The 57671-nt window shown below is 67.4% G+C and carries 35 protein-coding genes and 1 pseudogene (1 of these 36 running past the window's edge); 22 read left to right on the forward strand and 14 right to left on the reverse strand.

Annotated features, from left to right (window positions below; genetic code table 11):
* The first annotated feature begins 137 nt into the window (after window positions 1-137).
* The 19 genes from ACFYMM_RS14460 (at window position 138) to ACFYMM_RS14550 (ending at window position 17174) form a co-directional block, all read left to right on the forward strand.
* Window positions 138-1313: a hypothetical protein gene (locus ACFYMM_RS14460; RefSeq protein WP_319647526.1), complete on the forward strand. Its 1176-nt coding sequence runs from the start codon at window positions 138-140 to the stop codon at window positions 1311-1313.
* Between the two features lie 631 nt (window positions 1314-1944).
* Complete coding sequence (locus ACFYMM_RS14465) at window positions 1945-2271, forward strand: hypothetical protein (RefSeq protein WP_266703984.1); 327 nt, start codon at window positions 1945-1947, stop codon at window positions 2269-2271.
* 152 nt (window positions 2272-2423) lie between these two features.
* A complete protein-coding gene (locus ACFYMM_RS14470) occupies window positions 2424-3179 on the forward strand; it encodes a hypothetical protein (protein WP_319647527.1) in 756 nt (251 codons plus the stop codon).
* Between the two features lie 270 nt (window positions 3180-3449).
* Complete coding sequence (locus tag ACFYMM_RS14475; protein WP_388386236.1) at window positions 3450-4853, forward strand: hypothetical protein; 1404 nt, start codon at window positions 3450-3452, stop codon at window positions 4851-4853.
* A gap of 559 nt (window positions 4854-5412) precedes the next feature.
* Window positions 5413-6252 carry a hypothetical protein gene (locus ACFYMM_RS14480; RefSeq protein WP_319647529.1) on the forward strand — a complete coding sequence of 280 codons (840 nt, stop codon included), beginning with the start codon at window positions 5413-5415 and terminating at the stop codon, window positions 6250-6252.
* 80 nt (window positions 6253-6332) lie between these two features.
* Entirely contained in the window at window positions 6333-6674 is a 342-nt protein-coding gene (locus ACFYMM_RS14485) for a hypothetical protein (RefSeq protein WP_334645871.1), read from the forward strand.
* Between the two features lie 84 nt (window positions 6675-6758).
* The gene (locus ACFYMM_RS14490) at window positions 6759-8183 is read left to right on the forward strand and encodes a DNA cytosine methyltransferase (RefSeq protein ID WP_319647531.1); all 1425 of its coding nucleotides are present in this window, start codon (window positions 6759-6761) and stop codon (window positions 8181-8183) included.
* Between the two features lie 98 nt (window positions 8184-8281).
* Window positions 8282-8890, forward strand: coding sequence for a hypothetical protein (locus tag ACFYMM_RS14495; RefSeq protein WP_319647532.1), 609 nt, complete (start codon window positions 8282-8284; stop codon window positions 8888-8890).
* Between the two features lie 140 nt (window positions 8891-9030).
* Window positions 9031-9894 carry a phosphoadenosine phosphosulfate reductase family protein gene (locus ACFYMM_RS14500; RefSeq protein WP_319647533.1) on the forward strand — a complete coding sequence of 288 codons (864 nt, stop codon included), beginning with the start codon at window positions 9031-9033 and terminating at the stop codon, window positions 9892-9894.
* A gap of 281 nt (window positions 9895-10175) precedes the next feature.
* Window positions 10176-10580, forward strand: a complete 405-nt coding sequence (locus ACFYMM_RS14505) for a hypothetical protein (protein ID WP_388386237.1) — start codon at window positions 10176-10178, stop codon at window positions 10578-10580.
* Between the two features lie 162 nt (window positions 10581-10742).
* Window positions 10743-11498, forward strand: coding sequence for a hypothetical protein (locus ACFYMM_RS14510; protein ID WP_388386238.1), 756 nt, complete (start codon window positions 10743-10745; stop codon window positions 11496-11498).
* A gap of 124 nt (window positions 11499-11622) precedes the next feature.
* Window positions 11623-11835: a hypothetical protein gene (locus ACFYMM_RS14515; protein WP_388386239.1), complete on the forward strand. Its 213-nt coding sequence runs from the start codon at window positions 11623-11625 to the stop codon at window positions 11833-11835.
* A gap of 87 nt (window positions 11836-11922) precedes the next feature.
* Window positions 11923-12354 (forward strand): hypothetical protein, encoded by a 432-nt coding sequence (locus ACFYMM_RS14520; RefSeq protein WP_388386240.1) that lies wholly within the window; start codon window positions 11923-11925, stop codon window positions 12352-12354.
* A gap of 105 nt (window positions 12355-12459) precedes the next feature.
* Window positions 12460-13350, forward strand: coding sequence for a hypothetical protein (locus ACFYMM_RS14525; RefSeq protein WP_388386241.1), 891 nt, complete (start codon window positions 12460-12462; stop codon window positions 13348-13350).
* Between the two features lie 402 nt (window positions 13351-13752).
* Complete coding sequence (locus tag ACFYMM_RS14530) at window positions 13753-14019, forward strand: hypothetical protein (protein WP_388386242.1); 267 nt, start codon at window positions 13753-13755, stop codon at window positions 14017-14019.
* A gap of 215 nt (window positions 14020-14234) precedes the next feature.
* Window positions 14235-14852: a hypothetical protein gene (locus ACFYMM_RS14535; protein ID WP_388386243.1), complete on the forward strand. Its 618-nt coding sequence runs from the start codon at window positions 14235-14237 to the stop codon at window positions 14850-14852.
* 119 nt (window positions 14853-14971) lie between these two features.
* The gene (locus ACFYMM_RS14540; RefSeq protein ID WP_388386244.1) at window positions 14972-15721 is read left to right on the forward strand and encodes a hypothetical protein; all 750 of its coding nucleotides are present in this window, start codon (window positions 14972-14974) and stop codon (window positions 15719-15721) included.
* Window positions 15722-15833: 112 nt separating this feature from the next.
* Window positions 15834-16484 (forward strand): hypothetical protein, encoded by a 651-nt coding sequence (locus tag ACFYMM_RS14545; protein WP_388386245.1) that lies wholly within the window; start codon window positions 15834-15836, stop codon window positions 16482-16484.
* Between the two features lie 153 nt (window positions 16485-16637).
* Window positions 16638-17174, forward strand: coding sequence for a hypothetical protein (locus tag ACFYMM_RS14550; RefSeq protein ID WP_388386246.1), 537 nt, complete (start codon window positions 16638-16640; stop codon window positions 17172-17174).
* 141 nt (window positions 17175-17315) lie between these two features.
* Here the strand turns inward: ACFYMM_RS14550 and ACFYMM_RS14555 are convergent, their stop codons facing one another.
* Window positions 17316-17696 carry a hypothetical protein gene (locus tag ACFYMM_RS14555; RefSeq protein WP_388386247.1) on the reverse strand — a complete coding sequence of 127 codons (381 nt, stop codon included), beginning with the start codon at window positions 17694-17696 and terminating at the stop codon, window positions 17316-17318.
* Window positions 17693-18220: a hypothetical protein gene (locus ACFYMM_RS14560; RefSeq protein ID WP_388386248.1), complete on the reverse strand. Its 528-nt coding sequence runs from the start codon at window positions 18218-18220 to the stop codon at window positions 17693-17695. Before ACFYMM_RS14560 ends, ACFYMM_RS14555 begins: the two co-directional genes overlap by 4 nt.
* A 351-nt stretch (window positions 18221-18571) precedes the next feature.
* Here ACFYMM_RS14560 and mobF point away from each other — a divergent pair, with 351 nt between their 5' ends.
* Window positions 18572-23401 carry a MobF family relaxase gene (mobF, locus tag ACFYMM_RS14565; protein WP_388386249.1) on the forward strand — a complete coding sequence of 1610 codons (4830 nt, stop codon included), beginning with the start codon at window positions 18572-18574 and terminating at the stop codon, window positions 23399-23401.
* Window positions 23402-23416: 15 nt separating this feature from the next.
* Window positions 23417-23716 (forward strand): hypothetical protein, encoded by a 300-nt coding sequence (locus ACFYMM_RS14570; RefSeq protein WP_388386250.1) that lies wholly within the window; start codon window positions 23417-23419, stop codon window positions 23714-23716.
* An 85-nt stretch (window positions 23717-23801) separates the two neighbouring features.
* Here the strand turns inward: ACFYMM_RS14570 and ACFYMM_RS14575 are convergent.
* From ACFYMM_RS14575 to ACFYMM_RS14625, 11 genes and pseudogenes are all read right to left on the reverse strand, one after another.
* Window positions 23802-23957 (reverse strand): annotated as a pseudogene (locus ACFYMM_RS14575) (IS630 family transposase); the annotation flags it as partial.
* A gap of 27 nt (window positions 23958-23984) precedes the next feature.
* Window positions 23985-24818, reverse strand: a complete 834-nt coding sequence (locus tag ACFYMM_RS14580; protein ID WP_388386251.1) for an HNH endonuclease — start codon at window positions 24816-24818, stop codon at window positions 23985-23987.
* On the reverse strand, window positions 24818-26389 hold the full coding sequence (locus ACFYMM_RS14585) for an AAA family ATPase (protein WP_388386252.1): 1572 nt from the start codon (window positions 26387-26389) through the stop codon (window positions 24818-24820). The genes ACFYMM_RS14580 and ACFYMM_RS14585 overlap by 1 nt, the downstream gene beginning before the upstream one ends.
* Window positions 26390-26662: 273 nt before the next feature.
* On the reverse strand, window positions 26663-27502 hold the full coding sequence (locus tag ACFYMM_RS14590; protein WP_388386253.1) for an abortive infection family protein: 840 nt from the start codon (window positions 27500-27502) through the stop codon (window positions 26663-26665).
* A 322-nt stretch (window positions 27503-27824) separates the two neighbouring features.
* Entirely contained in the window at window positions 27825-30557 is a 2733-nt protein-coding gene (locus tag ACFYMM_RS14595) for an ATP-binding protein (RefSeq protein ID WP_388386254.1), read from the reverse strand.
* Window positions 30558-30680: 123 nt separating this feature from the next.
* Complete coding sequence (locus tag ACFYMM_RS14600; protein WP_319648160.1) at window positions 30681-33392, reverse strand: DUF1156 domain-containing protein; 2712 nt, start codon at window positions 33390-33392, stop codon at window positions 30681-30683.
* A 1-nt stretch (window position 33393) separates the two neighbouring features.
* Window positions 33394-36879, reverse strand: coding sequence for a helicase-related protein (locus tag ACFYMM_RS14605; protein ID WP_388386255.1), 3486 nt, complete (start codon window positions 36877-36879; stop codon window positions 33394-33396).
* Window positions 36880-37235: 356 nt separating this feature from the next.
* Window positions 37236-37721 carry a hypothetical protein gene (locus ACFYMM_RS14610; protein ID WP_388386256.1) on the reverse strand — a complete coding sequence of 162 codons (486 nt, stop codon included), beginning with the start codon at window positions 37719-37721 and terminating at the stop codon, window positions 37236-37238.
* A gap of 198 nt (window positions 37722-37919) precedes the next feature.
* Complete coding sequence (locus ACFYMM_RS14615; protein ID WP_319648162.1) at window positions 37920-39146, reverse strand: DUF1173 family protein; 1227 nt, start codon at window positions 39144-39146, stop codon at window positions 37920-37922.
* The gene (locus tag ACFYMM_RS14620) at window positions 39143-40351 is read right to left on the reverse strand and encodes a hypothetical protein (RefSeq protein ID WP_388386257.1); all 1209 of its coding nucleotides are present in this window, start codon (window positions 40349-40351) and stop codon (window positions 39143-39145) included. Before ACFYMM_RS14620 ends, ACFYMM_RS14615 begins: the two co-directional genes overlap by 4 nt.
* Entirely contained in the window at window positions 40348-40788 is a 441-nt protein-coding gene (locus tag ACFYMM_RS14625; RefSeq protein WP_319647557.1) for a hypothetical protein, read from the reverse strand. Before ACFYMM_RS14625 ends, ACFYMM_RS14620 begins: the two co-directional genes overlap by 4 nt.
* Window positions 40789-41119: 331 nt before the next feature.
* On the opposite strand from ACFYMM_RS14625, the gene ACFYMM_RS14630 reads away from it, so the two are divergent.
* Window positions 41120-42532, forward strand: coding sequence for a hypothetical protein (locus tag ACFYMM_RS14630; RefSeq protein WP_388386258.1), 1413 nt, complete (start codon window positions 41120-41122; stop codon window positions 42530-42532).
* Window positions 42533-42568: 36 nt separating this feature from the next.
* Here the strand turns inward: ACFYMM_RS14630 and ACFYMM_RS14635 are convergent, their stop codons facing one another.
* Window positions 42569-57671, reverse strand: the 3' portion of a protein-coding gene (locus tag ACFYMM_RS14635; protein WP_388386259.1) for an AAA family ATPase. Its footprint extends 5060 nt past the window's final position; only the last 15103 of its 20163 coding nucleotides appear in the window; its start codon lies off the right edge, out of view — the gene reads right to left on this strand; it ends in the stop codon at window positions 42569-42571.

The raw sequence follows: 57671 nt of genomic DNA on the forward strand, positions 1-57671 counted from the left end.
CAACGACACGACACGCCACCACTCCCACGGAATCACCGGCCCTATGCCTGACCAGCTAAAACGCCGCTTTCAGGTTCGGAAAGACAACGACGCCTAAAGGCGTCCGCTCTCCCGGTGTGTTCCGGTAGCGTCCTTTTGTGGCTTTCAGCAAAGTGCCCAGTGCTGCCGACCAGCGCCTCATCGATCACGCGGCGCGTCACGACTTGTCCGTCACCGTCAAGCAGCTGGCCGGTTGGCGGCGGGCCGGGCTCCTGCCGGGGAATATCCCTGGCGGAGGCCTCGGCCGGGGCCGGGGCAGCACATCTGCACCACCGCCCGAGAGCTTCGATCTGGTCGTCGCCCTCGCACGCCTCGCCGGACGGGGCAAGCGGCCTGCGGACCTGGCGCTTCTTCTGTTCGCCGAGGGTCTCCCGGTTCCAGAGGCAACGGTCCGCGCAGCCTTCCGTGCCGCCGTGGACACGGACCCCCTTCCCGGCGAGGACGACACCTCAGCCGACGGCCGTGACCCGGATGAGCGGCTGGACCAGATTTCCCAACGGCTCGCCGACCGTGGCCAGGTCCTCACGCTCGTCCCGGCCCGCGTCCGCCGTATTGACGAGCGCATCAACCGCGCCCTCGGCCAACTCCCGCCCGAACTGCTGGAACTGGACCAGAACCCCGAGCCGCATCCGCTCACCCCTACGGACGCCACGCTGACCGCCGTGACCGCGGCCATCGGCGGCTCCGTCCCCCTCCAGGACATCGGCGCCATGCTGCGCGCCATGAGCCCCGCCATGGCAGCACATCCGATGGCCTCCCACGTTGAGACCACCCAGGCCGACGTTCCGGAGGCCGCTGCCAGCATCCTCGCGGAGGACGGCTCCTTGGCCTTCCTCCCCGACGGCGACCCCCGTGATGTTCTGCGCGTGCTGGCCGACACGGCTCCGCTGGAGGACCTCGCCGCCGGCTGGCGCACGGCCGTCCAGGTGCGGGAGTGGGCACTGGATCTGTGTCGGCGCGTCGAGGGTGAGTTGAAGGCTGGGCAGCTCGGCGCAGCTGTCGAGGAGTGGCTGCACGGGCGGCAGTTGATGTCAGGGCTTGCCGTCATCGCGACCCTGCGCGAACCCCGCTGGACACCGTCGCGGGGTGCGTCCTCGGCACTGATGTGGCTGTTCCAGTGCCAGGCACTTGCGACGCTCGACAGCCTGCTCCCCGGCTGCCAGTGGCATCTCCTCAAGATCCCCGGGTTCGCGCCGCCCCCTGCCCGGGACCTGATTCTCAGCAAGGTCGTCGGCCCCGGCGCAGCATCGACCGCGGAGACCGCCACCGGCTGAAACTGGAGCCGCGGCGGTCAACGGTTGGGCGCCGAAGAAGCGGCAGCCGGTCAGGCCTGCTGGTCCCGCCACGCCCCCTACTCATCTCCGCCTCGGGGGCGCCGTTTCGCCGCACATGAGCTGCCAGCCCGTTCAATGCCTGGGCGGACTCCGCCATCCCCGGGCAGCAGTCGGAAAGCAATGTCGGTCGCCGCGCCGTTTCGCACAGGCCGGGTGGGGTTCCGGGGTTGATGTACTCGGCCGGGTGCGGGTGGTGTCCCTCCCGGCTATCGAGTATGGGAGGCCGCGGCGAACTCCGCGCAAGGTCGGCCGCCCGGTTTTTCTCCGCTCCTGCGTCACGGAGAAAAACCGTCCGCCTCCCCTGCACTCCGTTCGACGGCCTCCCAAATCTCTCTTCGCCGGGAGGGGCCGGGGGCCGATCTCCACGGCAACGCATCCCCCGGGGCAAAGCCCGCCACCCGGCCACAGCACTCGGGGCACACCAGCCTCAGACAACCCCGCCAAAACCTGCATTTGGCCAGCCCAGAGGCCCCTTTTTGCATTGACCACCCCACCTAACAAAGATAGATTTACCTATGTCAACACGGGGCAGGGCAAAGCCCCCGGAACCCACTCAGGATCAGGAGATCCGATGGACCTGAACGACTTCACGAAGCCGCTCCAGCTCAACGACACCACACGGCTCCAGGCGATCTTCGACCCGGCCTTGCGCCGCTTCCGCGCGCAGCTGTGGAAGGCCGACGAGCCGGCCGGACTGCTCGGGCTGGTCGAAGTGTTCACCCACCCCGACGACGTGCTGGACGCGGTCGACGAGTTCCTCACCGCGCACGGTGAGAGCCCGCTGACGAAGGAGCAGACGGGCCGCTTCGCCGGAATGCTGATCATGGCGAAGGGGGGACCGGACGCCGAGATGCTCCGGCTCGCCATCGAGGAGCCCGACAAGTTCCTCTTCTTCTGATCCACCGCTTCTGTCGGGGGCCAGGGTTGTCGACCTCACCCTGCCCCCGGCTGTGGAGCCTGGCCGTCGGCTTCTACCGCCTGCGAGACGCGTGTGCCGACGGCACCTTCTCACCCCGCGTTCCCGCCTGAGATGAAGGAACCAGACAGACCTTGCATACTCCCGCAGCCATCGCGCAGCTCGCCGCCGGGATTCTCGGCAGCGACTGGAAGGCCGAACGCTCCCCCTGGGAGGTTCGCGGCAGCCTGACCGCACCCGAGACCGACGAGTTCACCCTCCACGTCGACGATCTCCATCACCTCGTCCTGGAAGCTGCCTTGGCGGGCGAGATCGCCCGGTTCACCGGACATCCCGCCCAGAGCAACGGCGAGGACCTCGCCCGGAAAGTCGCCGAGGTCATCCGCCACTACCTGTCCACGCTCGAAGACAACGAGACACAAGGCACCGCGCTCTACCAGGAGCTGAACCGGGGAGCACACTTCTCCGGCGCGGACTACAGCGACCCGGAGACTCCCTGCCACCCCTCCGTCACCATCGCAGGGGGAACTTGCTCCTTCTACATCGACGAAGCCCGCGTCGCGCAAGTAGTCGTCGAGCTGGACTGGCTCACCGCGAGCGGCGCCCGGATCTGGCCCGGGGCCGTACCCGTTCGGATCACACTCGACGGAGGAGTCGTGTTCTCCTCCACCGGCACGTGGGTGGTCGAGCTCCAGCACCCCGAAGACGGCGGGGACGACAGCGTGTGGGAATACCAGATAGCCGCCGAGGATGCTCCGACCGAGGCGGACGCCCGTACGGTCGCTGCGAAGCGGTTGCTGGCTGACCTCAAGTCCCGCGACAACGCCGACGCCTGGAACGGCATCACGATCCGCAGCGTACGACTCGCGGATCACCCGCCGACGGCCTGAGCTTCGCATTCCTGACGGCCATCGGTAGGCCGGGAAGATCTCAGCGGCCCCGTTCCGACGTCGCCGGGTCTCCACGACGCCGCCCGCCTCCCGCGCGGGCGGCGCCTCCCGTACGCAACAGCGCTTCCTCGGGCGGCAGTTCGGCCCCATCCCGCGGAGATGCACGCCGACCTCGCTGGGGCCGCGCTCGGCAGAGCACAGATTCACCTACGTCGCAGCAGGGGGCAGGGCAAGGCCCCCTGGAACCCACCATCGGCAAGAGGTCCACACATGGGTGCCAACAGCCCGCAAATACAACTCGATCTTTGGCAGGAGCAGCTCCCCGCCGCGGTCAGCGTGAAGCCGATGACCGTGCTTTCGTACGGCCTGGGGGCGGATTCGACGCTCGTCTTGATAGAAATGCTGCGCGACCCGGCCGGCTACGGCCTGGAGCCGGACCTCTCCGACCTGATTGTGATCACGGCGACGGTCGGTTCGGAGTGGAGGGACACTGTCAGGCTCGTCGAGGACCATATCTTCCCCCTTCTCCGTCGCCACCGGGTCAGGTACATTCAGGTCGCTCGGTGCGGCCCGTACGAAGCGGACGGCTGGGAAATCCTTGCCGACTCCCGTAGTCCACAGCGCTTCATTCCACGAGGCCGCTGGACCCTCATGGACGAACTCTCTCTGAACGGCACGGTCGTCCAGGCCGCGGGCGGGAATTCGTGCTCGCTGAAATACAAGGGCTGGCCGCTGGACCAGTGGGGGCTGGCCGAGTTCCCCGACAGGCCGTTCCGAAAAGTCGTCGGCTACCACGCCCGTGAACAAAAGCGTGCCCGTACGTACGACGGATGCCAGCAGGAGGAAAACCTCAAGGCGCGTCGGACCATCTGTGCCGTGGAATATCCGCTCATTGAGAAGAGCTGGGACCGCGACATCGTGGAGGCCCGGTTGTTCGCCGAATTCGGCTTCCTGTGGCCCAAGTCCTACTGCACGTTCTGTGTTTACTCAGGTTCCTGTTCTGCCCGGCCCGCGCATATGGCGCGCTTGCGAGACCACCTTGAGCAGGCTGTCGAGGTGCTGGCCCTGGAGTACACGTCGATGGCGCTGAACGAGAACGGCTCATTCTACCCGAAGGAGACGCTGTACACGCGTGTCGCCGAGGACGGCAACACCGCGGCGCTGCGGGCGCTGGAGGACCGCCTTGCCTCCTCGGAGTGGGCGCTGTACCGAATACGCCGCGTGTTCCCTCCGGCCCGCACCAGCAGCTGCAAGCAACGGCACGGCGACTCTTGCCGCTCCCCGTGGCCCGGCTGCATCGACCCGGACACGGGCGAGCGGACACCCCCATGCGCACAGTGGCACGGACCCGTCTGCCGCGGACCTCAGCCCGCATGCCGGGACTCTTCCCGCAAGGGGCAGGCGAGCCGGTCTGTCAAGGTCGTGATCACCGGAACCCGAGCGCAGGTCACCCGCCTGATGCGCCGTCGCGCTGAGGAGGCCGGCGAGCACGTCGAGGAAGACTTTCAGCACCCGCTCGGCCACGTGCGCAGCCAGACGCTTTCGCGCGGCGCACGCTTTCCCGCTGTGGAGGAGTTCCATGTCGTCGCACCCAGCGGTGTGATCGCGAAGCAGAGGAAGAACTTCGAGGAGGTGTGGCGGGAGACCTGCCGACAGCTTCTACTCCCCGTCTGATCGCGCAGACACCCTTCCCCCCGATCCACCGCTTGGCGTCAGGGAGAGCCAGAACTTCTCCTCTTCCCGGCTTTCCGAGTGTGGGGCCCTCGGCGGGAGGGGTGCAAGAACGAGCTTCGCCGCGTTCTTGCACCCCTCCCGTTCGGGCCCCTTTTTCTTTTTGCCGGGAAGGGGGAGGGGGCCACTCCACGGCACCGCGCCGCGTTCGGCACCGCCCGGCAGCCGACCGCAGGCTTCGCACGCTTAAAATCTGTCGCGGCGATGTGACTGGCACTCCGAAATACTTCCAATCTCCCATCCGAAACCGGATTGCGAGGTTGACCCAGCCCCCAAATGAACGTAGATTTACCTATGTCGAAGGGGGGCGGAAATGAAAAGCGAAAAGCCGCCCACCAGGAACATCGACAGTGAATAGACCGACACGGTCCTCGATCCTTTAAAACTCCACAGAGCGCTTCATTAGAATCCGCAGAACATTGACGTGACATCAAGAATCGGAATTCCAGAGGGGGCAGGGCAAAGCCCCCAGGAACCCACACAGCTGAATGGAGTCACTCAGGTGACCAACCCCGAGATTCCCATTTCCATGACCGACCTCGCCATTGCCATCCGTGAAGGCGCGCAGGTCGAGTCGAACCACATCTACGGCAAGTCCGTCGCGTTCACCCTGCCCAGCTCCGGAGACCAGGTGACGGTGTGGCCCGGGCACCAGCCCCAGCCCACCTCTCCTCTCGTTCTGCTCTGGCAGCGCCGGTCACCGCAAGGCGCGAGCATCGCGCACGGTGAACTCCCCTGGCCCAGCGACCCGAAGCCGCTCGTGCACTGGGCGATCACGATGGCCTACTCGACCGACGAGATCGGCCCGCAGTACGCGCCCGTCCTCGCCACCCTGCGCGAACACAACGTCACCGCTGACATCGTTCCCGTCCAGGGAGTCGGCCACCTCATCCACGTCCGGCTCCCGGACTCCACCTACCTGACCATCGGGGGTGACGAGGGCCTGCCCAGCCGGGCCGACCAGGTCAAGAACTGGCACGTGCAACACGAGGGTCCCGACGAGCACATCGGGGTCATCTACCACGGCTCCGAGCTCCTCCGGATGGTCGGCGCGATCCAGCGTTACCTCCAGGCGACAGCCACCCGCTACGGCAGCCACCACCCGCTCGGCGCCCCGGTCGACAGCGAGGAGCCGGACGGCCCGGACAAGCTCTACGGCCTGATCTCCGACCTGTCCGAACTGCGCCGCACCCGCTACTCGGTTCCGGGTGGGGCCCTCCTGACCGTCATGGACGCCGACGGCCACAACGGCGCCACCATCGAGGTCCCGGCCGAGGTCGTGACCCGCCTCTGCCGCCTTCTCACCGTCGAGAAGCGGGTCATCGAGACCTACGGCGGCTAGCAGCCGACGCGCCCCCAACCTGCCGGGCCCGGAGGGCAACCGGGCCCGGCGCCCATGAACCCACAACCACGGATGGACACATGGCCGACCGCATTCCCCCGGCACACAACCACTGGCCTCTGGCGCTCGCCCGCTACTCCAGCGACCCCGAGCCGCTCGAACTCCCCGACCACCACCGGCCGATGCCGTTGCTGTGGGCGTCCCCGCCCTGCCCGCCGACCAGGAGCACATCGGGCCTGCGCAACTCCGCGCGGGCCGAGGACCCCCGTTCCCGCATCGCCCGTCGTCTGGCAGTCGAACTCGGCACCTCCTCCACCTGGGACCTGATCCGCGAAGCGCAGACCAGCCGCCTCCAGGTGGTCACGGTCGAGAACGTCATCGAAACCGCAGTCTGGCTCACGTCCCACATCTACGGCGAGTAGCCGCCCCGCAGTCTTTTCCCCGCTTCGGGTCCGGAGGGCAAACCGGGCCCGAAGCGCTCAGGAACCCGTAAACAGGAAGAGCACTTGAGTATCACCTTCACGGATATGTACGCGGGCGCGGGCGGTTCTAGTACTGGCCTGGTCAATGCAGGACTCGAACTCAAACTCGCCGCCAATCATTGGCAAGTCGCGGTGGATACACACTGCGCCAATCATCCCGACGCCGAGCATCTCTGTGCCGAGATGGAGTATTACGACATGAGGCGTCTCCCGAGGACAGACATCCTTTGGGCGAGCCCCATCTGTACGGAGATAAGTCCCGCCGGGGGACGGCCCCGGACCAAGGGCCAAGTGGATGACGAAGAGTGGAAGGCGCTTCCGGACAAGGCATTCCAGCGGACCCGGGCCACGGCTTTCGAAGTCATCCGCGCCGTGACCATCCATCGCTACAAGGCTGTATTGGTCGAGAACGTCATCGAGTTCGCGACCGACTGGGAATTGTTTGACTGGTGGCTGGCCGGAATGGTCCAGCTCGGCTACAACTACCAGATCGTCTGTGTCTCGTCGGCGCACATCGGGGACGAGTTCAATATTCCCGCTCCGCAGTGGCGCGATCGGCTGTACATCGTTTTCACCAAGGTCGGAATCCGTCTCCCGGATGTAAAGCCCACGCCGCTGGCGTTCTGCGAGGTCTGCGACGAGGACGTGCAGGCGGTGCAGACCTGGCGCAAGCCCCGTAAGCCCCGCAAGGGCCAGAAGCCCCGGCGGAGCGGAGTCGGCAAGTACGGCGTGCAGTACGACTACACGTGCCCCTGCGGTCACGGGATCGTCGAGCCGTACGTTCAGCCCGCGTCCTCCGTCATCAACTGGGAGGACCAGGGCGTTCGGATCGCCGACCGTCACGAGCACGGGCTTGATCCGCTGGCAGAGAGCACCATTGCTCGCATTGAGGCGGGGCTGGAGATGTTCCCCGCGAGCCCCTCGCTGGTGACCGTGAACCACAGCGGTCACGATGGCCGCGCGTTCCGGCCGGACTTGGCCCCACTGCCGTCCCGGTGCGCGAAGATCGGGGAAGGCCTGCTCCTTCCGCCCGGGGTCTCCCCGTACGCCACGGCGTCACCGGATCTCGCGGCTCCGCCGTTCGTCATCGAGCTCCGCAACCACGGCAAGGCGCGGAAGATCGACCGGCCGCTGGCCTCGGTCGTGGCAGGTGGCAACCACCATGGGCTGGTCATCCCGTACCGCAAGGGTGCGAAGGCCAAGCCGACGTCCGAGCCGCTGCACACCCTCTCCACGCACGACTCGGCCGGTTTGCTGCGGCAGGCCGCAACGGTCGAGGACTGCTACTTCCGGATGCTGAAGTGGCGCGAGCAGATGAACGCCCAAAGGTTCCCGCGTGACTACATCGTCACGGGCCCCAGCGAAGCCGCCCGGACGGTCCAGGCGGGAAACGCGGTGAGCTGCAACGTCGCTCAGTTCTTCGGCGTGCGCGTGGCCGCCGTTCTGTAAATACCCGTGGGGCCGCCCCAGCGGCGGCCCCACCTCCCCTTTCAGCCGGGCCCGGAGGGCAAACCGGGCCCGGCGCCCACAAGCCGAAGGAGCACCGCATGGTCTTCCCGGACCCCCAGCACGACGCCCGCGAACGCATCGCTCGTACTGCCCGCACCGTCCAGCACACCCGCACCGCCCACATGGCGATCCGGCTCCTGCTCACCCGGGGCATCCACCCCCAGGTGACCCGTTGCCGCCCCACTGAGTCGCCGTGGTTGGACGTCACGTTCACCCACGCCGCCACCTCCGTCAGGTGGTCGAACACCTACTACCGCAACGGGCACAACCTCCGATTCACGCTCCTGCCGCTCTCCATGGTGCCTATCGTCCTCGCCGCCGTCAGCAGCGCCCGGGACAGCGAGTTGGCCGCCTTCCACGACCCGAGCGACTTCAAGGGCGACGCCGCCCAGTGGCTGGATGCACAGACCGCAGGTCTGCTCGGCGTGGCCGACAGCCGCCCGATGCCGGGTTACGACGAGGAGGCGTCCGACACGCCGGTCTACAGCTCGGAGTTGTCCGGGCGCTGGCAGGTGGAGGGGATCGCCCTCGTGGAACTGTCCGGCCCGGACATGACCGCCGTGTGCAACCTGGAGATTCTGCGCCTCAGCGAAGCGGCGGCGCACGCAGTCATCACCGCGTACGCGGGCCAGATCCCGCCGCGCTGACCCGAGCCGGATGCCCCTGGCCCGGCGTACTGGCCAGGGGCATCCGTGCAGTTCCCCTCTCACCCCCGGCATGCGGCGAGACATCGCTCCACCCATGCCGGGGCTCTCTACCGAACCCCTTCACCCTTGGGAGACCTCAGGTGACACAGCCCCTCACGCCCACCCGGCCGTGCGGCAGCGGATGTGCACAGCTCGAACTGTTCACCCCGCCGGCCGAGGCATCACCCGCAGAGCCGGCCGAGTTCGACTGGGACCGGCACGACGTCGTGGTCGTCGGCGACAGCGGCGGGAAGGACAGCGGCGTCCTCGTGCACACGGTGTGCACACAGGCCGACCAGGCGGGCCAACTGCACAAAGTCAAGGTGCTCCACTGCGACCTCGGCCGTACGCCGAACGGACACCTGATCGAGTGGCCGGGCGCCCTTGAGGTGGCCCGCGACCATGCCGCCCTGTACGACGTGCCGTTTGCCGTCCGCCGCAGCCAGCGATGGCCGTCCCTGTGGGACCGGATCATGGACCACGGGAACTGGCCCGGTCATTTTGCGCGATTCTGTACGAGCGACACGAAGACCGCCGTCGGGCGGGTCTTCGTCGACGAACTCGCCGCCGATATGCGACTCGGCCGCCCGATTCGGGCCGGGTACGCGATGGGCATGCGGGCCGAGGAATCCCGGGCCCGCGCGGCGAAGCCGGTCATCGAGCAGCATCGGATGACCGCGAAGACGCTGCGCGAGGTCACGACCTGGCTGCCGATCCATCATCTCAAGGTCGATGAGGTCTGGAAGGTCCACGTTGACCACGGCATCCCCTGTCACCCTGCCTACGAACGGGTGGGGCGGCTCAGCTGCCGGGCCTGCCCGTTGGCGAGCCGTCAGGACCTGATCGAGTCCGCGCGGGTCAACGGTGACATCTTCGACGAATACGCGGGAGCCGAGGAGCACATGGGCAAGCCGTTCAAGAAAAACCTCACCCTGAAGCGGATCCTCGAATTGGCGCGGAGCTGACCGGACCTGCATCAACAACCCGGCCACAGCGAGACTGCGCCCAGAGCCAACGGGACCGTGTCGGCCGCCCGGCATCGGCGCCGCCCGCAAACCCGGGGCCCAGCGAGCCGAAACACCATTGACCACACCTCCGCAGAAACATAGATTTACCTATGTCGAAAGGGGGCAAACTTTCCCGGCCGTCAATCGGTGACGGGCGAGCGCCCCGACTCCCGGCCGGTGCCTGACAAGACACACCCAAGCACCGGCATCGGACCCACCATCGCGAAAGGCCACCAGCCATGGACTTCACGGGACCTCTCCCGATCGAGGCACCCACCGACTACTCCGACCTGATCAGGTCGACGGCGGAGGAGCGCGGACGCGCCCTGCTCGCCTACACGCTCCGCTGGGTCGGCGAGGACGGCACCAAGATCGACGGCACGGGCAACGTCATCGCGCCGGGGTGGGCCGACGCGCCCGACGGCTGGGCGACGTTCAACGCCTCACGCGCCCCCGAGCTGGCCGGAGACATCTGCGCCGACCTCTTCATGTACGTGAAGGAAGCCGTCGGAGCCGATGGCCTGCGGCGCACGCTGCGACAGTTCCTCGGCCCGCTGGCCGAGGAACTGGAGGCCACGGAGGACGAGGACCAGCGGCAGACGCTGCAACGCCTCCTCGCCTCGCTGGCCGACATCGTCGGCTGACGGCCCTGCCCCAGCCCCCTCCGGTGCGCGGCAGGGCAAGCCGCGCACCGCAGTTGGACCACGTCATGGCTCCGGGGCGCGGAGACCTGCGTCCCGGTCTCAGCCCACCACATCCTCCAGCCGGCGGACTGCCGTCCGGCCGCACTCGAAAGGCAACCGATCATGGACACCAGGTCCCGTATCAAGACCCGCACCCACCGCGGCGAGGCCGCCGTGTGGGAATACCTCGACACCTGTGCCGTCAGCGCCATCTTCCATCAGGACCCCGCCGCCCGCGGCCTGCGCGCCGTCCTGGCCTACGGCCAAGACCAGTGGAACGCCGAGTGGGACGTGCTCCGCACCAGCCCAGTGTTCCGCAGCGAGGCGGAAACCGTCATCACCACCCTGTTCAGCGACGTCCTGCACTACTGGGCCCGCCGCAACCCCAACACCTTCGACCTTCTCCAGCGCCGCATCTGGGAACTGCGCGGAGAATTCGAGAAGTTCGACTTCGACAGGTTCGTCCACGAAGAGGAACTCGCGGCCCTGTCGCCCTCCGGCGTGAGCGAGGTGACTGCCCGTCTTCTGGCCGATCTGCTGCTGTGCGCCGAGCGGCTGAACCTCAGCTCCAACGACGTCTTCGCCAACGGAGTGCGCTTCTTCGTGGCCGACTGGAACCAGCTGAAGTTCGAGGAGCTCCCGCGCGCCGAACAGGAGGCGCGCATCGTCCTGGCCACCCTGGAAGAGCAGAAGCTCATCGTTGGCTTCCGGCCGCACGGCGACGAAGGTGACGGCATGTGGCACGTACAGGAGAACCAGCTCGACCGTACGGTCCTGCACACCGAGGACGTCGCCGCCTACGCCGAGCGACGCAACGAGCTCCTCCGGCCCCGCCCGGAGCGCCCCGGAAGCGCCTGGAGCGATTCCTCCCTGCGCTGACCGAAGCCTTCTCGTCCACCGTCCGGCAGGGCAAGCCGAACGGCGGATCCCGGAACCCACGCCGTTCCTGGTGGGCGGGCGAAACATCCCGCCCACCAGGAACGGCCCCGAGCGGACTCTTCCCATGACCATCACCGCGAGCACTCCAGCCGACTCGGACGCGGACTTCGAGCGGGCAGCACGCCAGGCCATTCATCTGGTCGCCCCGGCCGGGTTGCGCCTGGTCGCCTCCCGGCCCAGGCCCCCAGCCAAGGCCGGTCCCTCTACGGACGCCGACGTGGAGGCTCTCGCGATCAGCATCGGCGTCCTCAGCCCCGCTGACACCGGACCCCGCTGACCGTTCCCGACCGGTCAAGCCGGACGGCGTGACAGCTGCCTTCCCTCTCGGCACGCAATCCCTACCACTTCGAAAGGCATGCCTCCCATGAACAACCTTGCCGCCATTCCCGTCGCCGCCGTGCTGCTGCACGCCCTGGCCGTCCTTGAAGTCCCTGGGTTCGTGGATCTCGGAGAGGGCTTCGTCGTCGCCCACCCGCCGCATCTTTCCCAGGACAAGGCACTGGACAGCGAGCACATCATTCTCTGCGCCCCCGGCTACGTCAGCGGCCCGGTTGCCCAGTACTCGGGCGGCTTGTACGCCAGGGCGTATGAGGGTTACGACGGCTCGGACTACTGCGACATCGAGATGGTCTATGAGGCACAGCCCGGAGGGGACCTCACGGCCCACGCCGCCGCGTGCGCGAAGGCCGTCGCCGACTGGTTCGCCTCGCGCCAGACAACCGCCGAGGCCCCCGGAGGCGAAAGCGGGGCCGACGACACGGACGAAGTCCGTACCAGCACCACCGAAGTGTGCTGACTTGGGCAAAGCCGCCGGCCCCTGGAACCCACAAGCGCAGCACCAAGGCACCACCCCTGAGGTATCCGACAGTGTAGGGCCTTGCATGAGACAGGATGAGCCACGATGACCACGACCAGAGAACAGTTCGAGCAGCGCCTCGCGCAGCTGCGGCGCGAGGCGCCGGAACTCACGCGCAAGGACTTCGCGCACCTCGCCGGCGTCGCCGAGAAGACGGTCCGGAACTGGCTGGATGCCGACCCGAAGTTCGCTGACACCGCCCGGACTGGTGCGCGGCGAGTCCAGCTCTTCCCCTTTGACGAGGGCGCGCAGTGGGTGCGCAAGCAGCTCTTCGGCGCCGACGAGCGGGCGCCGGAAGTGAGCCCCGGTCCCCGGCTCGCCGCGGAACCCCAGCGCATGCCGCACACACCCGGGGAACGATGGCGCTGGGTTGACATGGCACGTCTTCGCGGCGTGACGCCGACCGCCGTGCGGGTGCTCGCCGCCGACTACCGAGAGCACCCCGAGCGCCCGTTTCCACCGCGCGACGAGTTCGACCACATGTGTGACGCCGGAGAGGTCTCCGCCTGGTTCCTCTGGTACGACACCACCCGTCCGGGATACACCGGCCCCCGGCCCGCCGAGATCGCGGCCGAGTCCGGCACCAAAGACACCCGCCGCAAGGAGGTCGTCACGCGCCTGAACACAGCGCTCGACGACGGCGAGTCCCTGACCAGCCGTACCCTGGCCGAGGAACTCGGGGTGAGCGCCGACGTCGCGGCCCGTTACCTGCGGCAGGCCGCTGAGAAGGTTCTCCCCGAGCGCGGCCTGATCTCTCGCAGCCAGATCGCCGAACGGCTGCCCACGGCGCCCGCCGCGCTCACGCCCGAGCAGCGCCGCGAGAGGGTGAAGACCCTCCTCAAACGCAAGAGCGCCCCCGCCCCCGTCATCACGGTGGCCGATACGCCGTACTACAGCGAAACGGCCATCGCCGAGTTCCTCGCCCCTCCCGCTTGACCCCGCCGACCACCGCGTCCTCGATCAGACAGGCCGCAGTCGGCATTCTCGCTTTCGCATCCCGGCGATCGAGTGTGGGGCCCTCGGCGGGAGGGGTGCAAGGACGGGCTTCGCCGCGTCCTTGCACCCCTCCCGTTCGGGCCCCGTTTTTTCTTTGCCGGGATGGGAGGGGGGCATCCACCGGCACCGGACTGGGGGCGGCTCCGCGCCGTAGCCGTGTGCGGCAACACGAGCTTCCGCACACCCCAACGGCACTGCTCCCCCGGGTCGAAATCCGCAGAGAATGACCCCTGTTGGGCCGGGTTTTCGCGTTGACCACCCCACCCAAGAAAGATAGATTTACCTATGTCGAGAGGGGGCAGGGCAAGGCCCCCGGAACCCACGATCACCGAGGAGATCACCTTGGCCGAGGACACCGAAGACGCCGAGCAGACCGAGTTCCTGTTGGTGTGCGAGAACGGCGACATTGAGCCGTTCGACGACTACCACGACGCCTACGAGGCGCTGACCGCCGCCGTCAAGCGTGACGTCGAGAAGTACGGCGAGGAGACGGCCCGCGAGGGTGTGATCCACCCGTACGGCATGTCGATCAACGTCATGCGCGACGGCCGTGACGTCACGGAGGACTGGGAGCGGAACGAGCCGCACAAGCCGCTGAGCATGGACTGAGCGGCGCCCGGCCAGCGAGCCGGGATCCCTCGAATCGCCGGGATGCGCGGCTGCCCCCTCGCGCGAGCTCGCTCGTGAACGTCGTCGACGCACGAGCCGGCCGGAACGCCGCGCGCCCGGCGCCCTTCCCCCCTCTTTCGCTCTTCAGAGCGTCCGTCACGCGCCCCACTGCTTCGGGCCGGGGAGTAACCGGCCTGCTTCGAAAGGACTCCATCATGCGTATCACCACCGCCCCGCACGCCATCGAGGCGCGTGCCGCGTTCGGCGGTTACTCCGCCTTCCCCAGGCGGGTGGCCCCTCTGCTCGCGATGCGCCTCACCGTGATGCGGGAGTACGCGGCGAACCGCAACCACGTCGCGGTCTGGGCCGACACCGCCAAGCAGGTTCACGAGGCCATCGTGGCCGTGTGCTTCGCCGAGGTCGCCCGTCGCCGCCGGTACCGCCGGTTCGCGAGCCGTGTCGCGCTGGACGCCATCGTGGCGTACGAGAAGGCGTACGTCGTCACCCTCTCGCGCGACGAAGCAGGCCACTACCGCCCCGAGCCCGGCACCGAATACGCGTTCGCCGTCTCCGACATCGGCCGCGCCGCCGCCGATCTCCTCGGCGACGAGTGGTTTGCAGACTCCGGTTCGTGGGGCGTGCGCGGTTACCTCCAGGCAGACGGCGAGAGCGGCGGCTACACCCTCGCCGTTTCCGACAGCGGTGTCCTCTACGTCGAGACCCTGCCCGAGGCACGCCGCACCGACGTCGCCGACGTGTGGTCCAGCGACAGTCTCGGGGACATCGCCGCCCGCGTCGCCGACACCATCCGCGAACTCCGCAAGAGCGACTGACCCGCCCTGCGCGGCCGTGCCCCGGCCACGAAACCGGCCGGGGCACGGCCGCCGCACCCGGTCTCACCACCCGCCCGGAGACCGACCGGACAGTCCCCCAAGTGAGAGGAATCCGCACGATGACCAGCAACACCAAGCCCAACGGCTACACCGTGCACGCATTCAACGCGGCCGGTGACGTCCTCGGACTCGACGGCCCCCACTCGGCCGGAAAGGCTCGTGAGGGCGTGGACGGCCAGACCGCCGGACAGTCCCTGTTCATCGAGACCGGTCACCGGCTGGAGGGCAACGGCCTTCCGGTGCGCGACCGGATCCGCTGGTACGTCGTCACCGATCACAAGGCCCGCCGCCACACGTGCCACGGACGGCCCGAAGGTGTCGAGCCGGGCACCCTGGGCGCCCTGGTGCGCTACCTCGAATTCTCACCGGCTGACTGGGTGGCGCTCGCGATGCTCGAACACGCCACGGAGGGCACCCCGTTCTGCGGCTCGTGCGAGGACACCGGCACCGTGGCCCTGTACGACGGTTCCACCGACGGGATCATCGGCAGCCGGGCGTGTGAGGACAAGGCATGCATCCAGCGCGGCCGGGCGCGGGCCCGGATCGCTGAACAGCGCCACACGGGAGAGCTGTTCATCGGGCATGAGGTGTTCACGCCGCACATCTGCTCCGAGTGCCACTACGGCGGTTACACGCCCGTGCTCGGCCTGTACGCGAGCACAGGCCCGGTCTACGTGTGCACGGCGTGGGGGTGCGGTCACACCGTCGACCGGAGCGCGTTCGAGGTTGCGGACGGCGAGAGGTTGGCCGAGGCGAACAACCGGCTTCACACCGCCCGTGCCCGCCGCCATGACGAACCCCCCTTCTAGGCACCGCAGCCCCCACCACAGACGGTGTGCGGCCCGATCGAGTCGGGCTGGGGAGCACCGGGCCACCCCATCCGGAGCACGGCCCCAACCCCACGGAGAGGAACACCACGACATGACCACGCAGGACGAACACCCCGCGGCTCACCAACCCGCCACGGACGACACCGGCCGGCGGGAGTGGACGGAGGCTGAGGCACTGGAGCGCGACCGGCGGGCGGAGGAGCGCACGCGGCCGGTGACAGCGGAGTTGGTACGGAACCGGGGCACCCGGGAAACGGTGGTGTGGCTGCTCGACGAGTCCGGCACTTTGTGCGCCACGGCGCACGTAATCCGGCTGGACATCCGCCACGACGTCCGCCAGGACGACGCGGAGGCAGCGGCAGCCCGTGCGCTGGTGAAGACAGGTTTTCGTCCCGTGCTCGGCTGGACGTGGACGGAGGTAGGGGCGGACGCCTCCCGGCGCCGGTGGCGTATCGCGATCGAGCCGACGGCCGACTACCTGTCGTACGTAGAGCGCCGCTACGGTCCGCGTCCGGAGATTCCGGCTATCGACGGCGCCACCGTCACGGCGCGCACGCAGCGCGGATGGTGGGACGTCACCACGTCCGACGGTGAACGGTACGCGCTCACGTGGTCACCGCAGATCGGCGGCGACCGGTGGACGGTGTGGGGCGGGGAGAACTTCACCCGGCTTGTTCGCTCCACCACCGACCAGGCGAAGGCGCTGTTCGTGCTCCGCCACCCGAGCCACGCTCGCGGTTGACGCGGTGTGGCCCCGGGGCGGTGCAGGACACCCGCCGAGGACTTGGCCGCCCGTAACGGCCTCACCCCGATACCCCTCCGCTACTGACCATGCCCGCCCGGCCCGGGGCCGCACGCCCCGGGTCCCGGGCCCGCACCGAACGGAGCACATCCCATGCGACTGCGTATCCCGAAGTTCCACCCCCTCTCCGACATGCCGCTGTTCGAGTCGCAGCGCACCCTGCGCGGCCACCCCTTCTACCCCGGCGCGAGCGTGCTGCGCTCCCTCGCCCCCCGCGAACCCCGCCTCCCGGCCGAACAGGCGCCGTGCGTCGTCTACCACTCGCCATGGGGCCACCTGGTCGTCACCGAGATCCACCCGGAGAACCTGAACGGCTACGGCTGGACGTGCCTGTCGAACGACCCGGACGGTGCCGAGTGGGGAGACCTCGGATACATGGGCGAGTTCGAGCGACGGCGCGGCACGCCGTACGAGTTCTGGGAGCGAGACCTGCACTCCCAGGACCGCAACGCGGCTGCCGCTATCGCCCGCATCCTCACCCGCTACGACGACCCTCCTACACGGCGCAGCGCGCCAGAAGGGCCCGAGCAGGCGCCCGCCGTCCCAGCCGAACCAGCAACCCACCCAACCGCCTCCCCAGTTGCTCGCATGCCCCGTACTCCCAAGGGCGCCCTGCGCGTCCGCCGCTGACCCGAGGCAGCCAGCCCGGGCACGCACCAGGGCATGCACGCCCAGGGTCGCAGCGTGTAGCCGCGGGCCCCCGTACCGACGTCCTCTGAGTCGGTGCGGGGGCCCGCGGCTTTGTTCGTTCGCTGCCTGTGCCGACGCTGCCTATTGGCGCGGCGGCTGGTTCACCCAGGACTGCGGGCTTCGAACAGTCGGCCCCGGCGGAGCTGATACGGGGTACTGGGGTACCTGCGGTGCAGAGTGGGCGGCCGGTACAGGCTGCTGCGGGTACGGGCCGGTCTGGCTCCCGGGAGCGGGTGCCGGGGGTACACAGCGGAGCTTGGTCCCCGCGTACAGGGTGACGCTCCAGGCGGGTTGGTCACTGTAGAGGCGCCACATGGGTTTGCCGTCGACCGTGGTCCTCTCGTAGCGGCCGAGGCGGAAGCCGATCGTCGTTCCTCCTTCGTCCTCCACCTCCATCAGGAGACCGATCCACTCGGGGCTGAGGTCCTCGATCGGCCGTTCGGCCACCGCGTTGGGTGTCATCCCTTCTCCTCTCGCGTCGAGGCCGCGCGTTCCTCGGCCGGCCCGGACAGCGTCGGCCCATGCGGCGTACCCGTGTGCGTGGCCGAGGCGGTAACAGGCTGGCCGGTCGGTGTCTCGCCTGCGGTAGTCGCGGCCGGTGCGGAGCTCTGATCCGGCGCAGGGTCTTCCTGCGTGCTGGCGGATTCGGCGGCGACGACCTTGCGGATGGTCTCCACGGACTCGCCGAGCCGGTCGGCGACGGAACGGACGCCGTCGAGCTGGAGCATCTGTCCGACGCTCCGGGCCTGCCGGTCCCGCAGCTCCTCCTCCGCAATCCTGGCCTGACCGCGCAGCCGGGCGGCGTACGCGGCGATCTTCTCCTCGGCTGCTTCGGTGACGTCCCCGATCTCCTGCGCGGCCAGTTCGTAGTCGGTGGCCAGGTCCTCCAGCCGCCGCTCTCGCTCCCAGTGCGCGGCCCGGCGTGCGCGCACTCGCTCGCGGGCGTCGACCTCCCGCGCCGATTTCCGCGGACTCCGTTGAGCCATCCAACTCGCCTCCCCTGAACGATGGGTTCTGGGTCATTGTGGCCGATGAATCCACGCTTCCCACATGGGGAATTGGGAGCCTTCTCCGAATGACGCAGCCAGAGGCATTCAGAGGCAATCTGAATCACTTGATCTTGCCTGTGGATAACGCGAACTGCGGGTTTTCCGCAGGTCCGCTCAGGAGAGCGGACCTGCGGAAAACCGGGGGCGCTTCGCGGTCCGTGAAGAAGGAAGGTGCAGGTCGGCTCGTCGGCTCGGCTCGTTCCTCGCTCGCCAACTCCCCTTCCCTGTACCCCCCTTCTTCACGGTCAAAGCTCTTGCATTCACAATGACACAAGGTAATCTGAGTGCATGATGACCATCCACAAGCTCTCAGCTGGGGATGGCTATCGCTATTACACGAGCGAGACCATCACCGGCGATGTACGCCGTTCTCCCGACCGTGACCTGGGTGATTACTACACGGCGGAGGGAAATCCGCCGGGGGTATGGGTCGGTGGTGGAATCGCGGAACTCGGCGTCTCCGGGACAGTGTCCGAGGAGCAGATGGAGGCCCTGTACGGCGAGGGACTGCACCCGAACGCGGACGAGATCATCAAGACGGCCGTTGCCGAAGGGCTCTCACCCGCCGAGGCCACCCGCCGGGCACGGCTAGGCCGCCGCTTCTACCGGTACGACCAAACCGCCGGCCCCCTCGCAGCGAAGATCCAGGACGAGATCGAGGCCCTCGAAGCGCGCAAGGGCGCGGAGGCCACCGCCGATGAGCGTAAGAAGGTGCGCGCCAAGGCCGGCGCCATCGCCTTCCGGGCGGACTTCGGCCGCTCTCCCAAGGATGCCGAGGAACTCGCCCGCTACATCAGCGCGAACACCGCGTCGAAGCAGCAGGCGGTCGTGGGATACGACCTGGTCCTGCGTCCTCCGGAGGAGATCGGCAAGGGTCTGTTCGGTGAGGGCGACGAGGACGTCTGCCGGATCACGATGGAGTGCGACGAGGAAGCGGTCCTTGAGACGATCGGCTGGATCGAAGAGCACGCGCTCGCCACCCGCACAGGCATCAACGGCATTGCCCAGGAAGACGTGCGGGGCGGACTCGTCGCCTCCCTCTTCAAGCACTACGACAACAGGCTCGGCGAACCCCTTCTCCACCATCACCTGGTCGTGGCGAACAAGGTCCGCGGGACCGACGGCAAGTGGCGCTCGATCGACGGGAAGCTGCTGTACGCGATGGGGGTCGCCGCCTCCGAGTTCTACAACCAGATCGTGATCGAGAAGGTGTGCGCGCGGCTCGGGCTGGAGGCCGAGGAGCGTGAGGTCACCCCGGGCAAGCGGCCGGTCATGGGGATCAAGGGTTTCGACCGCGGGGTGCTGGAGCCGCATTCGAAGCGCACGCGGGACATCGGCACGCGGCTGGAGGAACTGCTACAGGCTTACCGTCAGGAGCACGGCAAGGAGCCGGGGACTGCGGCCCGGATGGCGCTCATCCAGCAGGCCACGCTGGAGACCAGGCCGGCCAAGAAGAAGGGGCGGTCCCTGGCTCAGTTGCGGGTGGCATGGCGCAGGCAAGCCATCGCCGCCGTCGGCCGGGAACGGGTTGACGCGCTGCTGCGTACGGCGCAGGTCGCGGCGTCCGCACCCGGTGACGGAAGCAGCGACCTGTCCGAGATCGATGTGGTGCAGGCCGCTGAGGACGTCCTTGCCGTGGTGTCCGATGGGCGAGCGGTGTGGGGCGAGCGGCATGTGCTGGCGGAGTCGCGACGTCACGTCGTGCGGCTCACACGAGGTCGCAGCTCAGCGGCCGACGGGCTCGCCGAGCGCATCACCGAACGCGCTCTGGCTCATGGTTCGCTGAGCATCACGCCTCCCGACCTGCACCGGCCGTTCGCGCCTCTTCTGCGGGCAGACGGTACGAGCATCTACCGGCGCCGCGAGTCCGTCTTGTACACCTCGCGTGAGGTCTTGGCCGCAGAAGACCGCGTCTTGAACGCCGCGCGCACCGTGGTGGTCCCCGCGCTCGCCGGGGACCGGTTCACGGAGGTCGCCGACCACTTCAAGGGCCATGAGCTGGATGCCGGGCAGCGTCGGCTCGCGAAGGCGTTCGCCTGCTCCGACCGCCTCGTCGTCGGCGGCATCGGCCCCGCCGGCGCGGGCAAGACCACCGCACTCCAGCTCGTCCGCGATGCAGTGGCGGCCGGGGGCGGACGGCTCATACCTCTTGCCCCCTCCTCACGCGCGATGAAGGTCATCGAAGGCGACCTCGGCACCACGGCGTACACGCTGCACGGCTGGCTCGCCCAGCGCGAGCAGCTGACCGAAGGCAGCATCGTCCACCGCGTGTTGAAACGCCGCAGCAGCAAGCGCCGCAAGACCGTCTCGGAGGAATACGCGCTGCGCCCTGGGGACGTGATCGTGGTGGACGAGGCGGGCATGGCCGGTACACGAAACCTCGCGCGCGTGGTGGCCGAGGCCGAGTCCGCCGGCGCCCTGGTCCGACTCATCGGAGATCCCGCGCAGCTCGGTTCGATCGAGTCGGGAGGCCTGCTACGCCAACTCGCCCGCACTGTCGGCGTGGTGGAGCTGGAAGAACTCCACCGCTTCCAGACCGAGGGCGAGGGGGAGGCAACCCTTGTCCTGCGCGAAGGCGACCCGGCTGATGCCTGGAGCTGGTACCTCGACCAGGGGCGGGTCGTGGGCGGCAGCCGCGAGGAGATGCTCAGCGCCGTCTTCGCCGGGTGGCAACACGACGTCCAGGCCGGTCTGAAAGCGCTGATGATGGCCGACGACGCCGAGATGGTCCGCGAACTCAACCTGCGAGCCCAGGCCTTCCAACTCGTCTCCGGCCGCCTTGACTTGAGCCGGACCGCGCGGTTGCGCGACGAGCTCCAAGCCGCGGTCGGCGATGTCATCGTGACCCGCAAGAACCAGCGCAAACTCTCCCTGCTCGGGGGCCGCGACTATGTCAAGAACGGCGACCAGTGGCTGATCGAGCGGATCGACCAGCGCGGAAACGCTCACGTCATACACACCGGCCACGGCGGACGGATCGTTCTGCAGCGCGGCTACCTGCGCAGGCACGCCGAACTCGGGTACGCATACACCACACATCGAGCCCAGGGGATCACGGTGGCAGCCGCCCACGGCCTCATCAGCGCGCGCACCTCGCGGGAAGCTGCGTACGTCGAGGCGACCCGGGGGAGCCAGTCCAACCACATCTATGTCGTCACCGACGACGCCCAGAACATGCGCGACGTCCTGGACACCGTGGCCCACAGCAGCCAGGCCTCCGTCTCCGCCCACGAGATGATCGAGGCCGAACAGGAACGCGCCTACAGCATCGGCCAGCTCGTCGCCGAGTACACCGACGTCTACGCCCGCGCCACCAGCCAGCGGCTGCAGAGCCTCACCCGCCGTGTCCTTGGGCCCGAGGCTGAGATGTTCATCGCCGCGGACGCCTGGGAGGTCGCCAAGCGCTCGTTGCGCGCAGCCGAAGCCGAAGGCTGGGACCTCGGCCAGCTCATCCGGGTCGCCTTCGACGAAAGGGACTTCGCGGACGCGGACGACCCGGCTGCCGTGCTCGCCTGGCGCATCGACTACCGCGTCGAAGCTGGACAGAAGGCAGCTGAACGAGCCGCCCGCCGGGAGGCCCAGCCGGGCGGCAGCCGCCCACTGAAAACGCTCAGCACGGAACAGCTGCAGCGCCTCCTGGAACTCGCCGAGCAGCACCGCCGGACCGCCCTGGAGGAACTGCTGCGCGCGGACGCCGCCGTCGACAGCCAGCCCCGGCCGGTCGTGGCAAACGGACTTCCCCACCCCGCCTGGCCCGACCGAGCACACGGACACCTCACCCGGGCCCAACTCGCCGCAGCTATTGCCCAGGTGCGGGCCCGCATCCGCCGCGCGGAACACGAAGGGGACCACGAAACCGAACGCGCCGCTGCTGCGGAACACGCCCTGCTGCGGCGCGAGCAGCAGCTGCGCAGGGCGATGCCCGCACGCGAACGGATGCGCGAAGACTGGCAGCGCGAACCTGGCCGTGGCGCCGGCCACACCGCCCGCCAGCCCGTGGCAGCCACACGCGCCGAACGCACGGCCAACCTCCAGAGCCAGGACACGGCCCGGGAACGACTCAAGCGCGCCCAGCTCATCGCCGCCAAAATCCGAGCCGAACAACGGCTGCGCGACGAGCTCCCGCACCATCCGGCACCGGTCCTGGACAACAGCGGTCACCTCCCCGACTGGATCGCTCCCTCCGCCGCCGTACGGGACATGGACACCCCGGAAGGCTGGCGTCAACACCTGGTCGAAAGGCGCTTCGTGCTCTCCGAACGCCTGGAACAGATGGGACTTGCTCTGGCCGAGTCCCCACCGCCGTGGACCCGGGTCCTCGGACCGGTCCCCGTCAAGGGAACCGACCTTCGCGAACAGTGGGAGCGCACGGCGGCGGTAGCGGACGTGTGGCGCATCCGCCACGCTCTGGGAGACGACGTTCCCGGCATTGGTGAACAGCCGGCTGATCCCCGCGACGCCCATGCCTGGTCGATCTTCCAGCACCGCATCGCCGAGGTCGGCCGCCGCGCTCGCGCATCCGCAGCCGCGCGGCACCGGCCCGACGAGCCGTCCGGCGGGATGCGGATCGCCGCTCGCACGGCCGAGAACTTCCAGTACCGACTGCTCGACGCCCACGTGTCCGAACCTGAGGACCGGGAGGCGGTATCGGCCGCCGCCGCAGCATTTGCCGAACTCGCCCTGCGCCGGGCCCTGGAAGGACAGGAACCTGTTGAGGAGTGGGTCGAGCAGATTCCTTCGCCAGACTCGGAGGACACCGCTCAGCAGGAGCAGTGGCAGCAACTCGTCGCAGCTCTCGCCGCCTATCGGATGCTGCACCAGATCGACTCCGACGAGCCTTTGGGAGAGACTCCTGATGAGGCCGAAGAGCGGGAGCAGTGGTCGGAACTACACGAGGCCATGACGCTCTTCCAGCGCTCCCGCATCCAGCAGCGCCTGGAAGAAGTCCGGGCCCACCGAGACGCCGAACGTGCACGTCGCGGCCTGGCCCCCGTCACACCTGGCGTGCCAGCGGACGGCTCCGTCCGCCGGCGGCGGGCCGACACCACACAGGACGAACAGAACCACCACCGGCGCCACGGCCCCAACCCGGGACCGCGCAGAGGACCGGGAACGTAGTGAGGAGATGAAGGAATGGACGAGAAGGACGAGAACGTCACCGCCAACGAAGGACTCACCGAAGAACAGCGGGAACTTCTCACGCAGTTCGCCGCCCGGCGAGCCGCCCGGCTCGCCGTAGCCACCGGACGAACACCGGAGCAGTCGGAACTTGAGGCCCGCCTGCACGAGATGGACGAGGCCTTCGCCGCGCGCCCAGACCGCGACAACCCGCTGGTCCAGGAGAATCACGAACTCAGGCGGTACACAACGATCCTCGAAGAAGCCGTACGGGCCTTCATTGTTGGCGAGTTGGTCGCCGACACGAGGCAATAGCCAACTTTGCCACCGGGATGCCCGAGCTTCGCCCGGACGTCGAGCCCGATGCGGTGTCCACCGACGTGCCCGCCACGGCGATCGGGCGGGAAGCGGCCGAGTCCCTTTCCGGGGACTCCTTCCACGTCTTGGTCCGCTGGAAGGTGACGCTGCAGCGGGCGAGCATGCACCGTAACGCCTCGCGGCCGATCCGGATGACACGGCCGTGTACTTGCCGCAGGTAGGCAGCGAGTCTGCGGATGGGCTGGCTTCATTGCGGATGCGACGGCTACTCCAAAGCGAAGCCGCCATCGATGTACCAGGAACTACTAGCCAGGGCCTGGTACATGGCGGCCCGCCACAGGTTCGGATCTTCCTCGGCCAAGCCGGCGGCCTCGTCCCGCAGGTGATCGCCGACCATCGAAGGGGCCTTGCGTTTGAGGATGTAACGGAGGCTGCTCATTTCCCGAGCTGCCTGGGATCCGTACAGGGACGCGAGTCCGAATGTACGGAAGTGCCTGTGAACCCGCGTCGTGAGGATGCTGTCCCACGCGGACGGCGGATTCACATAGAATTCGACAGCTGCGGGGGCCACTTCGTGGACACGGGCGAAGAGCCACTTCTCCTTGCCGACGTCGTCGAAATAGGGGTGGAGTGTCTGCTCACCCGCGCTCTTCGGAGCGGTCTCGCCCTTCACCGTGTTGCACTTGTGACACGCGGGAACCAGGTTGAACGGCACGACGGACAGCAGCGGATACGCCGTCTTTGGCAGCTGATGGTCGAGGGTCTCTACATCCCGGTGACCGCACAGAGGGCAGCGCCCCAAGGGCGCTGCGGCCTTCAGCTTGTCGTACTCGTCCCTTCCCGGATTACCCTTGCGGGACATACGCTGCGTGTAGTTCTTGGTCAGCTCGGCTCTGTCGGCCTTGTCACTGGGCTTGACCTTGAGGTCCGCCAGTGTGTGGAGGGCAGCCGCTGCGGCTGCGGTTTCGAACCGGTCGGCGGCATTGACCACCTCCTCTTCCAGCGCCTTTAGTCGCGTCTTGGCCTTCGGCCGGGACTTGCTTATACAGGTCAGGTAGACCGTGCGGGCCGAGAGTTCAGGGACTGGCAAAGCCCACATCAGATCCGACCCTCCCAGCTCGCGGGTCCGTCTGAGTCTCGGACAGCGATGAGGGATCGGACGATAGCCTTGGCCTCGCCGCCAAGCTGACCGTTGAACCGTCCAAGAACGTGCTCGTACGAGAGCCCCTGGCGTACCGCGGCCTTCAGATCACGGTGAAATCCGGAGTCGGTCACTTCAAGCCCGAACACCTCGTGAGTGAGCACGCCGACATTCTCGCCGAACGTCTCGATGGTGGGGCGGTCGGCGACCAACTGGTTGCCATGGCGCCTCAGTTTCCACACGCAGGACGCCGGAACCTCTTGGAGGACGACGGGCGAGTGCGTGGCAACAACCGCCAGACCGTTACGGTCCGCGAGCAGGTCGGACAGAGCACGTATGAACGCGGCCAGCAGCGGCGGGTGCAGATGGGATTCCGGCTCATCGATGATCACCAGCGAACGCTCAGTGACGTGCTCGACCAAGCGGGTCATGGTCAGCAGGACAACCTTGTGACCCGAACTGAGACTACTGAACAACTGCCGCGCTTTGCGCCGGCGGACATTCGCGCTCCGGGTGGCCTGGAAGTCCGCCAGCCATACCTCGTCGAGGAGGCCGTTGCCAGCGTATTGCAAGGTTCGCAGGGCTTTAGCCCACCGATCTGCCCGCTCCCCGGTCAGGCAGGCCTCCACGCTGTCCGCGAAGTCCTTCTTGATCTGACCCGATGTTTTTACCCGTGGCGCACGCGATCCGCCAGTGGGGATCTTCAGCCCGACGTAGGCGTAGGAGATGGCCACATCGTCGTCGTGGATGAGCGGGAACTCGTCGAAGGCGCTGAAGGTGACGCTGACCAGGTTCGCGAAGGAACTGCGAGTGCCTCGGTTGTACTCAATGATGCGGCCGACGTCTTCCTCCGGAGCTTCATAGTCGCCCACACAGCGTGTCAGGCTGTTCAGGAGGTAGGACTTGCCGACGCTGTTGCGGCCGGTTAGCACATGGATGTTCGTGGACGGTCGCGAGTTTGGAGACACCTCGAACGGAAGGATCACCGACTTGCCCCCGCCTCCAGCGGGGACTGGAGCCTCGTAGGCCACCTGGAATCCCGAGACTCGAACCCCGCCCTGCGCGATGCGGCGAAACTGTTCTTCGACGGCGGTCGGTTTCAAGAACCGCATGAGTGAATCGCGTGTCACTTGCTCGTGCTGGACGCGGTCGAAGATGCTCTCGTTGAAGGCCATGTCCTTCAGCGCGGTCAGGACTAGCACGCGAATGTTGTCGCCGAGTTGGCGCAGGCGTTCGTAGTACGAGTCATCTTGGCCCAAGGAAAAGTGCCGCTCCCCGAGTACTTCGAAGCTCTCAGGCATGCGCGCAACGCGGCCTGGGCCCTCGCTACTCTGATCTCGCCCTGGGTGCATCCCCAGCTCGCCGATCTTCACCTCGCCGATCCCGTGGCGGCGTCCGTCCTCGTCGTAGATCACCAGGTGGAACATGGTGACGAAGCCGTGGTCGTTCCATGCATCTCTGACAAGCAGGGCCTGCGACCGTACACCCTTCGGTTGTCGTTGGCCCCGCTCCACGACCGTGAACTGCACTCTTCCTCCGTGCCTTGTCCCGCCCGCGCTCCCACACGGCCGGCCACTGCTTACACACGCGTGCGGCCGGACTCAGACAGGTCAGCGTAATCGCACCGGCCGCAACCACTCCAATGTGTGTGGCCTCCGGAGGAGCGGACCGACTCGGCCACGTCGCACGCTTTTTCAGTTGGTGATCGCCCCCACTGCAAGCCCCCAACGAGAAGCGTCCGTGCAGCGGAGCGAGGGCGACGTCGTACTACAAGAGGCGTCTGTCGGGGCGATGCTGACTGGCTACGCCTGCTCCGCAGCGTGGGCCTCGATGTAGAAGGTCGCAGCAGTGACGGCCGCGGACACTGCCAGCCGCGCCGTCGCAACATCCAGCGTGGGACGTTGGCTTAGTCCGTGACCGGTCCCGAACCCAGCGTTCCGTAGCTCCGCGATACTGTTCACGAGATTCGTGAGAGCGCCAAGCGCCTTGCGGCGCTGTACGGCCCCTGGTTCGCTGCCCTTTGCTCCCGCCGGATCCAGGCCCAGAGCAATGTTGGCCTCCTTCAGCAAGTACGGAATTTCCTTCTTCGTTTCTGGTCCGTTGCCGTGAAGACCTAGCACTGCCTTAAGGACGGTCTCCAGCAATTCCTTGGCTGATCCGATCGCTTGCGCTGGGTCGTCTCGGATGCCACGCCGGATACGGGCGGCATGTTCGTCGACATCTGCAAGGCCGAGTTCCTTGGCTGCCGCCTGTAGTTCATCCACACCTACGTCAGCCACTTGGCTGCCATAGATGTCGCTGAAGAGGACAGGCTCGTACTGGGCGAGCCACTCAGGGAGCCCAAGCATTCGTTCAGCGACGGCGAAGTTCGCTGCATCGATGGCCCTGGTAGCGATCCGGTATGGACCGTCACCGACGGTCCGGCCAGACGGCCGGATAATTTCCTCGACCATGTCGAGCACATGGCCCGAATAGTCCTCGTCATTCCAGTCCAGACTGCGCAGCAGTCTGGGGTGCTCCCGGACTCGGTCGGCGCAACCCGTCTCGTAGGCAAGTGCTAGCCAGTCCCCACGAGTGAACTTGGCCTCAATGGCCTTCGCGACCGCGAGCACGACCTTCTCCGGCTTCACATCATGCTGCATCGTCTCTCCCCGCACCAATTCAACAACTCACCGTATCGGCGAGCAGGCAGTGCGCACCCGTATTTTCCAGCGACCGGCGCCCTTCCCCTTGATGCAAGGGACTTGGCATCGGACGTTCAGGCCGCCGCCGCAACGGGCCCCACCGTGCGCTCGCGAACTTCGCGCTCCTGGCGGCCTACGACTCCAACCAGCGGCGAATTGGCCGCCTTGACTGGCAACCGAGCCGCGGTCAGATACCCAGAGCTCGGCGACCCGTCGACTCGGCGCTCAACCATCTGCCCATGCGCGCACTGCTGATCCATCTGGGACAACAGTGCGTGCACTACTGCGTGTTGACGTCGAGATTCTCGGTTGCTTCCTCTAGGGGCTCTACCAAGCCGTTCCGGAAGGAGACCCGGTCGTACTCCCCCTCCGCGTGGATGTTGATCTCGATGCGAACTTGGCCCGGCTGATCCCCAAGCCAGGAAAGCGCGCGCCGCAGGTTGAAGAGACCAGACCTATCGAGGACCGCCTCAATGTCCGCCACTCGAACACTGTCACCGGGAGTTGGGGCAGAGGGAGCGCCGCCGCCAGACGTGCCTCCTTGCGGACTTGGAGTCGGCGCCGCCGGCGTGGGCTGGGGGGCTGATGGCTCATCGGACTCGGGGGCCTTGGGGGCGGGCTCAACGGTCGCCTGCAGACACTCATGGGCGTAGTCATGCCAGAGGATCGCTGCATCGTCTGAGAGATCGATCTCATCGACTGTGAGGCGTTCCCCGAAGCGGATCTGCCGAGCATCGCGGGGAGCAACCTCTTCCCCTTCTCGCACAAGCCCGACCGTGTAGCCAAGTTCGGAGGTCTTGACTGCGTTCGCGATGGCCGAGGCGATGACCTTCTTGTCCCAAAGCTTGGTGAACTCGTAGTAGCTGTAGAACCAGTCCACCAGGTCAGCGCAGATGACCGCCTTCCGGTCCGGCCCCAGGCCCGCCAAGGCGACGAGCTTCGCGGTGGTGACAGAACTGAACACGCGCTGGCTGAGGGCTTCCACTACACGTTCGTGGAGGGCACGGCCTGCTGCCAGCATCGTGCGGAGATCTGAAGGCTCAAGCACATAGGGCGCGTCGCCTGACCTCGATCGCGTGGGGATGGCCACGGTGCTGTAAGCGGCGCCGATGGCCGCAGAGCCGTCGCGTCGAGCGTTGGCCGCCTTATCTTGAAGTTCCTCGATCTGCTCGGCACTGAAGTTGTACTTCTTGTGCTGGTCCAGGAGTGATTTGGCGGCCAATCGCAGCCGTATGGCGTGGCGGGCGAGGTCGAACTGGGCCTTGTCCGGCAGGACCAGGGCGAGTCCGTTGCGGTATCGCCGTGGACTTCCCTTGCCGGCTTGTTCAATGAACTTCTCGGGCGAATCACGGTCTTCAGACCAGTCCGGATGCAGGTAGGCAACCGTGAACAGGGGACGCTCGTCAGGGATGCCGCCAGGCGTCTCCGGCCACAGAGCTACGCCCCTATTGCCTTGCAGCTGCTTGTCAAGTTCCGCACGAACCTCGGTGAGCACCTCATTGGAGCTGAGCTTGCTGGCTTCGTCCCGTACGAGTTTCGTCAGGTTGGGAGTCGGCTCGAACCGGTAGCGCCGTCCCGTGTAGTGGAGGTACAGCTCCTCCTCACGGAGATCGTGCAATGCGGAAATGACGATGTTCCGGGTAAGGCCGGGAACAAGGACACTTCGAACGAGGTCCGATTCGAGAACGCCCCGGTCTTCGCCCTCACGTGCCCCGAAGCTGTAGAGCATGATGGCGGTGGCAACGCGCGTCCCCACCCGAAGCTGTGCGATTGTCGGGCTGTCAGCCCCGAGCGTCCGGTCCACCGTCGTGCACCCCGCGCCCTCCGAGGTAACGTCGCTCGACAGCACGGACGTGTACCGCTCCCTCTCGCCCACCTGGGAGAAGAATGCACCCCGAGACGCCTCATCAGTGAAGTCGACGTCACCCGGCCCAATGAGCGGACTCTTCGCTCCCGACTGCCACAGGGCGTGGACGACTGCCGCCAAGAACTGCAACGCGCCACGGGTTCGCTGATATGAAGGCAGAGACCCCCAACGGTGGTACATGAGATCAAGCAGGTCGGGATGCAAGGGATACGCGGCCAGTACCCGGTTCTCCAGGGAGTCTGCCGCAGCCTCGGCTTCTCGGCGTGCGTCCCCGGTTTCCGCGGTGGCCAGCAGCTGCCTCCGAAGGACGTCGGAATACGACCGTGCGACCTCTCGGTGGATCTCCTCGTCGCCGAGCTCGGCAAAGAGCCGGCGCTGAACAACGCGGAGTACCTCGTCGCCTGACACCGGCTCGCGCTTGGCATCAACTCGGGCAACGAGCTTGTCCAGGTCGCTCAACAACCCCTCAGCGCCGACGGCCTCACCGACACTGGCCTGAAGGCTGTAGACCATGGCGGCACGAGGCTGGGCGCTGATGGCCTCCGTGAGCGCCTGAACGAACAGCATTGCCTGACGGCCAGCGGTGGACTCCGCCCGCTGAAGCGCCATGGCCTTCTCGACATAGATCAAGACTTCGTCGAGGAGGATGAGGGTCGGACCGTCACCAATGACCTGCCGGAGGACATCCCCGCCCGGGGCCGACCCCGTTAGATCGTGTTGTTCAACAAGCTCGTAACGTCCGAGCTGCGCTGCGAGTTCTCCCCAAAGAGTGTGGGTCTCGACTCCTGTCGCGCTCATCGGTGAGAGAGGGTCGAGTTCCTCTCCAGACAGCACGGCGATCTGCACGTCGCCTGGATCAGCGATGTCCTTCAAGTCCGGGCATGCAGCAACGGAGGCGGCGCGGTCGCGAACCAGGTGGAGGAGGGCGACAAGGCTGTGCGTCTTACCGCCGCCGAAGGGAGTGCGGAGTTGAAGGACGTGGGAGCCGGTTCCACCCGCGAGGACGTCCATGACGTCCGTGAGCAACTCGCCCATTTTCTTGGTGAGATACGTCGCCTGGTAGAACCTACCGGCGTCCGTGTAGACGGGTGCAATACCCGGTCGGCCTCTGAAGACCCCGGCCAGGTTGGCCGCGTAGGTCCCCATGTCGAGGACGCCTGCCGCAACGTCATCATGCGGACGTGCAACCTGCGTCCAGGGCGACAGCCGATAGCTCGAACTCACAGCGTTCCAACCCCCTGTACTTCAACGTTGTGGATGGCCAGCACCTCAGAGCAGCCCCCGTTCACCAACGATCGTCCTCCACGACACCAGCAGCCGCTCTGCCGCGCTGGCCTCTCGGCTCTTCGTCTCGCTTGAGCTGGCACGCAGGGCCCGACCTGCCAGGGTCTGGATGACTTGACGGAGCGCGACAGCATCGACGTTCACGGACATCAGATAGGGGCGAACCTCCCCCGGACGGTGTTCTGCACGCCAAAGGACAGCATGTGCGACATCGATGAGGGGCGGCGCGGCGGATGACTCAATCTCGTAGAGCGGCATCGTCCCGCTGGCTTCGGTGTCTGGCTGTCCCAGGCGACCGTCATCGCCACGGTCTTCGAAGTCTCTGAGGACGACGGTGGATTTGACCTTATCCACGAGCGGATTGGGACCTGTTGTGAGGCCGCCGGATCCGTCGAGGTTGGCGCCGGTCATCCGGGCGAGGTTGTTGGCCTCATCGAAGGGGACTGCCGCGTACCCGTAGGAGTACTGGGCCGCCACGTAGTAGCGGGTAACGGGGTCCGTGCCGGCAAGCCCCTCGAAGAGCGCGTCCAGAACACGGCTCTGGACCATCTCCAAGAAGGTCTCAGCGGGCAGCACTTCACCATTGTCCTGCTCGACGCGTTCGTACCGGGTCAGGGCCCGAAGGCCAGCCCCGACGATGGCAATGACCAGGTCCGAGCCCGTGATGCCGAGCTCCTCCAGCCGTGCACGGCGCTCCAGGATGATCTGGCCGAGCTCGGCCATGACCTCGGCTTCACTGCCTACACCTGCGTCGGGCCTGCGCTTACGCGCGACAAGGAAGATCGACGAGGCGAGACTGGCCGTTCCGCGACCGACGGCCCTCTCCGGCATCTCGGTGTCGAGGGGCCACGCCTCAGTGATCGTGAAGCCTGCGCTCTTGAGCGACTCGACCAGGCTGGACCAACCTGAGGTGGTCTTGTGCGCGTACACACAGACGAGCGGTGCGCCGGGCTTGAGTACCCGATGAGCTTCCTTGAACGCCTTCTCCATGAGGTCTTCGTAGTGCCGACGCGCGTCATCCTTGCTGCCGGAGTGGCGATAGGCAGCGACCACTGCCTCGTTCCTCTTCGGCGTCAGCTCCCCGCCGAGATCCGTGGGGTACAGGAAACCGACAGACCGCTTCAGCCAGACATAAAAGAAGTCAGACAGGTCCGCGTACGAGATGTTGTCGTAGTACGGCGGGTCCGTGATGACCGCGTCCTGGGAGTCGCTGGGCAGCGGGAGAGAGGCAGCGGACCCACGAACAACATTTGCAGCGTTCGGAAGAGTAGACAGCCGTTCGATGAGGTCGGCGGTTTCCTTGAGGTACTTACGCACGTCCCCAGAGGCCCCGGCGAACGGGTTGGCCTCATAGAAGTCCCACACCATCGGCAGCGCCTGGCGGGCGAACGTATTCGTTCCACCCTCATTCTTCGTGTCAAGGCGGCACAGGTTCGACAGTCGGTCCGCGACCCGGTTCAGTGCCATGGCCAATGCCGTCGACAGTGCGGCTGCACGCCCCGGCTCCATGCCCTCGTCACAGGCCTTGTCGTGCACGGTGCGAATACCTGCGGCCAATGTACTCAGCGCAAGAAGCTGCCGAGGAGTGAACAGATCACGGTACTGAGAGAACCCGTAAACCATGCACGTACCGCCTGTGATGCGCATGGTGCCGGGAAGCGGCTCGTTGAGCGGCTCAACGTCCAGTTCCTCAAGGCGCTTCAGGCACTCCGCATCGTCCGGGAGTTCGTATTCGCCAACAGCTAGGTAGTCGCGTCCCCGCCGACCCGGCTTTGCCGCGAGGGCTGCCAGCGGTGCCGTACCCATGCGGCCGGCGCGGGCCTCGTCCTTGACGTGCTTGCTCGTCACCGGTGCGCCGCAAATGCGGCAGGTGACTTGGCCGCCTCGCGAGCCTTCAGCGGGGTCAAATCCAAGATCATCTTCAGTCGTTCCCGTAACCACTTCGTAGCGCAGCGACAACGCATCGCGGTCGACCACGGGCTTGAGGGCAACGACTCGATTCTTCTTCCGGCCAAGCCAGGTCTGCCGCACAAGATGGGCGTCGTGCTCCGGCGCCGCTGGGTTCGGGCAGCGCACGGTGCGTGTCCACAGGTACGCCAGGGGGAGACGCTGCTCGGTTTCATCGTCGGCGAGGAGGTGCTGCTGTCCAGTGCCACCGTCGACGGTCGGGTAGAAATCCGACAGGTCGCGCCAGGCCGCGTCGACCCAGATCTGACCCCACTTACGCACGTCGTCAGCGAGACCGGGATAGCTCTGCGGAAACTCCAGGAGCATGCGTTCGATGAGGTGAGCCACTGGGTTCAGCTCATTGGCCGTAACCTCGCACCCCAGGCGCAGGGCCTCCAGGGGGATAGCGCCTCCGCCGGAGAAGAGGTCGACCACCTTCGGCGGCCCATCCTTGCTAGCCGCGAGTACCTCGCTACGCGCCGTGCGAATGGCGTGGTCTTCGGCACCCCACGTGCACAGCGCGTCGAAGAAGATCGACTCTTCATCGAGCGTGCGAGTCCGCCCTTCCGCCGGCGCAAGGGCGGAGTACACGGCAGCGCGGGAGGCTGCGAGAGGTCGACGAGCCCACCAGAGGTGCAGCGATGCGGGGTGGCCGACACGACCGCCCACCTTCTCGCTGGCGCTCGTGCGGCTGATGACGTCGATCGGGATGACGTCTTCGATGAGCCGCTTGTCACTGCTGTCGCGCACTCTATTCCTCTCGCTCCGCAGCTCTCGTCTCTATAACCGCGTGAGCTCGGATGCTAGCGCCTGGTACGCGATAGCCGGTAACCTGCCGGATTTCGGACACATTAGGCAGCGTGTGGTAAGGGTCCTGCACCCTCATCAGTACAGGGTTCGTCGTCGAGCTGTAGACGACGTAGAGCCAGAAGCCTGCTGCCCATCGCTGGGCGGCGTACCACTCGGTCCGGTACAGGCCCACGTCGCCCGAGGCGGCACTGCGGCCCTTCACCTCGATGCGGCGCACCTGTGAGCTGCCGTCGGGAAGCGTCCGTGTCGAGCGAATGTCAAAGCCGCTGCCGTCCATCAGGTGTCCGAGGTATTCGGGCTCCCAGCCCTGCTCCGCCTCGAAAGCCATCGCGACCTCGACCGCGGCCTCCTCGACTTCCTTGCTGTTGGGACGCATGACGTCGACGTCTGGGTGCTCTGGCCTGTGCGGCGGCACCACAGAGGCAGAGCCGAGGTGCGTCACCTTGCCTGAGCGCACGACGCCGAGGCGGTTGAGGGACTCCAGTTTTGAGGCCCGTCGATGCTTCAGCTCCTTGAGCTGCCGTGCAGCGTTGTCCCGCTGGAGCCGGTACGAGTCATCACCTGCAGCGACCTTGGCATCGTAGGTGTCCCATCGGCTCTCCAGCCGTCGCTTCTGCGCGTCCATCGCCTCCTCAAGGTATGAGGCGCGGAGTTTGGCTTGATCGAGCCGGCTGTTTCGCTCCGCCGTACTCCGCGAAAGCTGGACCTCCACGCGCAGCCAGTCGGTCGCGGTCTTGATCTGGTCCGGCGAAAGAGCGGCTGCCTTCCGCGCTTCCACAGGGGTCGCGGGCGTAAGCGTGTGAAGGACATCTGCCGGTCCCCGGTGCAGGCCGTCCTGGTCCTCTATCACCGCCACGACCTCAGCGAACGCGAGCTCCGAGGCGCCGTGGACGTCCTCACCCACCACTTCATATGCAAAGAGGTGGACGAAGTATGGGGCCAGAGCACCCGGGTCGACGAACGCTGCAGCACCCTGGGGGACGTTGTCAGCAGCAAGATCGCGTTCTAGCGACTCTGCAAGCGCCGCGAACAGCGGGTGGCCGGGCGAGCACAGCACCGAGTCCTCGTGCTCGACGCGGCTTCGTTCCTCCTTCCGGAAGGTGAGCTTGCGGTATTCGGAATCCGGGCGGCCCCGGTGCTTCACAGCCGCAAGGTCTTCGCTGCGCAGAGCGACGGGGACATGCTCGATGCGGAGCAGCTGATCCGCTCGGCGCTCAACACGAAGGCGCTGGCGACTGGCGGCACGCAGGAAGAACGCCTCCGCGTATTCCGGCATGAGCCGACGCTCGTCGGAGAGGAAGTTCTGGCCGCGGACCCAGTCGATGTCCACATACTTCTTCGCCAGGGCGATCCCTGTGTCCTTCTCGTACTCGGCCAATTTCTCCGAGTTGAGCCGGTTGATCGCGGCGACTGCGGCATCCCTGTTGGCCCGGGTGGGGTTCGCGAGTGTCTCCTTGACGAGCCGTTCGAAGTCGATGCCGTTGATCGTGAGGAGCTCGCCGATCACGTCGTAGACGCGGCCATCCAGGTCGGCGCGCATCGCTTCAAGGCGGGCGTGGAGACCTGCCAGCAGCTGGCCCTCAACCGTATTGGTGGCACAGAAGTTGAAGATCCAGCAGTCTGCGCTCTGACCGATACGGTGCACCCGGCCCATGCGCTGCTCCAGGCGCACCGGGTTCCAGGGCAGGTCATAGTTGATCATCAAATGGCAGAACTGGAGGTTGATTCCCTCGCCGGCCGCTTCGGTGGCGATGCAAATCTGCTTGTTCTGCCGGAAGTCGTGCTGGATCCGCTTCCGCTCCGTTGGAGAGTGACCGCCATGGATGGTGCAGACGGAGTAGCCCTGCCGACGGAGGTTGTCTTCCAGGTAGCTCAGGGTGTCGCGGTGCTCCGTGAAGATGAGGAGCTTCCCGCGGCCGTCCCGCAACTCCTCGAACTCTGCCCTCGCCAGACACTCTCGCAGAGCCACCAGCTTCCGCTCATCCCCCTGGGCTCGGACCCTGTCCGCGTGGGAGACCAACTTACGGAGTTCGCTTACTTCAGTACGCAGCTGGGAGATCTGTTCCGCGCTGCTCACCTCGGTGGCCAGGGCATCATCGACGATCTCGTCAATGTCGTCCGACTCCGCTTCCCCATCGTCTTCGAAGTCTGAGTCCGCCGGCATACGCCCCAAGGCGGCCAAACGCCGGTTTCGATCAGCGGGGTCCATTGCAGTCAGCTGATCGACCAGATCACTCAAGCGGTCGGCTCGCTTGGCCAGCGAAGACCTGATAGCACCCAGGCTCGACGCGAGACGACGCTGGAGAACAGTGCGCGCGAGAGCGACCGCGTTACCCCTCGATCCCCCACTCGACCCCAGGTAGGTGTTCACGTATTCAGTGACATCCTGGTACAGCGCATATTCTGCGGTCGAGAGCTGGAACGGCTGAGTACGGACATGCCTCTCGACAAAGAGCGCGTGATTCTGTTCGTCTACAAGGTCTTCCTTCTGACGCCGCAAGAAGTACGGATTCCCGTCATTCGAAATCTGCTTCTTCACGAGGTCAGGTGTCGAGAACTGATCGGGATCCAGCAGCCCCAAGAAGCGCGTAAACCTGTCCTCGTCACCTGAGTGTGGTGTCGCCGTGAGCAGCAGCAACCGATCTGCCTGCTGCGCTACCCCCTCCACCAGGACGTACCGCTTCGTCTTGACGACCCTCTCCTCACGGCCGCGCTTCGTGAATGCCGATGCTTTGTGGGCTTCATCAACGATGACCAGGTCCCACTGGGCACGGAGAAGTTCATCGCGCACGTCGTCACGCTTGGCAAAGTCGATACTACTGATGGCCATAGGAAAGCGTTCCCAAGGGCTCTGTCCGAGCTGATGGCGAACCTGCTCACCTGACACGATCTCGAACTGCTCGTCGAACTTGTCGAGCATTTCATCTTGCCACTGTGTGGTGAGCGGAGCCGGGCTGAGGATCAGAATTCGCTCCACCGCCCCTCGGAGTTTCAGCTCCTTGAGTAGCAGCCCAGCCATGATCGTCTTGCCTGCACCAGGGTCATCCGCGAGCACAAAACGCAGCCTGGGCTGAGGCAGCATGTGCCGATAGACCGCTTCAATTTGATGCGGCAGACCGCGAACGCCACTCATTGAAACAGCGAAGAGCGGATCGTGAGCAAATGCGTGCTTAATTCGCTGTGACTCTACCCACAGGAACAGATCTTGCGCGTTGACCAGCTCAGGTTTTGGTGCGACCTTCGCAAGAGCCGCGTCAAGTTCAGATTCCAGCACCTGAGTTTCATCGGGCGCCCCATTGGCATGACGGACCCTGACGAGAAAGACGCCGGTCCCGATCGACTCGACGTGCTCCACTCTCACGGGGTGCGCGAAGTGGCCATCGAGCATGATCAAGCGATTCTTGGCCCGCTCGCCCACATCACTCACGGTCCGTCCCTCCGTCACTCCCGTAGCAGCCAAGCCCAAACCTAACCGATGCCAGTGACAGGGCCGCCGGGCTCATCGCGTCCCAACCGAAACCGACGGAGGACACGACTGCTCCGGACCCTGCCGACAAGACTCCCGACCACCCTCGTGGCGCCCCCGAACGGTGCGAGACCCGGCCAGCACGCCAAGCCACATTCCCTAGATCGACCACCAGTGACGTGACAACGGTCGCGATGGGACGGGGCGCTCTCCCCGATCAGTACGGTCGCCGCTCGGACGGCGACGACGGCCCCGTAGCCCAGAAGACAGCCGAGGGGTCAGCTACTCAGCCGCAAAACGCAATGCCGCGTAGTTACTCAAACACTCAGGCCGAAGTCTTCAGGCTCGGGGCCGCCCCGGGAGTGCGGCTGCCGATAGGTCTTCCCAGGGGGCAGGTCGCCCCCTCCATCGCGGCGGTAGTTCTCCTGCGCTGTCGGACTCGCCTGACGATCTCCGAGGTCCACGAGGGCCCCCTTCACCTGATGCCGCTCGGGGCCTCGGCGTTTTGAACCCTCGACCACAGGAGCAGGGGACGGATCGACGTCCTCGGCTCCAGCGTCAGGCGGCAGTTCGAAGTTCTCGATACCCCTGCCAACGCCCGGCCTTCTGGCGAGAACCTCTGCCAAGACGGCCGTCGCTACGGCCATCGCAGCGACGGCGACCCTCTCGTCCTTGAGGAAGCCCTTCACAGCCTTCACGGCGCCGGCAACACGCTTCCCCTTGCCGTCCTCCCTGCGGGCGGCCTCGTCAGGCTCGGCGGAAGTCTGGTCGTTGGCTTCTGGGGTCTCTGCAAAGTCGTCCACCCACACAGATGTACCGGACCCGCCCTTCAACTGTCCGATAATTACCCGACATCGCCCAATCAAGTTCAGCAGGCGGCGAGGATCTGGGCGGCTAGCTACAGCCACGCTCAGGCTATGGCCAGGTTTGGTCGGAACGCGGGGTGCACGCAGACCACAGCGCCACCCAACTCCCGCGTGACGCGGGCAATCCCCTCACAACTAGCGGCGCCGAACCTCAGGAATCGAGTCGCCTACGTCCCACTCGATCAACCCGGCACCTTGGCGTTGGTAGTGGGCCTGCTTCACACGCTTACGCTGGTCATAAGACTCCCTGCCATGGATTCCGTACACCTCTACGTAAGAGTGGGGGTGAACGTCGGTGAGGACGAAATCCGGGAATACGAGATCGCTCCCGTCGTATCGCACCGGTTTGACGTAGGCACGTCCGGCGTCGGTGAGCGCGTTGGCCATGACGACTTCGTGACTGGAGTCGGCGGGTATGTACAGCTTGCTGACCAGCATGGCGGCCATGTCGAGTACCCGGACGTTGCCCTTTGGGCTGAGTTCGACCAGGAACAGGCCAATCCGGCGGGCTCCGTGTTCGTCCGCGGCTGCGGAGAAGGCCGGTCGGTACGAGCGGCGGAGCCGTGCGTCGAGAGCTGCGGTGGCGAACAGGGCGCCGCGGTGGTGAGCCAGCGCGTATTGGACGCCGTACCGGCTCGGTCTGACATCTCTGATCTCGCCGAGGATGAGTCCCCGCCTCTGTGTGTCTCCGCGTCGTTTCAGGCGGGCCGTGCGAAACGTCTCGAAGGCAGCGGTGTTGCGGCGGGCGTACTGCTCCTGGAAGGGCGGCACGACGTACAGGGTCGCGGCCAACTCCTCGTGGTTGATGGAGCATCCGGCGATCTGCTCGCTCAGCCGGGCGTGGCAGACCCACCAGGTGCGTCGTCGCCAGCGAGGATGCCAGGCGGTGAGTTGGGTTTCCTCCCACAGCCAGTGGAGAAGGCCGAGCAGGCCGACGGTGCGGCGGGCACGGCCTTCTCGTTGTTCGGTGGAGGTTGTGGCCGGCTCCGGGGCGCTGAGCTTGCGGGCGAGTGCGGCGGAAAAGCGGATAGCGACGCCGTCGTCGGACTCGTGGATGGCTTCCGTGCTGTAGCCGTCGCGTCCGGTCAGTTCTGAGGCGAGTTTGTGGAAACTGCAGCTGGGGTCGTGCAGTTCGCCCTCGCCCGGCCAGCCAGCCAGGTGGTAGCGGCCGGCCCGACTGCATCGTATGACTAGTCGGAGTGCTGGTGTCTGGCAGAGGCATTGGCCGTGGCCCACCTCGGCCCTGGCTCGGGCGAAGAGGGGTGCGTAGTCGGCGGCGTGTTCTCGAAGCACGATGAGCGGCAGTGCCTTGTCCGCGAGTCGTACGCGATCGGCTCGGTCAGCTTGGGAGGGTGCGGTCATCTCTGCACTCCTCCATAACTGGGTCCGGTCGTGGGCCGGTGGTGCTGCAGTTCTTCCTCTGCCTCGCTGTGACGACGACGCCGGACGATCTTTAGCATCATCTGAATGGCCGTCTGGTCGGGGTCTGGGGTCTCGTCGGAATCGAGTTCCTCGGCCAGATCACGCCGCAGGACGGCCTCCTCCGCCCGTTGGCGTTCGGTGAGCCGCGAGCGCCGTTGAATCTCCAGCGTGATGCGCTGTACCTCTTCGACGAGCTCCTCGACGCGTTGCGCCGCGTCGGCAGCTTCTGGGGGAACAGGCATTCCTTCGGGGAGTTGCTCGGCCAGCTGCCGAAGCCTGTGGGAAGCGGCCATAGCCCTGACCATGGCCTCGCCCCGCCGGCTGCTCAGCTCCGGCGGGCTCAGCAACGCCAAGGACTCCGCGCGTGCCAAACGCACGAGAGCGGCCAGGACTTCTGCCTGGTCCAGGACCTCCACACCGGCGGCCACGCCCGGGTCCAGGCGGGTTGCGTTCAGCTCGGCCGACGCGATCTGGTCTGCCCAGGCCAGCAGGTCGGCACGCAGGCGTTTTACGGCCTGCGGCTCTACTCCGTATGCGGTGAACGCCGCGTCCGGGATGTCAGCTACCTGCGCCAGGCGCACGTACAGCTCTTGGCGCATCTGCGCCTCGGGGATCTGGTGGAGCCCCGCCATTCCCTTTACATAGTCGACCAGGTAGGAGGCGACGCCTGCGAGCCCAATGTGTCGGGTCAGCACGGAGAGGTCTACGAAGTCCTTGGCGGTGAGGCGATGTTGGGGTGCCTCAATCTTGGCGTAGAGAAGGTCGCCGACAGCAGCGACCGCTATGCCGTCGACGGTGACGGTGTCGAAGTAACGAGTCATGCGGGCGAGTTGAATGGTGACGCTGCCATAGAGGGCGTGTGTGGCCAGCAGATCGCTGTTCTGGTCGCATTGCGCGACCGGGTGATACGCCCAGGTCCGTGTTTCCTCGACTCGGTAACCCTGAGCGGTCAGCGCGGCGACAACAGCTGCCCTCACTGCCGGAGCGTCTTGAACCTGGTCTGTGAACACGTCGATGTCGTGTGCGGGGCGGGCCCCGGCGATGCCCAGGGCATGGAGTGCCAGCGATCCGGAGAGGTGGTAGCCCTTCCGGCCGCAGGCGGTAAGTACGATCCGGGCGACCGTGATCATTGCGTCGGTGTTCACGCTGCGGTCAGCTCCGGGAAGCGTCGCTCCCACACCTGCGCGACGGACTGCGGTGCGAGCCGTCGTGGCCACAGCCGCAGCAGAATATCGCGGTTGATCAGCGCTGCCTGCTCGGTCGCGGTTCCTCGTACCAGGAGTCTGCGGTACAGCACGGCACACAGTGCCGCGTCCGCCACGTCCACGAGTGCGGGCACGTCTCCGTCGACCAGATGACGGGGAACGCCAACGACGCCCGATCCGGGTCCCGTGAGAGCGCCAAGATCCGCTACCACCTCGAACCCCTGGAACAGGAGAAGGTCGCTCACGCCTGGCGCGGTGAGCGCGTGAGCGATGTCCTCGGGCATGAGTCCCTGGCGGGCGGCTTCGTCGATCACTCCCTGCTCGGCGCCTCGCAGGCGCGCCACTCGCGCGAAATCGGGCCGGGGGGTGCTGGCCATGTAGTCCGTTCTCCTTTGGTGATGCGTCAAGTACACGCATTGATTGACTAGTTGTGGCGAAGCGGGCCGTCATCCGCGCCGTTCACCTCTAACGTCACCGAACGGCGGCTTCCCCTTGTGCAGAAGTCGGCCGACTGTCGCACCAACCCCGCCGCAAATACCCCCTAGGGGTATACGAAAATGTGAGAGTGTGGCTTCGACCGCCTGCGATGCACGTCCCAGAACGGAGGACTTGATGACTGACTGCTCCATACCCGTGCCGACCGGTGCGGGTAGCGCGTCCTCGGCAACAAGATCGAGCCGCGTACCACACCGGGCCCTCGCTGCGGGAATGGCTGCACTTGTCCTCGGCGCACTGGCCGGCTGCAGCAGCGATTCGGGCGGCAAGGCAGATCCGACCGCCGGGGCGACGCACAAGGCCGCGGCGCCGGTCCGGCTCCCGGTCCCGGACGCTTTCGCCACGGAGACCGGCTGGAGCACGTCGGCGAGCCCCGAGGCCACCGATGTCGAGCCGGGATCCAGCGGCTTCCCTCTGGTCGCCGTCGCTCCCAAGAGCGGACTGGTGATTCAGGCAGCCGCCGACGGCTCGCGTGTACGTGCCTTCGCTCTCGCCAGCGGCAAGACCGTGTGGACCTTCACCCCCAAGGCCCTCGCGGGCGTGCGTGCCGCTGTCTTCGTTCAGGAGGGCAAGCCCGGGGAGAAAGTGGTGCTGGCCCGCCAGGGCAAGACCAGCGGAAGCGGCCTGAGCACGTCGCGCCGCACGACGACGATCGATGTGATCGCGGCGGACTCGGCCGGCAAGGCGACCGCCGCCCATCGCCTCGACCTGTCGGCGCCCGACGACACGGCCGCCTCCTTCACGGCCACCGATTCCGGCTTTCTGGTCGGCCCGGTGACCGACGGCGTGCACGAGAAGGCCGTCGCGATCGACGCGGCCACGGGCGTCCAGCGCACCGTGGAGAAGACGTCGGTGACGGTTTCCGGCTGCGGCTCGGGGTCCTGCGCCGTACAGGTTTCTCCCGCCTTCGCCACTTCCCAGGGCGTCGTCTCGGCCTTCCAGCAGCAGGACGGCTGCGACCAGTGGACCGACGGCGGCACCCCGTGCACGTACGGATTCCAGGTCGGTGACGCCTGGACCAGCACCAGCGTGGCCCCCAGCGGCATGCACGTCGGTATCCCGCTCGCGGTCACCGGACCGTACTTGGTGGCCGCCTGGCACACCAGCGACACGCAGACCGACCCGCCCACGCTCTCCGACACGAAGAAGACCATCCTGGCGGTGCACGATCTCGCGACGGGGAAGATCAAGGCGCAGGTGAGCTGTACGTCCGCCGATGCGCTCACCCTTCAGCCCGGGTCCGCGCAGTCCTCCACCCACCTCTCGCCGAACGGTGACTTCCTCGTCTCCGGGCAGGCCGGGTTCGACCTTGCCACCGGCCGCGGGCGCTGCTTCACCAGCACCACCAGCACCAAGGGCATCGATCTGACCGCCGTGGCCGATGACGGCACGGCGTACGGCATCGTGCACGCCACTGACGACACGGACGCCACGTCCCTTTACGGGCGGCTGCCGATCGCCCAGGACGGGACGGACACGCCCGAGCGCGACTCGGCTCGCGTTAGTCTGCGCAGTGGGACGGCCAAGGCGCTGCCCGCAGCGTCCGAGGTTCCGGTCTACGTGGCGTCTGACGGGCACGGGGTGTTCCGCACCCGCGACGTGGTCGCGGTCTATCCCGGTTCCTGACCTCCCACCGCGCTGAGCCCCGAGCATCGTCGCGCCCTACCTGCGGCCGACGCCGCTCGGGGCGTTTTGCTGCCCCTGAAGTCGGTGCTCGGCCTGCTCTCGCTCGGCCTGTCCCCGGCGTGAGGGGCGTGGCGGTGCTGCGGCGTCGCCTGCGGAACGCTGCGGCACCGCGGCGACCGCCTCCTGGGCCGCTTCCATGGCACTGGCCAGCAGATCGTCGGGGATCTGTGCCCCCCGCGCCTGTGCCGTGGTCCGCAGCGCCGCAAGGAAGGCCTCGGCGGTCAGCCCGGACTGCGGAGATGCCGGTGGTCCCCCCGCGGGTGTCGCTCCGGCGATCTTGTCAGCGGTGGCCCGCGAGTTCTCCGCGATCGTCTGCAGGACGCCCGCGGCCCGTTCCTCGGCCGGGCTGGTCGCGGCAGCCCGCGCGAAGTCCGCGCGGTCCTGCATCCTCTGGGCCTGGGCTGCGAAGGTGTTCACCGTGACCGCCCGCCGGTCTCCCCCTATGGAGGACGGCTGGCGGCGCCGTCCGGAAGCCGCCCGCTCGATCCTCGACGGACCGTCCGTCGGTGTCGGCCGACGCCGACGCGGCAGCTGCGGCCCGGCAGGGGCCTCCTGTTCTCCTGCTGCCTGCGCCTGCCCGCTGGCAGGCGTCTGCGCAGCCGGGGAGGGAGCGGCCTCCCGGAGCATCCAGTCCCTATACCCTTCGCCCCGCACGTAGGCGAAGCCCTCGCCCGCCAGGTGCTGTGGTATCTCGTTGCCGCGACCTTGCAGGAAGAGGTCGACGCACTCGTTCGCGCGGCGGCCGGCGTCCGTCCTGTTGCCCGGGCGCGCGTTCTCGTGGTTGAGCAGACTCATCAAGTCCCGGCGGGACAGCCCGCGATCGGGCTGGACATCACGTCGTACTGCGGTCCTGACTTCGTCGAACCAGGCCGCGGTCAGTGGTTCGCTGGCCGGCTGCCAACGAGGCGCGGGAGCGCCGGGCGCCGGACTCTCGTCCAGGAGGCTCTCCGCGTCGCCGGGTGTGACCAGAACGTCCCGGACGCCGCCTTCCCCCTGGGGCCCGACGATGCCGAGCTCCTCCATACGCGTCAGCAGGGCGTCGGCGTCGGCTGCCGGGATGCCGTAGTCGTAGCTCAGGTCCAACGCCAGGGTGTACTCCTTCGCGGCCACCTGGAGCACGACCGCGCGGAACCGGTCCGGATCCTGCGCCAGGCTCTCGCCCGCCGGAGCGGACTCGGCTTCGGCTGTGGAGGGTCCTCCCGGCACGGTCTCTTCGCCCGCTGCGGGCGTCTCCTCGGCTGCCTCGCCGACGGCGGATTCGTAGGTGCCCAACGGAGTGCTCACGTCCTCGGGCAGGTGACCGTGGAGGTGGGCGATGTGGTCTTCAGCAGCGTGGCGCAGGACGCGCAGCATGTTCCACCGCAGCCCGTTCCGGCCGCCGTTCGCGGCCAGCCGGTTGATCAATGCCTGTGCCCCGGACGAGATGACCTCCAGGGTGCGGACCCACAACGCCCGCCCGGTGCCCAGGGTTTGGCGGTCGACCATGAAGCGGCCCACGCCGAGCCACCCGTTGTTGACGGCTTCGCGCACCGCAGACCACACGGACGCGATCCGGCGCCACACCGGATGCTGTGTCAGGGCCCCGAGCCGCTCCGAGACCGCACCGTAGATGCCACGGATCGACTCGACGCTGCTCGACAGCATCGCGCGCACACGACCCTGGTCGGCGCCGCCCGTGCCGTTCCCCGCATCCTGGCTGCGGGCAGCGAGCCTCTCGGTGAACCAGTGCCAGGCGCGGCCCAGCTGGTCGGCCAGGTCGATGCGCTGGCCCGCGGGCAGCAGCCCGGTCAGCCGGTCCGCGCGGGTCGCGGCAGCCCGATGGAGTCCCCACACGGCCCGCCAGCCACGCGAGTCGCGCTGGCCCGACCGTTCCAGGCGCCTCGCCAGGTGCATCGCCCCGTGGGAGATGGCCCGCGCCGTGCGGGCTTCGATCGTCCGGTTGATGCCGTACGCGCGGATGTCGCGCAGCGTCGTCTCGGCGTAGGTCAGCAATGCCTCCCGCACGGCTCCGCGGAGTTGCTGTCCTGCCTGGCCGATCGAGCGGATCATCGTCCATTCAGGGGTGCCCCAGTAGGCGCCTGCCTCGGCTGCGGCGTTGCCCATCGCTGCTTCGAGGGCGGTGGCGTCACCTGCCTCGACCGCCGGGTCCTCGGCCGCCAGCAGGATCGGGTCGGCGTCGATGCTGGTGAGGATCTGGGACAGTGCCTGCCGAGTGGCGGCGTACTGTTCCCGCAGCCGCTGTTCGTCCTCGGCGCTGAATCGGGGCCGGGGCGTGGGAGTTTGTGTCTCCGCCGGGGCTTCTGCGCTGCGCAAGAGGGCGACGATGTCCTCGAAGTGCCGGTCGAAGTCGTCCTGCCCCGGAACTTCAGGTTCTCCCGTGACTGCTTCGGCCGCAGCCATGCGTTCCTCCTCGATCAGGGCCTCGTACTCCTGGTCCACTTCCATCGCGGCCAGTTCTTCGGCGGAAACCGGCTCGTCTTGGTCATCGGTGCGGCGACGGACGCCCTCTTCCGGGTCCGGCTCCCACTCCGCGCTGCTGTAGACGACCCCGCCCACGACCAGGTCATCGCCGATGATGTCCCTGAAGAAGTCGAAGTCGTCGGCGTCCGGTTCGGCTGGCGCAGATGTCTGCGCCTCCTGCGGCTCGGGAGTCGGTGCGGACTCCGGGGTGCTCTCCTCCTGCTCCGTCGGCAGCTCGGCGACCACGGTGGTCGACTCCGGCTCGGCCGGATCGGACGACGCCGGTTCCGGTCCCGTGCTTGTGGTGGCGGTGTCAGCCTCCCGGAGTGGTGCAGGCTTCGCGTTCGGCAGCTCCTGACCAAGTTCTTGTGCTTGCGTCGGCGCGGTTTCGGGGCCCGTGGGAGCGTCGGGGCGGTCAGCCAGACGCGCCTCCTTGAAGCGAGAGAGCAGCCTGGCCCCGCCGTGTTCGCTGTCGAGCAGAGCCTGCACGTCCGGGGTGCCTTCCAGACGGCCCAGCTGTTCTTGTGCCTGGGTGTACACCGCGAGGAGCAGCCGTCGATCGTCCTCGGACGCGAACGCCGTACGTGTCGCCAGCGAGCGCCCCGCTTCGGCGACGGTCGTGTGCAGGTCCCGGCAGGCGCTGAGCAAATCGTCAGCCGAGGAGCGGGGGGTGTCGGCTGCCAGGATCGCGCCGCGGAAGGCCGTCTGGATACGAGCCGCTTCATTGGCGTCCGTGAACCCGGTTTCCTCCTGCAGTTCCCGGGCTTCGGACAACAGCAGCCGGCCCGTGGCCGAGTTGGCCCAGGCGTCGTAGGCGCTCTCCGTGGCCAACAGATCGTCCAGGAAGTCGTTCTGGTGCTCGTACGGCAGGTGCGGGGGCACGGTGGTGGCATCGGGTGCCGGGCCGGTGGCCTCGGCCGCCACGGGAACGGCGGGCTGTTCCTTGTCGGCGCGGGGAGCGTCTTCGGGCGCGGTGGCGGAGTCCGGCGCGGTGGTGGGTGATCCAGCGGCGGGGGACGCCTCCTCCTGCACGGGCTCCGCCACCACGAGCGCGTCGCGGGCCGTCGCAGAGGTGGCGGGCGCGGGGGTGAGAGGGTGTGGTGCGTCTGCGGGCAGGTCGACGAGCCCGGCCAGCGACTGCGGAAGAAGAAGGGGCTCGACATGGTCGTCCGGGTAGCTGCCGGTCTCCCACGTGTACGGACGCAGATCGCCCGGCCCGACGACGAGGTCTCCGACGACGAACACTTCGGTGTCTGCGCTGACGACGGGACGCTCTCGCACGATGAACGGCAGCTGCTCCTCGGACACGCCGGTGATGCAGTCACCCGGTGTGAGCTCGCTGAGGCGGCAGGCGCCTTTGAACCGGTCAGGCAGTACGGCCCGGAGCGCGGTCACCCGCTCCAACGTGGCGATGTCGGCAAACGAGGCCTCCATGCCGCCGAAGTCGATCGGCAGCATCTGCCCCTGTTCCCAGTTCTCGGCGGCCCGGATCCGTGCGACTCGTTCGTCCGCAGTACCCGTGACGTGAGCTTCCAGGGCTTCCTTGATCACGGTCGCCCTGGTGGCGACACTGATGCGCCAGAGCTCGTTGTCGGCTGCCTTCCAGCGGCCCGACTCACCGATGACCGCGAAACCCTGCTCGCTGCGGGACATGGCGTTCCTGGTCCGCCATGCTGCCGCCACCAGCTGACGCCGTTCCGGCGGCAGAGCCGGACGGAGCCACGCAAGGACCTTGGCCATGGTCAACCGTCCGGCGCGGACCGTCGTCACGGCGTCGCCAGAGGTCTTGACCTCGATCTCGATGGCACCGCTTCGGGAGTAGACGCTGCCAAACTCGTTGCCCGCCTCGTTGTAACCAGGCTCCGACGGCAGGCCGAACCAGCCCTCATACAGTTGTGGGGTAGCCCTCTTCTTCTGGTCCATTTCGAAGATCAATTTGCCGAAGTCCCACACGCTGATCTTGCCCAGCGCCTCGGCGATGTCCCGGTCACTCAATGGCTCGGGTGCGCGCTCCTCCTGCTCGGCGGGGGCTGGAGGCTCGCCGGTGTTCTCGGCGGCCTCGATGACGGCTGCCGGGGCGCCCTCGGTCTGGGGCTCCGCAGCCGGCTGCGCCTCGTGGGTGGCGATGAGGGCGCGCAGGCGGGCGTACTGCTCGGTGACCGTCGAGTTGGACAACTCGGCGATGCGTTCGCGGGCCCGGTCCACCTGGACCTTGACCGGGGCCAGAGCCGCGTCGACGTTCGGCCACACCTGCTGGCCGTCAGGGCTGTAGGAGGTGCCGGCGAGCCCCATGACCTGCTCCAGGGCATCCCGTGCGACGGCGGCCCTGACCTTGCGGCTGCGCGCCGCGCGCTCGATGTCGTCCACGGCCTCCAGACAGAGAACCAGGGCCTGGCGCACCAGCGGGTCGGTGAGTTCCGGCAGACGGTGCGCTTCAGCGAGCTGGGCGTCGAGTTCGGCCAGCTGGTCCGGGTCGCCAGCGCGAGCCTGGATCAGGGTCTCGAAGCTGTTGAAGGCCTCAACGGCGAGCTGGTCGATCCGGGCGCGCAGTTGTTCCGCAGCCTGGGTCACCAGGGTGTTCAGGGCGGAGTCGGGCTGCGCGAGTTCGTTCTGGGTGTGTCGGAGGTTCTCCTCGAACTGGGCCCAGGGGTTGTCCTGTTCCCAGATGTCGCGGACCTGGTTGTCGCCGAGAGCCTCACGCAGTTCACGGGCGAGGTTGGGGATCTCGTTCTTCTGTCCACGGCGGATTCCTGCTGTGCCGCGCTTTTTGATCTTTTGGTCGTCCCAGGGCAAGGGCGCGATGCCCGGTTCGGCGTCCTGTGCGGCAGGGGCGATCGTCTGCTCGTCGGCGGGCAGATCGTCTGCCTGGCCGGCGAACATGGACGGCTGGTCGGCGCCGTTGAGTGGTTCGCCGGCATCCTCCCAGATGGGGGCGGCTAGCTCGGGCTGCCACTCGGGGCCGGGTTCCGTCTCTTCGGGCCGTGCCGTGTCCCACGTCGCGGCTTCGCTGTCGTCGATCGGCTCAGGGGCGGCACGCTCCGCGGAGGCCGCAGCGGCCTGGTGGACCGGGGCGGCTGGCTCATCGTCTGGCGCCTCGCTGACCGCGGGCTCCGGCTGCTCTTCGGGGACGGCGTCCGGCGTCCTGCTGTCAAGGGACGTTGGGGGCAGGGGCGGTTCAGGGGCGGCAGTCTCGTCAGCGACGAGGGGGGCGGGGGCGGCTTGCTCGGGTGCCGCAGTGGCAGCGATCCCGGTCGGGAAGGTGTCCGCGAGTGCGCCGATGGAGTGGATCCAGCCGAGGGAGCCGATGTCGAGTCGTTTCCTGGCCCGGGTCACCGTCACGTAGGCCAGGCGCAGTTTGTCCTGTGCGGGCAGGATGAGTTCGCCGGTCTTGGTGTCCTCCTTGGGCTGGGGGAAGTCGCTCCAGACCTGGACCTGGTCCCATTCGCGGCCCTTGGACTTGTGGGCGGTGGAGACGACCAGTTCGGGGCGGGTTTCCTCGTCGCGGGCTTCCTCCGGGACCAGGTCGCGGATCATGTTGATCAGGCCCTGGGGTGTGTAGCGGTCGACGAGCCGTACGAACGTCTGCAGGGTGCTCGCGTCCTCGTCGGACTCGGCGTACTCCTTGACCTCGTTCCAGTTCTCGAAGGCCGACAGCTCGGGGTGCTTGGTGCGGCGGCCCTGCTGGAGATCGCGGGCGGCCCGGGCGATGTCTTCGATGTCCCGGCCGCCGCCGACGAGTGCCACGCGCTTGCCGGCCTCGAACCCCGCGAAGACGGCGGAGATGGCGCCGACGTTGCTGTACGTCAGGATCGCATCGGGCTCCTCGACGGTGCCCAGGACGGTGTCGAGGGTGGGTGCGCCTTCCAACCGGAGGTCCGATTCGAGGAGAGCGAGGTAGGCGTTGCCCACCTCGGCGACAGCGGGGCCGAACCGCCAGCTCTGCGTCAGGGGCAGGACGACGTCGGCCGGCCAGTCCCGCAGGGCATCGACGGCGCCGCGGAATTCGTAGATCGCTTGATTACTGTCGCCGACGACGATGATCTGGGCGTCCTGGTCCTGGATCACCTTCTTCAGCACGGGATTGATGTCCTGGGCCTCGTCGAAGAAGATCGTGTCGAAGTTCAGGCGCGGGTCTGACAGGGCCCAGATCTTGAGATAGTCGTCGTGGTCGAAGAAGATCTTGTTGCTGTTCGGATCCGCGATGTCCGCCCAGGCCCGACGGGCGTACCCCAGCAGCGTGCGCGCGGCGGGAACGTGCGCCCACTTCTCCCCGAGGTGCTGGCGCCCGAGTTCGACATCAGCGCTCTGCCGATAGCGGCGGAGCGCCCCCATCACGATCTTGGCGATGTCCTCGGGCCCGACGCGCTGGAGGTTGCCATCGCGGTCGCCGACCCGTATCTCAGCGGTGATGCCGAGCACTGCCGCGACGTCCTTGGGACGCCGGGCCCCGCTGTTGCGCGAGCCGGCGATGGACACCTTCTGCCGGTAGGGGGTGTTGCGCAGATCCTGCAGAGCGAAGGAGTGGCTGGTCCGGGCGGTGACGTTGCGACCGAACTTCTGGCCCGCTTCGTCGGCGATAGCCCGGTTGAAGGCTATGTAGCCGATGCGCCGCTCCAGCATCTGCTCAGCGATCATCACCAACGTAGAAGTCTTCCCGGTGCCCGCGAGCGCCTGCACGGCCACGGCCTTGCCCTCGACCGCCGCGTCGATGATCGCCTGCTGCTGAGCGGTTGGCGGGTACTTCCCGCTGGCCACGGCCGCGACCGCGCCCTCCTGGGCGTCCCGGGCCGCGAGGAAGGCCCGGACTTCCTCCAGGACCTGCTCCTTCTGCCCGCGCATGCCGTTGTAGCGCCAACGGCCCTTCTCATACTTGAAGTTACGATCCCGCTTCAACAGCTCACGAAGACCATCCTCCGCGGGGGCGCCTGTCGTGCCCGTGACGTAGGTTCCGGTCCTGTCGCTGACGATCTTGAACCGGCTCGTCCAGGGTCCTTCGCCCGCCGTCTCCGGCTCGGTCGACGTCACGCTCTCCTCCTGTTGCTCGTCGGCCGGGGACATCGGTCCGGGTGCGGGCTCCGGCGCCGTAGCCGGCGCGGCCTTCCCCGCTTGCGCGGGGCTGCTGGGGCCGATGTGACCGATGACGACTCGGTCGCCGAGGGCGCCGATCAGTCCCTGAAGTGGCGCGGTCCCTTGTTCGGACTGGTCGGCCTCCGGCTGGGCATGGCGAGGGGGCGCGCCTGTCGAGGGGGCGTTCTGGGCGGCGAGCGGCAGCCGTCCCAGGGCCTGCGCATAGGGCAGCCGGACGAGTTCCTCCACCTGCTCCCAGCTCAGCCCGCCCTCAAGTGGCAGCAGCCGGGCGTTGGTTCGATGAAGCAGATCACGGGGGAGCACCGTGTACCCCGTCTTGGAGGTGAGTGCGAGTTTGCTCTCCGGGGCGATCAGGACGCCGTGCAGTGCATCGCCGTACCGCCTGTCTTCCTCGGCGGCCTGCAGCAGGATCACGGCGTCGGGGACCACGCCGTTGGGATAGGTGAGGGTGGCTACGACTGCGAACTGGATCTCCGCGTCGTTCGGGGGGCTTTCGTCGTAGCGGGGCAGTGCCCGAAGGTGCTCCTGGGTAAGCGGTTCGACAGCACTGCTCAACAGCTGCTGAGTGTCGACGGATTCGGGCCCAGCGGGAGCGATCTGTTGGGGATCACGGGGGATGGCGCGTGCCTGGTCGGCAGTCGCTGCCGCGACGTTCTGGTCCTCAGCCAGGTTCGCCTGATCCGCAACAGCACGGCTCTCGGCCGGAGCCAGCTCCTCCGGCAGGTTCGGGGTGGGGCCCTCTTCTCCTCCGGTGAGGGGCAGCCGTTGCAGAGCTTGCTCGTGGGGCAGCGCGGCCAGGGCCTCTACTTCTGTCCACGGGACAGCACGGGCGAGAGGCAGTACCCGGGAGTTGGCCATGCCGAGCAGGTCAGCTGGGCTGTACTGGCCGTTGAGACTTGAGGACAGCACATCGTTGGGCGGCACGATTTGGGCGCCGCGGATCAGCGGCTCGTCCTCGGGGTCCTCCTCCGGCTCGACCGTCTGGAGTAGAAGCAGGACGTCATCGACGTGGCCGTCACGGACCCTGAGTGTCGCGAGGACGGCCAGGTGGGCGTCCGCACCATGATGCCGATCATCATGGTGCGGCAGTGCGTCCAGGTGCTGCTGCGTCAGGGGACCGCGGGTCTCAGCCCGCCTCGCCGTCGGTTCGTCTCGCTCGGTTGCGGGCGCCGATGAGGCGTCAGCAGCCTCCACCGTTGTGGGCGCCGCGATGAGGGCGGCTTGAATATCGTCGATCGCTTGTGCAGTGACAGCGTCCCGTGTTTCTGGCGGGCTGGCGTGAAACCAGTCGCGCCACCGGCCGTCGTTTCCGTCCGCGTCGGCGATATCAGCCGAGGCCAGCCAGCCGAGGAGCTGGGGTTGCAGAGTCTTCGTGTCCGGTGACTCTGCGAACCACATCCGTACGACCGGGCTCGCGAGTGCGGCCCGTACCGCCTGTTTCCTCGCTAGGCGGTGGTGGCGCTCCAGGCTCTCGGCGATGAGCTGTTCGAACTCGGTGCGCTGACCTGCCGGCTCACCGGCAGAGGTCGCGGAATGTTCAACGTCCGATGCAGCTTCCCGGCCGGCATTCAGCTCGGCTCTCTGTGTCTCCCTGGCTGTGCGGTGAGTCAAGTGCAGCCGGACGAGGTGCTGCTCGGTTTCGTCGAGCAGGCGGGCGAGGAAGTCGCGGGCGTCTCCGGGCGCTTCCGTACGCTCCAGTTCGCGCGCGAGTTCCCCCGCAGCAGTGAAGGCCAGTCGGTAGGCGTCCACCGCTTCGTCGAAGGGACGAGTCCGGTGAACGCTGGCGTGACCGATCGCCTTCGCGCCCTGCCAACGCAGGCCGAACTCGGAGCGCAGGGTGTGTATGTCTGCCACAGCCTGGGTCAGCAGACGGGAGTCCGCCGGAACAGCAACGATCGAACGCGGATGTATTCGCGTGTGCGGTGCGGCGTAGTAGTAGCCGTCGCGGTCGCTCGTGCTCGTGGTGATGACGAGCGTGCGGTACGACAGCTTCTTGGAGTTCGGCCAACGCTTGAACCCTTCACGGACCACATCGCCGCGCTGGAGAACCGCGCGGTCGTTCGTGTACGGCGCGAACCCGTCGGGGATCTCGACGGCGGCTGGCCCCTTGAACCACGAATCCGGGGCTCCGGAGGGCGGTCCGGGCGGCCCCTCGGGAAGCAGAGGAGCCGGAAGAGTGTCGTTCACCTGCTCGAATAGAAGGTGCAGCCGGTCCACGGCCTCCCGCATCGTCTCTGACGTGTAGGGGTCGGCGGACCCGCCGACCGAGGCGCCGCCCGCCGTGTGCGCCGTGGTCTGGGCACTGGTGCTGTTGCCTGACGCAGTAGCCGTCGCAGGCTCGGTGGCTGCGGATGGAATCGGGGATTCGATCACTGCGCCGGCTTGTCGTACTGCGACCGCATCGGCGGGGAGATCGGTTGGCGCGGCGGATACGCCCGCATACACCTGCTCGAAGGCGCCCTCCGCGTACCGCTGCTCCACTTCCTGCTGGGAGTGGACGAACCAGTCCCGGAACCGGTCACCCCCGGCGCCGGTCGCCGACAGATCGGCGTGACCGAGCCAGGCCATGAACAGTTGAAGGGCTTCCTCACGTGATCGCCCGTCCCCAAGCAGCGACCGAAGACCCTGGTCGGCGAGGGCCGCGCGTACAGCGCGTTGCTGGGCGTCGTCACGCATCCCTGCAGCCCAGCTATCGGCCTCGGCCTGAAACTCGGCACGCCTGCGCTCGCGGTCGTTCTCATCGGCAGCGGGCGAAGCCGCCGACTGCTCATCGGGGACGGACGGGCCGGACTCTTGCGACTCGGGTGCCACGGCCTGCGCACGCAACGCCCGGTGTGCACTGGGGCCTGCCAGATCGAGGACCTGGCGGCGTCCGTCCTCTTTGAGGTACGTCCACAGCAGGTGTTCCGAGCCGCCGTCCCTGATCAGTTCGTCGGCGGCTGTCGCGAAGACAGCGAAGAAGTCGGCCTGTTCGTTGGCGTGCGCGGCCTGGACCAGGGCAGGGTTCTCGCTCGCCGCGTTCACCAGCCACTCCGCGACGTCCTCGGGATCGGGGGCCATGGAGTCGCGCAGCAGATCGCGAACCGTCCGCTGGATCACCGCACGTACGGCGGGAGCGTTCCAGGCCGCAGCTACCGGACTGTCGGGCAGGTGCTCGCTGAGCCAGGCGTCGACCTCCTCGTCGGACACGAGTGAGTCGGTCAGTTTCGCCGCTCGTACCAGGAGGGGCAGCACGGCATACGAGGGCAACGCCAGGCCCGGTATATCAGCACCCCGCAGGTCCGGGACCTCTTGCGCGGCGCCGGTGCGCTCGGCGGGGATGGAGACGTTGACCAGCAGGTGTCCCGCGGCACTCCTGGCCGCCACCGTGATCTCGATGCGCCTCTGCTGCACACCTGACGGTTCACGCCCAGCCACCTGGCCGGTCGGCAAGGAGGGCTGCTCGTCCTCACGCACGTCAGGATGAAGGGGGCTGCCCGGTGCCGGGTCGGGCTCCGGGCCGACCGGTTCCGAGCGTTCGCCCTCGGTCTGCGCTGCCGGGAGGGCTGGGGTTCCGAAGATCTCCTGCCAGTTGCCTCCCTGCTGGGCGGTCGCGGTGATACGCGAGGCCAACTGCACGGCATGCCGCTCCAGCCTGCGGAAGCGGCCCATCACCACGGGAGCCCGGTAGCGCTCCTCCTCCAGATTTCGGGCGAGGATCAGAACGGCGTGAGCGAGCTTGGTGCAGCGCTCGACCAGAGTGTCGGCGGGATGTGTGAACGGATCCTGCACCCGGCCCACCGGCCCGTCGCACAGCTCCTCCATGGCCAGCCACACCGCTTGGCCGTCCGGTCGGGTCGGTACCCCTTGGTCGGTGAGGCCCCGTCCGATCAGCCGTCGGCCCGCCGGGGTTTCCTTCATCTCCGACAGCGCGCCGTACATCTCCCAGAAGTCGTGCTGGGCATCGTCCTTCGACGCGTACGGCGCGCCCACGGGGATGACGATCTCCGAGGCCGTGTCCTGCTCGGGCTCCTCGACCATGCGGAAGGGACGTCCCATGCGGGTCAGCTCGGCGGTCAGTTTCTGCACCCGGATATCCCGTGTGGCCTGGCCCTGGTTGCGCTTCAGGTACCAGAAGCCCTTGTTGCGGCTCCACCTGAACTTGAGACGGTCCAGAGCAGCGCGTACGGGGGCGTCGGCGTCCTCCTTGGTGGTACCGCGGACCACGGTGCCCCGGTAGTGGTGCTCGATCTCCAGGGCGGGGCCGGTGGGCGAAGGGGGCTGTTGCGGCTCGGGGACGGGGCCTTGTTCGGCGTCGAGCCGCCGGCGGCGCTGAGCAACGCCTGCCTGCACGGCCGCGACGGTCTCCGGGCGTGCGGTGGAGGCGCGGCAGGCGACCGCGTGTTCGTAGGAATAGCGGACGAGGTCACCCAGCCGCTTGGCGTCGTCGGGGTGCCGGTAGTAGCTGGCGCTCAGGTGCAGCACCAGGTCGTACGCTGCGTGCGCCATCGCCGTCACGCGTCGGTTGACTTCGTCCAGGGTTTCGGCGGCGAGCGTGACGAAGTCGGCGGCGTACCGGGTGTCCCGGACAGCGTCGAGGGCCTGGCGGGCTCCGGATGCCTCGGGCGAGATGTCGAGCAGCGCCTTGGCGGTATCGGTGCCCATCCACCAGTTCCACGCGGACTCAGCCTTGTTGGCGCCGCCGACGAAGTCGTCAGCCGCCTCGTACGGAGTCTCCTCCATGCCCAGCTCGTGGGCTGCAAGGCGCTGGTGGTGCTGGAAGGCCTTGCGGGCCAGGTCGCGCAGAGCGTACCGGCTGACTCCATCCCCTGCCGCCTCTGCCTCTTGCGCGGCGCCGAGGGCGTAGGAGGTGACGTCCGTCCAGTCGGTCAGCGCTGAGCCGACCGTGTCGTGCGGCCGGCGCAGCATGAGCATGGCTCCGCGCAGCTGGTCCGAGTACGGCCCGCCGATGTCGTCGTAGGCGTGCGGCCACTTCGGGAAGCTGTCGAAGATGTCAGTCAGAGCGCGCCCGATCTCGGCGCTGTCCTGGTACCAGGGAGCTGTCAGCCGGAGTGGGTCGTGGTGGTCGAGGACGGAGGTGTGCTCCTCTTCGAGGTCGGCCGCGTCCAGGAGCATCTCGGCGAGGTCGTTTCGTCGTGCCTGCATGCGGGCCAGGTGGCGCTCCGTGTACTGGACAACCTTCTGGGCGGCCGTGCACACGTCGTGTCGGGGGTCGTCAGCGAGCTGTAGGGCGGTCCCTGCGAGGCGGTCGTAGATGCTGAACACGTCGGCGGTCGTGTGCGGTTCACTCTCGATGACCGCGGCGGCTGCCGCGTCGGCATCCTGGTGCGCCGGGCTCGGGGGGTCGCTCTCCTGTCGTGCGAGGACCCGCCGGAGCTGCTCGGCGGCCATGCCGACGTAGCGGCGTCCACCAACCAGCTCGGCGGGGTCCGCGTAGCCTTCGAGGACGATCGCGAGGTTCGCCACCTGGGGCAGTGCCGAGCCGAAGCCCTCTCCCCCTGTGCCCGCCGCGTTCGCAGGAGGGGCGGAGGCTGTGGCTACGGGAGTCTCAGCCTCCGCATCGGTTGTCCCATCCGGCTCTGGTGAGGGGACGTCGTTGGTCGCCGGTTCCGGTGCCGGTGTGGGCGCCGTGGCGGACGGCGCGGAGGGGGTGGCCGGTTGTGCCGTGGCGAGCTGAACAGAGAACCGGAGACGGCCGGGGCCGGAGACCACGAGTCCGTCCTCGGTCGCTTCCATGTCCGTGCCGTCGGCGGCAAGTTGCGCCAGGCCGGCCGCGAGGTCACGGCCGCTGACCGGGCCGGCGCCGTGACCCCAGGGCCCGGCGACGGTGTACTGCTCCCACGGGAGGATGCCGGGGATGAACTCCACGGCATCTTCGTCGAGCGTGAGAGGTTCCGGGGAGCGGACCCACCGCTGGTAGGCGTCGCTGCTGCGGTCCTCCACGGTGCTGCGGTAACGGGACGCATGGTCGCGCAGGCCCGTGTAGATCTCCCAGTTCCCCTCGGTACTCCGTCCGTCTTCCCGTTCCCACTGTTCGACCACCGCACGGCATTGGTCGGCCAACCGCAGCAGGTGCGCCCAATCAGATGTCAGCTCCACGCCGAGCAGGCGGGCTATCCGACCGGTGCGGCTGGAGGTGATCGCGGCATCGGCCGCCGCCATCAGGCCGTCCGCCCGCTCACCTGTGGCCAGGCGCCCGGCATGGTCGGACGCCCATCGGCTGTAGGCGGTCAGTGCCGCTTGCTCCGCAGTCCAGGACTCGGAACGGTCTGTATAGGGGGTGTTCGGTACGTGCCCGGGTCGCTGGGCGGTCGCGTGTGGTGTCGTCGCTGGGACAGGCTCCGGTTCGGCTGCGGAGACCGGGGGTGCCTGTGCTGTCCGGGCAGTGTCTGCCGTGGACGCGCTGTCCTGACGGTGGTCTCCTGCGGGGGGCGGGCTCGCGGGCGGCGTGACTGGTGACGCGGAGGCCGCGTCACCTGGTGCTTGTTCCGGTGCGCGGGACTGGGGCGCAGGTAGAGCATCGGCCAGTTCGGCCTCGGCCGCGGGTTCCTGCTGTGTTCGGGACCCCGGCTGGGGACGGTCGGCCGTGTCCGGGTGAGCCCATGGCGCGATCTCGTAGAAGTGCACCCGCATCGCCTGTCGGAAGGCGGTTTCGTCGCCGTCACCTGCGAGGGCGGCTTTCAACGACGTGCCCTGGCTTTCGAGTTGGCCAGTCAGCCACGCATCGAACAGGTCACCGGCCTGGCTGCCGTTGCCGCGAAGAGCACGCTGGGCGTCCTGCAGGAGCTGGTCGATGGCCGCCTGGTACGCCTGGGCAACGCTGGCAGGAAACTCCTCGGTGAGCGGTGTGACCTTCACCGACCCCACTGGGCCAGTGATCATGACCGTGCCGGTGGCGTCCGGTTCGATCGCGACGTCCGACCCGTCATGGCCGAGCTGTTGCACGATGTCGTTGAGGAATGTGCCGCGGGAGTCGCTGAGGGTTCCGCCGAGCATGGTGTGCTCGTACCAGCGGTCCGGATCGAAGGGTCGGCCTGTGCCGGGCGAAGGGGCGCCGGGGGCCGGTTGACGTGCGGGCGAAGGATTCGCTGGTGCTGTGGTCAGCTGTGCAGAGCGCCGGCGGCCTTCCAGCGGTGCAACGTAGGTGATGTGCTCGCGGGCGGAGCGTGCGACCTGCTCCGTGAGGTTTCTCATCTCGCGACCGGTCGCATTGGGCTGGAAGCGTGGGGAGTCCAGGTGGGACAGGAAGTCCTCGCAGGCGCGAGCAAGCCCGTGGAAGAGATCCAGGGCCCACGGATCGCCGCCGGGCATAGGGGCCTCGTCGGTGGACTCACGCGCATCGCGCAAGGCCTCAGCCAGCGCAATCCCAGCCCGCTCCATCTGAACGGCCAGTTCTCGGCCCTGACCGGACATCCCCTCGACGACGTCCAAGTTCTGCCAGGCTGCGAAGTTCGCCAAGACGGAGTCTTCACCCACAGTTGCGGCAGCCTCATCCGGATACGGCCACGGAGCCGAGGCAACATCGCCGGGA

The organism is Streptomyces sp. NPDC006739 (assembly GCF_042869815.1).
Classification (GTDB): domain Bacteria; phylum Actinomycetota; class Actinomycetes; order Streptomycetales; family Streptomycetaceae; genus Streptomyces.

Bases quoted from the DNA above. Each gene is read 5' to 3' on its own strand.
- ACFYMM_RS14495 (WP_319647532.1), top strand. From the start codon at position 8,282: ATGGTCTTCCCGGACCCCCAGCACGACGCCCGCGAACGCATCGCTCGT.
- ACFYMM_RS14615 (WP_319648162.1), bottom strand. From the start codon at position 39,146: ATGACCGCACCCTCCCAAGCTGACCGAGCCGATCGCGTACGACTCGCG.
- ACFYMM_RS14555 (WP_388386247.1), bottom strand. From the start codon at position 17,696: ATGACACCCAACGCGGTGGCCGAACGGCCGATCGAGGACCTCAGCCCC.
- ACFYMM_RS14560 (WP_388386248.1), bottom strand. From the start codon at position 18,220: ATGGCTCAACGGAGTCCGCGGAAATCGGCGCGGGAGGTCGACGCCCGC.
- ACFYMM_RS14625 (WP_319647557.1), bottom strand. From the start codon at position 40,788: ATGGCCAGCACCCCCCGGCCCGATTTCGCGCGAGTGGCGCGCCTGCGA.
- ACFYMM_RS14485 (WP_334645871.1), top strand. From the start codon at position 6,333: ATGGCCGACCGCATTCCCCCGGCACACAACCACTGGCCTCTGGCGCTC.
- ACFYMM_RS14465 (WP_266703984.1), top strand. From the start codon at position 1,945: ATGGACCTGAACGACTTCACGAAGCCGCTCCAGCTCAACGACACCACA.
- ACFYMM_RS14545 (WP_388386245.1), top strand. From the start codon at position 15,834: ATGACCACGCAGGACGAACACCCCGCGGCTCACCAACCCGCCACGGAC.
- ACFYMM_RS14510 (WP_388386238.1), top strand. From the start codon at position 10,743: ATGGACACCAGGTCCCGTATCAAGACCCGCACCCACCGCGGCGAGGCC.
- ACFYMM_RS14475 (WP_388386236.1), top strand. From the start codon at position 3,450: ATGGGTGCCAACAGCCCGCAAATACAACTCGATCTTTGGCAGGAGCAG.
- ACFYMM_RS14540 (WP_388386244.1), top strand. From the start codon at position 14,972: ATGACCAGCAACACCAAGCCCAACGGCTACACCGTGCACGCATTCAAC.
- ACFYMM_RS14580 (WP_388386251.1), bottom strand. From the start codon at position 24,818: ATGTGGGCTTTGCCAGTCCCTGAACTCTCGGCCCGCACGGTCTACCTG.
- ACFYMM_RS14535 (WP_388386243.1), top strand. From the start codon at position 14,235: ATGCGTATCACCACCGCCCCGCACGCCATCGAGGCGCGTGCCGCGTTC.
- ACFYMM_RS14515 (WP_388386239.1), top strand. From the start codon at position 11,623: ATGACCATCACCGCGAGCACTCCAGCCGACTCGGACGCGGACTTCGAG.
- mobF (WP_388386249.1), top strand. From the start codon at position 18,572: ATGATGACCATCCACAAGCTCTCAGCTGGGGATGGCTATCGCTATTAC.
- ACFYMM_RS14505 (WP_388386237.1), top strand. From the start codon at position 10,176: ATGGACTTCACGGGACCTCTCCCGATCGAGGCACCCACCGACTACTCC.
- ACFYMM_RS14595 (WP_388386254.1), bottom strand. From the start codon at position 30,557: ATGGGGACCTACGCGGCCAACCTGGCCGGGGTCTTCAGAGGCCGACCG.
- ACFYMM_RS14525 (WP_388386241.1), top strand. From the start codon at position 12,460: ATGACCACGACCAGAGAACAGTTCGAGCAGCGCCTCGCGCAGCTGCGG.
- ACFYMM_RS14570 (WP_388386250.1), top strand. From the start codon at position 23,417: ATGGACGAGAAGGACGAGAACGTCACCGCCAACGAAGGACTCACCGAA.
- ACFYMM_RS14630 (WP_388386258.1), top strand. From the start codon at position 41,120: ATGGCTGCACTTGTCCTCGGCGCACTGGCCGGCTGCAGCAGCGATTCG.
- ACFYMM_RS14550 (WP_388386246.1), top strand. From the start codon at position 16,638: ATGCGACTGCGTATCCCGAAGTTCCACCCCCTCTCCGACATGCCGCTG.
- ACFYMM_RS14520 (WP_388386240.1), top strand. From the start codon at position 11,923: ATGAACAACCTTGCCGCCATTCCCGTCGCCGCCGTGCTGCTGCACGCC.
- ACFYMM_RS14590 (WP_388386253.1), bottom strand. From the start codon at position 27,502: ATGCAGCATGATGTGAAGCCGGAGAAGGTCGTGCTCGCGGTCGCGAAG.